Annotated in this window: 53 protein-coding genes (2 of these 53 running past the window's edge); 37 read left to right on the forward strand and 16 right to left on the reverse strand. The window is 40.3% G+C overall.

The window, feature by feature from the left end; all coding sequences use genetic code 11:
• From bglF to mobA, 4 genes are all read right to left on the reverse strand, one after another.
• Positions 1-1,430, reverse strand: partial view of a PTS beta-glucoside transporter subunit IIABC gene (bglF, locus tag P3L44_RS01525; protein WP_272661870.1) — the 5' portion only. The gene continues 463 nt to the left of window position 1, outside the view; the window shows 1,430 of its 1,893 coding nt (coding positions 1-1,430); its start codon is at positions 1,428-1,430; the stop codon falls past the left edge of the window.
• Between the two features lie 190 nt (positions 1,431-1,620).
• Positions 1,621-2,463 (reverse strand): BglG family transcription antiterminator LicT, encoded by an 843-nt coding sequence (gene licT, locus P3L44_RS01530; protein WP_140172010.1) that lies wholly within the window; start codon positions 2,461-2,463, stop codon positions 1,621-1,623.
• Between the two features lie 224 nt (positions 2,464-2,687).
• Positions 2,688-3,224, reverse strand: a complete 537-nt coding sequence (gene mobB / locus P3L44_RS01535; protein ID WP_140172011.1) for a molybdopterin-guanine dinucleotide biosynthesis protein MobB — start codon at positions 3,222-3,224, stop codon at positions 2,688-2,690.
• Positions 3,221-3,814, reverse strand: coding sequence for a molybdenum cofactor guanylyltransferase MobA (gene mobA, locus P3L44_RS01540; protein ID WP_140172012.1), 594 nt, complete (start codon positions 3,812-3,814; stop codon positions 3,221-3,223). The genes mobB and mobA overlap by 4 nt, the downstream gene beginning before the upstream one ends.
• 216 nt (positions 3,815-4,030) lie before the next feature.
• Here mobA and P3L44_RS01545 point away from each other — a divergent pair, with 216 nt between their 5' ends.
• From P3L44_RS01545 to polA, 4 genes are all read left to right on the forward strand, one after another.
• Positions 4,031-4,300 carry a YihD family protein gene (locus tag P3L44_RS01545; protein WP_004262581.1) on the forward strand — a complete coding sequence of 90 codons (270 nt, stop codon included), beginning with the start codon at positions 4,031-4,033 and terminating at the stop codon, positions 4,298-4,300.
• A 6-nt stretch (positions 4,301-4,306) separates the two neighbouring features.
• Complete coding sequence (locus P3L44_RS01550; RefSeq protein WP_140172013.1) at positions 4,307-5,302, forward strand: serine/threonine protein kinase; 996 nt, start codon at positions 4,307-4,309, stop codon at positions 5,300-5,302.
• A gap of 33 nt (positions 5,303-5,335) precedes the next feature.
• Complete coding sequence (gene dsbA, locus P3L44_RS01555; RefSeq protein WP_004262579.1) at positions 5,336-5,956, forward strand: thiol:disulfide interchange protein DsbA; 621 nt, start codon at positions 5,336-5,338, stop codon at positions 5,954-5,956.
• A 396-nt stretch (positions 5,957-6,352) separates the two neighbouring features.
• A complete protein-coding gene (gene polA / locus P3L44_RS01560) occupies positions 6,353-9,145 on the forward strand; it encodes a DNA polymerase I (RefSeq protein ID WP_140172014.1) in 2,793 nt (930 codons plus the stop codon).
• Positions 9,146-9,670: 525 nt separating this feature from the next.
• Here the strand turns inward: polA and yihA are convergent.
• Positions 9,671-10,282 (reverse strand): ribosome biogenesis GTP-binding protein YihA/YsxC, encoded by a 612-nt coding sequence (gene yihA, locus P3L44_RS01565; RefSeq protein WP_036958591.1) that lies wholly within the window; start codon positions 10,280-10,282, stop codon positions 9,671-9,673.
• Positions 10,283-10,605: 323 nt separating this feature from the next.
• Here yihA and ppiA point away from each other — a divergent pair, with 323 nt between their 5' ends.
• The 3 genes from ppiA (at position 10,606) to P3L44_RS01580 (ending at position 13,529) form a co-directional block, all read left to right on the forward strand.
• The gene (gene ppiA, locus P3L44_RS01570; RefSeq protein WP_272661871.1) at positions 10,606-11,178 is read left to right on the forward strand and encodes a peptidylprolyl isomerase A; all 573 of its coding nucleotides are present in this window, start codon (positions 10,606-10,608) and stop codon (positions 11,176-11,178) included.
• 431 nt (positions 11,179-11,609) lie between these two features.
• Positions 11,610-12,185 (forward strand): aminodeoxychorismate synthase component II, encoded by a 576-nt coding sequence (locus P3L44_RS01575; RefSeq protein ID WP_004265957.1) that lies wholly within the window; start codon positions 11,610-11,612, stop codon positions 12,183-12,185.
• 129 nt (positions 12,186-12,314) lie between these two features.
• Positions 12,315-13,529 carry an aspartate aminotransferase family protein gene (locus tag P3L44_RS01580; RefSeq protein ID WP_272661872.1) on the forward strand — a complete coding sequence of 405 codons (1,215 nt, stop codon included), beginning with the start codon at positions 12,315-12,317 and terminating at the stop codon, positions 13,527-13,529.
• 56 nt (positions 13,530-13,585) lie between these two features.
• On the opposite strand, the gene P3L44_RS01585 is transcribed toward P3L44_RS01580, so the two are convergent.
• From P3L44_RS01585 to crp, 3 genes are all read right to left on the reverse strand, one after another.
• Positions 13,586-14,875 (reverse strand): hypothetical protein, encoded by a 1,290-nt coding sequence (locus tag P3L44_RS01585; protein ID WP_272661874.1) that lies wholly within the window; start codon positions 14,873-14,875, stop codon positions 13,586-13,588.
• A 167-nt stretch (positions 14,876-15,042) separates the two neighbouring features.
• The gene (locus P3L44_RS01590) at positions 15,043-16,020 is read right to left on the reverse strand and encodes a hypothetical protein (protein WP_272661875.1); all 978 of its coding nucleotides are present in this window, start codon (positions 16,018-16,020) and stop codon (positions 15,043-15,045) included.
• A 138-nt stretch (positions 16,021-16,158) separates the two neighbouring features.
• Complete coding sequence (crp, locus tag P3L44_RS01595; RefSeq protein WP_004262556.1) at positions 16,159-16,791, reverse strand: cAMP-activated global transcriptional regulator CRP; 633 nt, start codon at positions 16,789-16,791, stop codon at positions 16,159-16,161.
• 356 nt (positions 16,792-17,147) lie between these two features.
• Here crp and P3L44_RS01600 point away from each other — a divergent pair, with 356 nt between their 5' ends.
• A complete protein-coding gene (locus P3L44_RS01600) occupies positions 17,148-17,549 on the forward strand; it encodes an OsmC family protein (protein ID WP_004262554.1) in 402 nt (133 codons plus the stop codon).
• Between the two features lie 90 nt (positions 17,550-17,639).
• Here the strand turns inward: P3L44_RS01600 and P3L44_RS01605 are convergent, their stop codons facing one another.
• The 3 genes from P3L44_RS01605 to P3L44_RS01615 form a co-directional block, all read right to left on the reverse strand.
• Positions 17,640-18,509: a phosphoribulokinase gene (locus P3L44_RS01605; protein WP_272661876.1), complete on the reverse strand. Its 870-nt coding sequence runs from the start codon at positions 18,507-18,509 to the stop codon at positions 17,640-17,642.
• A 177-nt stretch (positions 18,510-18,686) separates the two neighbouring features.
• Entirely contained in the window at positions 18,687-18,905 is a 219-nt protein-coding gene (locus P3L44_RS01610; protein WP_004262551.1) for a YheU family protein, read from the reverse strand.
• A complete protein-coding gene (locus P3L44_RS01615; protein WP_272661878.1) occupies positions 18,902-19,885 on the reverse strand; it encodes a hydrolase in 984 nt (327 codons plus the stop codon). Before P3L44_RS01615 ends, P3L44_RS01610 begins: the two co-directional genes overlap by 4 nt.
• 101 nt (positions 19,886-19,986) lie before the next feature.
• Here P3L44_RS01615 and P3L44_RS01620 point away from each other — a divergent pair, with 101 nt between their 5' ends.
• Complete coding sequence (locus P3L44_RS01620; protein ID WP_004262547.1) at positions 19,987-20,592, forward strand: LysE family translocator; 606 nt, start codon at positions 19,987-19,989, stop codon at positions 20,590-20,592.
• 77 nt (positions 20,593-20,669) lie between these two features.
• Here P3L44_RS01620 and murP read toward each other — a convergent pair whose 3' ends face one another.
• Complete coding sequence (murP, locus tag P3L44_RS01625; RefSeq protein ID WP_140172019.1) at positions 20,670-22,136, reverse strand: PTS N-acetylmuramic acid transporter subunit IIBC; 1,467 nt, start codon at positions 22,134-22,136, stop codon at positions 20,670-20,672.
• A 27-nt stretch (positions 22,137-22,163) separates the two neighbouring features.
• A complete protein-coding gene (murQ, locus tag P3L44_RS01630; protein WP_004262531.1) occupies positions 22,164-23,075 on the reverse strand; it encodes an N-acetylmuramic acid 6-phosphate etherase in 912 nt (303 codons plus the stop codon).
• A 255-nt stretch (positions 23,076-23,330) separates the two neighbouring features.
• On the opposite strand from murQ, the gene P3L44_RS01635 reads away from it, so the two are divergent.
• From P3L44_RS01635 to P3L44_RS01670, 8 genes are all read left to right on the forward strand, one after another.
• Positions 23,331-24,191, forward strand: coding sequence for a MurR/RpiR family transcriptional regulator (locus P3L44_RS01635; RefSeq protein ID WP_140172020.1), 861 nt, complete (start codon positions 23,331-23,333; stop codon positions 24,189-24,191).
• A 104-nt stretch (positions 24,192-24,295) separates the two neighbouring features.
• Entirely contained in the window at positions 24,296-26,569 is a 2,274-nt protein-coding gene (gene adiA / locus P3L44_RS01640) for an arginine decarboxylase (protein WP_272661880.1), read from the forward strand.
• 945 nt (positions 26,570-27,514) lie between these two features.
• Positions 27,515-28,024: a cell envelope biogenesis protein OmpA gene (locus P3L44_RS01645; protein ID WP_125891838.1), complete on the forward strand. Its 510-nt coding sequence runs from the start codon at positions 27,515-27,517 to the stop codon at positions 28,022-28,024.
• A gap of 63 nt (positions 28,025-28,087) precedes the next feature.
• Entirely contained in the window at positions 28,088-29,383 is a 1,296-nt protein-coding gene (locus P3L44_RS01650; RefSeq protein WP_272661883.1) for an Ig-like domain-containing protein, read from the forward strand.
• A gap of 117 nt (positions 29,384-29,500) precedes the next feature.
• A complete protein-coding gene (locus tag P3L44_RS01655; protein ID WP_272661884.1) occupies positions 29,501-31,009 on the forward strand; it encodes a vWA domain-containing protein in 1,509 nt (502 codons plus the stop codon).
• A gap of 183 nt (positions 31,010-31,192) precedes the next feature.
• Positions 31,193-32,437 carry a TolC family protein gene (locus P3L44_RS01660; RefSeq protein ID WP_272661886.1) on the forward strand — a complete coding sequence of 415 codons (1,245 nt, stop codon included), beginning with the start codon at positions 31,193-31,195 and terminating at the stop codon, positions 32,435-32,437.
• A 14-nt stretch (positions 32,438-32,451) separates the two neighbouring features.
• A complete protein-coding gene (locus P3L44_RS01665; RefSeq protein ID WP_410480051.1) occupies positions 32,452-34,689 on the forward strand; it encodes a type I secretion system permease/ATPase in 2,238 nt (745 codons plus the stop codon).
• Positions 34,676-35,917: an HlyD family efflux transporter periplasmic adaptor subunit gene (locus P3L44_RS01670; RefSeq protein WP_272661889.1), complete on the forward strand. Its 1,242-nt coding sequence runs from the start codon at positions 34,676-34,678 to the stop codon at positions 35,915-35,917. The genes P3L44_RS01665 and P3L44_RS01670 overlap by 14 nt, the downstream gene beginning before the upstream one ends.
• A gap of 150 nt (positions 35,918-36,067) precedes the next feature.
• Here the strand turns inward: P3L44_RS01670 and P3L44_RS01675 are convergent, their stop codons facing one another.
• Complete coding sequence (locus tag P3L44_RS01675) at positions 36,068-37,993, reverse strand: ABC transporter ATP-binding protein (protein ID WP_272661890.1); 1,926 nt, start codon at positions 37,991-37,993, stop codon at positions 36,068-36,070.
• Positions 37,994-38,215: 222 nt separating this feature from the next.
• Between P3L44_RS01675 and kefG the strand changes: the two genes are divergently transcribed.
• The 4 genes from kefG (at position 38,216) to slyD (ending at position 41,483) form a co-directional block, all read left to right on the forward strand.
• Positions 38,216-38,770: a glutathione-regulated potassium-efflux system ancillary protein KefG gene (kefG, locus tag P3L44_RS01680; RefSeq protein WP_272661891.1), complete on the forward strand. Its 555-nt coding sequence runs from the start codon at positions 38,216-38,218 to the stop codon at positions 38,768-38,770.
• Positions 38,770-40,578 (forward strand): glutathione-regulated potassium-efflux system protein KefB, encoded by a 1,809-nt coding sequence (kefB, locus tag P3L44_RS01685; RefSeq protein ID WP_004262513.1) that lies wholly within the window; start codon positions 38,770-38,772, stop codon positions 40,576-40,578. The genes kefG and kefB overlap by 1 nt, the downstream gene beginning before the upstream one ends.
• A gap of 9 nt (positions 40,579-40,587) precedes the next feature.
• Positions 40,588-40,791, forward strand: coding sequence for a YheV family putative zinc ribbon protein (locus tag P3L44_RS01690; RefSeq protein WP_004262510.1), 204 nt, complete (start codon positions 40,588-40,590; stop codon positions 40,789-40,791).
• Between the two features lie 86 nt (positions 40,792-40,877).
• Positions 40,878-41,483: a peptidylprolyl isomerase gene (slyD, locus tag P3L44_RS01695; RefSeq protein WP_004262508.1), complete on the forward strand. Its 606-nt coding sequence runs from the start codon at positions 40,878-40,880 to the stop codon at positions 41,481-41,483.
• Between the two features lie 81 nt (positions 41,484-41,564).
• Here the strand turns inward: slyD and P3L44_RS01700 are convergent, their stop codons facing one another.
• Positions 41,565-41,786 (reverse strand): SlyX family protein, encoded by a 222-nt coding sequence (locus P3L44_RS01700; RefSeq protein ID WP_004262507.1) that lies wholly within the window; start codon positions 41,784-41,786, stop codon positions 41,565-41,567.
• A gap of 246 nt (positions 41,787-42,032) precedes the next feature.
• Here P3L44_RS01700 and fkpA point away from each other — a divergent pair, with 246 nt between their 5' ends.
• The 9 genes from fkpA (at position 42,033) to tuf (ending at position 49,462) form a co-directional block, all read left to right on the forward strand.
• On the forward strand, positions 42,033-42,776 hold the full coding sequence (fkpA, locus tag P3L44_RS01705) for an FKBP-type peptidyl-prolyl cis-trans isomerase (protein ID WP_004262506.1): 744 nt from the start codon (positions 42,033-42,035) through the stop codon (positions 42,774-42,776).
• Between the two features lie 297 nt (positions 42,777-43,073).
• A complete protein-coding gene (locus P3L44_RS01710) occupies positions 43,074-43,778 on the forward strand; it encodes a transcriptional regulator (RefSeq protein ID WP_004262503.1) in 705 nt (234 codons plus the stop codon).
• A complete protein-coding gene (tusD, locus tag P3L44_RS01715; protein ID WP_115166426.1) occupies positions 43,775-44,179 on the forward strand; it encodes a sulfurtransferase complex subunit TusD in 405 nt (134 codons plus the stop codon). Before P3L44_RS01710 ends, tusD begins: the two co-directional genes overlap by 4 nt.
• Positions 44,180-44,203: 24 nt before the next feature.
• Entirely contained in the window at positions 44,204-44,563 is a 360-nt protein-coding gene (gene tusC, locus P3L44_RS01720) for a sulfurtransferase complex subunit TusC (RefSeq protein WP_004262499.1), read from the forward strand.
• A 57-nt stretch (positions 44,564-44,620) separates the two neighbouring features.
• Positions 44,621-44,908: a sulfurtransferase complex subunit TusB gene (gene tusB / locus P3L44_RS01725; RefSeq protein WP_036958589.1), complete on the forward strand. Its 288-nt coding sequence runs from the start codon at positions 44,621-44,623 to the stop codon at positions 44,906-44,908.
• 136 nt (positions 44,909-45,044) lie between these two features.
• Positions 45,045-45,419: a 30S ribosomal protein S12 gene (gene rpsL / locus P3L44_RS01730; protein ID WP_004265905.1), complete on the forward strand. Its 375-nt coding sequence runs from the start codon at positions 45,045-45,047 to the stop codon at positions 45,417-45,419.
• 97 nt (positions 45,420-45,516) lie between these two features.
• Entirely contained in the window at positions 45,517-45,987 is a 471-nt protein-coding gene (gene rpsG / locus P3L44_RS01735; RefSeq protein ID WP_004262486.1) for a 30S ribosomal protein S7, read from the forward strand.
• 86 nt (positions 45,988-46,073) lie between these two features.
• Positions 46,074-48,200, forward strand: a complete 2,127-nt coding sequence (fusA, locus tag P3L44_RS01740; RefSeq protein WP_004262483.1) for an elongation factor G — start codon at positions 46,074-46,076, stop codon at positions 48,198-48,200.
• 77 nt (positions 48,201-48,277) lie between these two features.
• The gene (gene tuf, locus P3L44_RS01745) at positions 48,278-49,462 is read left to right on the forward strand and encodes an elongation factor Tu (RefSeq protein ID WP_215954249.1); all 1,185 of its coding nucleotides are present in this window, start codon (positions 48,278-48,280) and stop codon (positions 49,460-49,462) included.
• Positions 49,463-49,556: 94 nt separating this feature from the next.
• Here tuf and P3L44_RS01750 read toward each other — a convergent pair whose 3' ends face one another.
• The gene (locus P3L44_RS01750) at positions 49,557-49,757 is read right to left on the reverse strand and encodes a hypothetical protein (protein ID WP_272662837.1); all 201 of its coding nucleotides are present in this window, start codon (positions 49,755-49,757) and stop codon (positions 49,557-49,559) included.
• A 325-nt stretch (positions 49,758-50,082) separates the two neighbouring features.
• Between P3L44_RS01750 and secE the strand changes: the two genes are divergently transcribed.
• From secE to rpoB, 7 genes are all read left to right on the forward strand, one after another.
• A complete protein-coding gene (secE, locus tag P3L44_RS01755; RefSeq protein WP_004264377.1) occupies positions 50,083-50,469 on the forward strand; it encodes a preprotein translocase subunit SecE in 387 nt (128 codons plus the stop codon).
• Positions 50,470-51,015: a transcription termination/antitermination protein NusG gene (gene nusG / locus P3L44_RS01760; RefSeq protein ID WP_004264378.1), complete on the forward strand. Its 546-nt coding sequence runs from the start codon at positions 50,470-50,472 to the stop codon at positions 51,013-51,015.
• A 158-nt stretch (positions 51,016-51,173) separates the two neighbouring features.
• Positions 51,174-51,602, forward strand: a complete 429-nt coding sequence (gene rplK, locus P3L44_RS01765) for a 50S ribosomal protein L11 (protein WP_004264379.1) — start codon at positions 51,174-51,176, stop codon at positions 51,600-51,602.
• A 4-nt stretch (positions 51,603-51,606) separates the two neighbouring features.
• On the forward strand, positions 51,607-52,308 hold the full coding sequence (rplA, locus tag P3L44_RS01770; protein WP_004264380.1) for a 50S ribosomal protein L1: 702 nt from the start codon (positions 51,607-51,609) through the stop codon (positions 52,306-52,308).
• 334 nt (positions 52,309-52,642) lie between these two features.
• A complete protein-coding gene (gene rplJ, locus P3L44_RS01775; RefSeq protein ID WP_004264381.1) occupies positions 52,643-53,140 on the forward strand; it encodes a 50S ribosomal protein L10 in 498 nt (165 codons plus the stop codon).
• Between the two features lie 60 nt (positions 53,141-53,200).
• A complete protein-coding gene (rplL, locus tag P3L44_RS01780) occupies positions 53,201-53,566 on the forward strand; it encodes a 50S ribosomal protein L7/L12 (RefSeq protein WP_004264384.1) in 366 nt (121 codons plus the stop codon).
• Positions 53,567-53,925: 359 nt separating this feature from the next.
• On the forward strand, positions 53,926-57,671 hold the 5' portion of the coding sequence (gene rpoB / locus P3L44_RS01785; RefSeq protein ID WP_004264386.1) for a DNA-directed RNA polymerase subunit beta. 283 nt of this gene lie beyond the right edge of the window; the window shows 3,746 of its 4,029 coding nt (coding positions 1-3,746); it begins with the start codon at positions 53,926-53,928; its stop codon lies beyond the right edge, outside the window.

The following is a 57,671-nucleotide window of genomic DNA, read 5'->3' on the forward strand; positions in this document are numbered from 1 at the left end:
GACGTAATCTCAGTTTTAACCGATATTTCAGGGGATATCGCTTCCCTTTTAATACCAAAGAAACGGGTTGCGATAGTGGCAAATAAGAAAGAGAGCGTTGTACCAATAATGGCTCCCCAAACAGTATTATCAACACCATGTTCCGGGATGATTTGTGCAAAAGTGAAAATATTAATTAACCCAAATGAGAATGTCAGAGTTTGGCTATAGCCAACAATCGCGCCACCAACACCACCACCAATACAGCCAAAAATAAAAGGTCGGCGCAAAGGAAGAGTCACACCGTAGACAGCAGGCTCAGTAATACCAAATAAGCCAGCGGTAACAGAAGAGCCAGCCATAATTTTCATTTTTGCATTTTTTGTTGCTAATAGAACACCTAAAGTGGCGCCAATTTGCCCTGCTACAGCGGGAAGTAATAGGGGGAAAAGCGCATCATGGCCTAGGGCACTTAAGTTATTAATACCAATAGGGACAATTCCCCAATGTAAACCGAAAATAACGCATATTTGCCAAACAGCACCCATGAAAGCACCTGCGATAACTGGGGCAAAGTTGTAAATAGCTTGGAAACTCTCCGCAATTAACATGCTTATCCAAGTTGCTAAAGGCCCAATAACAAGAAAGGTCAGAGGGACAATAATGAGTAAGCACAAGAAAGGCGTAATAAAATTCTTCATTGCAGAAGGTAAGATTTGGTTTAGTCGCTTTTCAAGCAGGCAGCTTAACCAAGAGGCAAAAATAATCGGAATGACAGATGCTGCATAGTTAATAAAGGTGACTGGGATCCCCAAAAAATATTCAGGTGTAGAACCCGCAACGAGACTTTGCTGAAAAGCGGTAATCATCATTGGGTGAATAAGTGCACCACCAATCGTCATGGTAACAAATGGGCTTCCACCAAATTTTTTCCCTGCGGTGTAACCGAGTACCAGTGGGAAAAAATAGAATAAAGAGTCACTTGCTGCAAACCAGATTTGATAAGTGCCACTGCTTGTGGATAGCCAACCTAATGCGTCTGCTAATGAAAGTAACCCTTTTAAAATACCTGAAGCAGCCATGATGCCTAAAATAGGCGTAAAGATGCTGGAGACAATATCAATAAAGTAGCCTAGTAGGCTTTCTTTATCTTGTTTTACCACTTTTTTTTCCGCTTTTTGGGGCTGATTTATTGAGTTTGAAGTTGTATCAATTAACTGATTAACTGCGTTAAAAACCTCGTTAACGTGGTTACCGATGACGACTTGAAATTGACCGCCGCTTTCAACTACGGTAATAACCTCTGGACTTTGTTTTAATTGCTCTGCATTGGCTTTTTTACTTTCTTTCAGTTTAAAGCGTAGGCGTGTCGCGCAATGTATTAAATCGACAACGTTATCTTTTCCTCCAACGTTTTCAATAATTTGCTTCGCCAAAGCTTGATATTTCATATTGATTTCCTTTATTACCTGAACAATAGAAGCCACGTTACTATTGATAAATAAGCAAAAAAAAACCTGACTCACCACCAGCACGAATAAGGCTAGTAGTGAAAATCAGGTTTTGCCTGCCAACGGGCAGTAGCAATCCATCGGTTTTTATCAGTTTGTATCAATAAATAGTTTTTCGGCTTACTTTGCGTCACTTATGTGACGATTTTTCTTTCCTAATACGCTCTATATGAATGGTTAAATACATGCGTTCTTCATCTGTTAAGTCGCGTTGGTATTTCTTGGATAAATAAGCACTGACCTTTTCAGCACATTTCCAAGAAATTGAATAATTTTCTTTGATGACAAGATGCATCGCAATATCGTCATTAGGAACTGGCTCATCACTCATCATACGATGGGTAAAAAACTTTAAATGAGTTACAAACCGCTGATAACTTAGTGTGTCCTCATGATATTCAATTTGTAGATGATATTTTACGATGTTCATGATTTCATTCATTATCGCCATCGTTTCCATGACAATTGGCATCTCACCCGTCAACTGAGCATTGACGAAATGTAACGCGATAAAACCAGCTTCATCGATGGGTAACTCAATCTCTAAATCTTGTTTAATCAATGCCAATGACTCTAGCCCCAACTGGTACTCTTTTGGGTAAAGTCGTTGAATTTCCCATAACATGGTATTAGTGATAGCTAGGCCTTTTTGCTGTCTTTCAATTGCATAATTACAGTGATCAGTTAAAACGATATATAAGCTTTCATGTAGGTTGCCAAGTTTACTTTTCGCATTTTCAATTATTTTGTCACAGACTTTCATAATAGAAATTGGTATTCGGCTTAACAGTTCACTTAATCGGCTTGTTAATTCATGGCTACGTAACTCAAAGACTTTTTCTATTTTTTTAGAATCGACAAAGTCATTAACTTTCATTTGAAAGGCGAGCCCACGCCCCATAACGACAATTTCTTGCTGTTGTTCATTTAGGGCAACGACCACATTGTTGTTTAAAATTTTTGCGATCTGCATTTTGTTTCCCCTAAAACGAAAAAAACCTGATAGCACAATGATAATTCATTGACTAATCAGGTTTTGCCTGTGTGATAAGCACAGTAACAATCCAGTAACTTAATTTTCAAATACTGTAATTAAACTTTTTGGGTTATTCAAACAGCAAAGTATGAAAATGTGAACTCACACGCTCAATTCAGCCAATCTCTTTTTTGCATGGCTAATGACGGTATCGTGCTTATTTAATTGTTTTTTGCCACCAAGACACTTTTTTGCCACCAAGACACAATGTAATCTGCGATTTGCTCTGGGTTATTGATATCTAACTGCGGCACGTGAGTATCAATGATTTCATTACTGGCAACAGCCACCACATAGTTATCTATCAAACCGTTGAGAGGTTTGCCCACTTCAGAGCGAAACAAGGCGATTTTATCGATCGGCTCATGTTTGAATCCTTCAACGAGGATCAGATCTAATGTTGTGTGATCGAAACGACCAGCTAAATAGTGTAGATCCATTTCATTAGCGTCGGGGGTTTCGGTCATCAGCGCCCAGCGCTTTTCACTGGCAACAAGCGTTTGGTTTGCGCCTGCTTTACGTAATTCAAAACTGTCTTTGCCCGGCTTATCCACTTCCATGTCATGGTGAGTGTGCTTAATTAAACCAACACGAACGTTACGCTGCTTGAGCAGAGGGATAACTTTTTTTAATAGCGTCGTTTTTCCTGTGCCGCTGTAAGCGGTAATTCCAAGTAGAGGTAGCGTATTTTTCTTCATAATTCTTTTTGTTGTAACTCCCAGTTACGGTTATCTTCCGGTGTATTAAGATTCGCAAATGAACCCGGTTCGGGTGAGAAAGTAACACTTTTTGCATTAATTTCATGCATGAAAAGCATTAATTTACGGTCACCTCTTGTAAGGTAATCATCAAGTTGAGTTTTTAGTGAACGATGCAATAAAGCAAACGTAGGGTGCTCTCGTTCTGTATCACAAGCGTAGCAGGCTAAATGTTTTTCTTTCTCATTGAACATTTTTTCCGCTAAATTGAGAGGGAAAGTAGGAACATCGCAAGGCACAAACAGTAACCAATCTGTTTTGGCATGGTGTAAAGCCGCTTGCATTCCTGCTAATGGGCCAGAAAAATGGTTATTTAAATCAGAGATAACCGTCAACTGGCTTTCACTGTAACGCGGTTGATTACGATTTGCATTGATGAGTACTTCGCCAACTTGGGGTTGTAAGCGTGCTAAAATATGTTGATAGAGCGGCTTTCCCGATAAAAGTACCAATCCCTTATCTTGACCACCCATTCGAGAGCCTCGGCCACCAGCAAGTATCACACCAGTTATTAACTGACGAAATGACATGTTCAATATCCTTGAATATCTTCAAGAAAATGTTTCAACATTCCTAGAAAACACTTTCGAGTATAGTAATTACTAAAATTTATTCTATTTTGCTATAAAATCAATGAATATTCGTGCGTATTGCAGTTAAACTTTACGTAGATTGACAACAGTTCGCTTTTTCTCTTGTATGATTATTGGTAACTTGTATCGAATATTCGTGATAAAGGAATAAACATGAAATGCCATCGCTTAAATGAAGTTATTGAGCTTCTGCATCCTGTCTGGAAAGATAATTCAGATTTAAACTTGGTAGAATTATTGCAAAAACTGGCTGATGAAGCAGGTTTTAAAGGCAGTTTATCTGAGTTAACAGATGATGTGCTAATTTATCATTTAAAAATGCGTGGTTCGGATAGCAATGAAGCGATCCCGGGTTTAAAAAAAGATTATGAAGATGACTTTAAAACCGCTATTTTGCGTGCCCGTGGCATTATTAAAGACTAAAACGCGATGGACGAAATAGAACATTCGAATTTCCATTTTAGTGGAATCTCCCCTGACTTAATTTTAGACGCCTTAATGGAAGTCGGGGTTTACCCCGAATCAGGTCTGCTTGAATTAAATAGCTACGAAAATCGGGTTTATCAATTCCAAGACGAAAATCGGCAACGCTATGTGGTTAAATTTTATCGCCCTGAGCGTTGGAACCGTTCACAAATTCAAGAAGAGCACGATTTCACTTTAGAGCTTCGAGATGAAGGGCTGTCTGTCGCAGCGCCTCTTGAGTTTGCTGGGCAAACGGTATTGGAGTTTGGTGGGTTTATATTTGCAATTTTTCCGAGTATCGGTGGCAGACAATATGAAACAGATAACTTGTTTCAATTAGAAAGTGTAGGCCATTTGTTAGGACGTGTACACCAAATTGGCCAGCGTAAAAACTTTGCATTTCGTCCGACAATGGGTCTTGATGAGTATTTGGCACTGCCTCGCCAAGTGATAGCTTCAAGCCCTTTGATTGCAGAACGCTATAAATCTCAATTTATAGAGTCTTTAGATGCATTGATTGCACAAGTAAAATTACACTGGACTGACTCAATTTCATCAATTCGCCTACAAGGTGATTGCCACCCAGGCAATATTCTGTGGCGCGATGAAGCTTGGCTGGTGGATTTTGATGACGCCCGAAATGGGCCTGCAATCCAAGACCTTTGGATGCTACTTAATGGCTCTCGCCAAGAACAAGTCATTCAATTGGATACGTTATTAGAAACATATAATGAGTTTTGTGATTTTGATGTAAAACAGCTGAAGCTGATTGAACCTCTTAGAGCAATGCGTATGGTACATTACCTCGGGTGGATTATCCGTCGCTGGCAAGACCCTGCGTTTCCTCGAGCATTTTCATGGCTACAAGCTGATGATTTTTGGCAAAAACAATCGCTCGAATTTAATCAACAGATTGAACGGTTGCAAGACGCCCCTTTGCAGTTAACCCCTCAGTTTTAACTTTTAAGTTTTTGTTTTTGGAGAATGTAGTCTATGAAAAAAATTATGTTGGCTTTGCTTGGTATTGCTATGTCTTTTAGTGCTGCAGCGGCAAACTACACGGAAGGTAAAGAGTATACTGATGTTAAAGCTGTACCAAATTTACCTCAAGTTCTGGAGTTCTTCTCATTTTATTGCCCACACTGCTATCAATTTGAGAGCGTGTATAAAGTGCCTCAAACGGTAGAGAAAAACTTACCAGAAGGCGTGAAAATGGAACGTTATCACGTTGATTTTCTTGGTCCTTTAGGTGCCGATTTAACTCAAGCTTGGGCCGTTGCGATTGTCTTGAAAGCAGAAGACAAAGTCACACCTATCCTGTTTGAAGGTATCCAAAAAACGCAAACTATCAACAGTAAAGCAGATATCCGTAATGCCTTTATCAAAGCAGGTATTTCTGGTGAAGAGTATGATGCAGCTTTAAACAGCTTCGTTGTGAAATCTATCGTTGCGAAACAGCAAAATGCAGCGCAAGACTTAAAACTGCGCGGTGTTCCTGCATTATTTGTTGATGGTAAATACCAAGTTCGTAATAACGGTATCTCAGTTGATAACGCAGCTGACTACGGCAAAGAGTTCTCTAATGTTGTGAACTTCTTAGTAAATAAAAAATAATCGCAAATAGACGGTGGTATACTCGCCATCGTCTCTTTTTCTATTAATATCCACAATTCAAAGACTTTCTCTCACCTGTATTAAACCCATTCAATTATGAGCTAACCCTTTGATTTTACTTTTCTGTTTATATTGTTAACAGCCATATTACTTGTTGAATTTACTGAGTAACACAAATTTACACACAAGCTTATCCACAGGATGTTAGTCAGATACTTAGTTAATCGGCGTGATTAATTTTAATTAACTGTAATTAATGGTGTACTTATAATAGTGGATGATTTGGTGTGTTTTTAATTATCTAACTAAGCGGAATATAAAACTTGGGATGTATCTGAGGCCACATTATGGCATCCTATTGGTATTCGTTCCTGACTAAAAAGATGATGACAGATTATGGCTCAGATTGCAGAAAACCCTCTTATTTTGGTTGATGGTTCCTCTTACCTATACCGTGCTTACCATGCATTCCCTCCACTGACCAATAGTGCTGGTGAGCCTACAGGGGCAATGTATGGCGTGCTTAATATGCTACGTAGTTTAATTATGCAGTATAAACCTAGCCATGTAGCGGTTGTCTTTGATGCGAAGGGAAAAACATTTCGTGATGAATTGTTTGAAAGCTATAAGTCACATCGCCCACCCATGCCTGATGATTTACGCGCTCAAATCGCCCCATTACATGAAATGGTGGAAGCGATGGGCTTGCCTTTACTGGTGGTTTCAGGAGTGGAAGCCGATGACGTCATCGGGACATTAGCCTGTGAAGCAAGCCGAAAAGGTATGCCAGTGTTAATTAGTACGGGCGATAAAGATATGGCGCAATTAGTTGAGCCTAACATTACGCTTATCAATACCATGAATAACACTATTCTAGGGCCTGATGAAGTCAAAGAAAAATACGGTGTTCCCCCTGAACTCATCATTGATTTTTTAGCATTAATGGGGGATTCGTCAGATAATATTCCTGGGGTGCCTGGCGTTGGTGAAAAAACAGCACTCGCTTTACTGCAAGGCATTGGTAGTTTAGAAGCAATTTATAATGACCTTGAAGCTATTGCCCCATTAGGTTTTAGAGGTTCTAAAACGTTAGCCCCTAAAATGGCGGAAAATCGCGATGTTGCTTTTTTATCATACCAATTAGCGACGATTAAAACGGATGTTGAGCTGGAAAAAACATGTGAAGAGCTACAAGTTGCTCAGCCAGATGTGGATAAACTGCATCAATTATTCAGCCGTTATGAATTTAAACGTTGGCTAGCCGATGTTGAAAATGGGACTTGGATGGAGGGTAAAGGCTCAAGTGCGAAACCTAGCCCAACACCAGCAGCGTCACCTGTGAAGCCATCAAACCTAACTGTGCCAACATTGTGTGCCGAAAATTACCAAACGATTCTAGAAAAAGCCGATTTAGAGCGCTGGGTTGAAAAATTAAGCAAAGCATCATTATTTGCTTTTGATACTGAAACCGATAGTTTAGATACCCAAGAAGCTCGTTTAGTGGGGATGTCATTTGCAATTGAGCCGGGGCATGCCGCTTATTTACCATTAGGTCACGATTACCTTGATGCGCCAGTACAGCTTCCTCTGGAAGAGGTTTTGGAACTTATGAAGCCTATCCTTGAGAGTGAAAACATCCTCAAAATTGGCCAAAACTTGAAGTATGATGCAGAAGTTCTTGAAAATTATGACATCGAATTAAAAGGTATCGGTTATGACACCATGCTGGAATCGTATGTGTTAAACAGTGTTGCGGGGATGGGACGCCATGATATGGACAGCTTGGCCGATCGCCATTTGAACCATAAAACCGTGAGCTTTGAAGAAATCGCAGGTAAAGGTAAAAAGCAGCTGACATTTAACCAAATTGCTTTAGAAGAAGCCGCTAATTATGCGGCGGAAGATGCAGATGTCACGCTATTACTGCATCAAGCGTTATATCCACAATTAGAGGCTGAACCTAAGCTTAATCACATTTTCCAAAATATTGAAATGCCACTTGTGCCTGTGTTAGTCCGCATGGAACGCAAAGGTGTTTTAATTGACGCAAACGTACTTGCAGCGCAGTCAAAGGTGATTACCGCTCGTTTAGCTGAGCTGGAAAAAGAGGCTTTCGAGCTTGCAGGGGAAGAGTTTAACCTCGCTTCGCCAAAACAATTGCAAACTATCTTATTCGAAAAATTGCAATTGCCGGTGATAAAGAAAACACCAAGTGGGGCAGCATCGACGAATGAGGAAGTGCTTGAAGAATTAGCGCTAAACCATGCATTGCCAAAATTGTTGCTTGAGCACCGTAGTTTAGCCAAATTAAAATCCACGTATACGGATAAACTGCCACTCATGATTAACCCGCGTACTCAGCGTGTTCATACTTCTTACCACCAAGCAGTCACAGCAACGGGGCGTTTATCTTCTCGGGATCCTAACCTACAAAATATTCCAGTTAGAACTGAAGAAGGTCGCCGGATCCGCCAAGCCTTTATCGCGCGTGAAGGCTACAAAGTGATGGCAGCGGACTATTCACAAATTGAATTACGTATTATGGCGCATTTATCCCAAGATAAAGGCCTATTAACTGCGTTTGCGGAAGGGAAAGACATCCATAAAGCGACAGCCGCTGAAGTCTTTGGTGTACCACTGGAACAAGTCACCAGTGACCAGCGTCGTAGTGCCAAGGCGATTAACTTCGGGCTTATCTATGGCATGAGTGCATTTGGTTTAGCGCGTCAATTAGGGATCCCTCGTGGTGAAGCTCAACGCTATATGGATCTCTACTTTGAACGCTACCCTGGTGTATTACGTTATATGGAAAACACACGCTTACAAGCTTCTGAACAAGGTTATGTTGAAACACTTGAAGGCCGTCGCTTATATTTAGCGGATATTAAGTCGAGTAATGGAATGCGCCGTAAAGCGGCAGAACGCGAAGCGATCAACGCCCCAATGCAAGGAACCGCAGCGGACATCATTAAAAAAGCCATGATTGCCGTTGATAATTGGTTGCAAACTGAAAAACCGCATGCAGATATGCTAATGCAAGTTCACGATGAGCTGGTCTTTGAGGTCAAAGAGTCTGAATTAGTGCGTGTTCAAGCTCAGGTCCAGTCATTAATGGAACAAAGCATGAAACTGGATGTGCCATTAAAAGTGGATGTGGGAATTGGTGACAACTGGGATGAAGCCCACTAATTTTTAATCATATTGAATATATAGAACCTCCATTATGAAGAGACCCCCAAGAGTTGGATAACCAATTACTGGGGGTTTTTTACGTTTAAGCGAAGGTATAACAGATAATTATGCATTTGAAATTATTAACTAGAAATTCAATATAACTCTGCAATAAATCAATTATTTTTGTGATGACAGTCAAGAAAATGGTTAACATTTTTATGCGACATACATCTCATAAATATGTAATTAAAATCCGTTTTTTAGCTTATTTTATTCATATTTCTGTGCTGAATCGTAGAAAGCTTTGAAAAAAAATTACAAAAAGGCTTTTTTTCGAGCGAAAAATAAAGTACATTAATAGGCGTAGGGTACAGAGGTAAGATGTTCTATCTTTCAGACCTTTTACTTCACGTAATCGGATTTAGCTGAATATTAGCTGCTCCAGTCAAGTATTTGATTGGAGCATTTTTTTATCTAAAATTCAGTGAATTAGAAGGTATGAGGGTGTAATGAACCATTTCTGGCTCACTACTAAAGAAATCAAGCCGGTGTGTTATACCAACTATCTAGCTTAATGCGGAGTTTATCGATACCAATCTTTTTCAGTGCTGAAAAGTATTCGACTTCAATATCCCCTTCAAGTGGAGCCAATGCTTGGCGAACTTCCATCAGTTGTTTTTTTCTTGCTCCAGAGGCCAGTTTGTCTGCTTTTGTGAGTAAAACTAAAACGGGTACATTCATCGCAACAGACCATTCAATCATTTGCATATCGAGGTCTTTTAATGGATGACGGATATCCATTAAGACAACCAGCCCCTTAATGCATTCTCTTTTTTGGAGATATTCCCCGAGTGCTTGTTGCCATTTACGTTTCATTTCTTCAGGAACTTCGGCATAACCATAGCCTGGAAGGTCAACAAGGCGAACGCCTTCCTCAACTTCAAATAGGTTGATTAGCTGAGTTCTTCCTGGTGTTTTACTGGTACGTGCTAAGCTTTTTTGCTGTGTTAATGCGTTTAACGCACTGGATTTCCCCGCATTAGAACGGCCAGCAAAAGCCACCTCAATTCCGGTATCTTTAGGTAGATGACGGATATCGGGTGCACTGATGACAAATTTTGCCATCTGGTAGTTATGATTTTTAATTGCCATTTGTCTTTCTCCCTGAGTTAGCCTCAAAAGGCTCGAGGATTATAGCTTTGCTTAGCGCTTCCCGACAACTCGAAATATCCTCTTAACCGCTTTTCCCTTGGTGTCAGGTATTATTTTTTGTGTGTTGTAGTCTGCGAAATTGTAATAATAGAAAAATAACCATTATTAATGACGTTTTTCACTAAAATTGGTCTAGAATTTAGCGCATTTGGTGTGTTTTTATTTTTTGGCGTAAATATAGGTAAATCTTCAGCATTCTTGTTGGCTTCACTCTAGAATTGCTTGATTGCAGTTGTAATGAGCTATAACGAAAGGGACCTTACATGTTAAAACGAATTTTTGTGCCACTTTTGGCCATCTGCGCAATGAGCGCATCTTCTCTTGCATTATCTGCGGGTGAGACTTATGTTAAATTAGTCACGTCGGCGGGTGATATCGAATTAGAACTGAATAGTAAAAAAGCCCCTGTTACGACAGAAAATTTCGTTCAGTATGTTAATGAAGGTTATTACAATGGAACCACTTTCCACCGTGTAATCCCAGGTTTTATGATTCAAGGTGGTGGCTTTAATAAAGATTTACAGCAAAAACAAACCCGCACTCCAATCAAAAATGAAGCGGATAACGGTTTACGTAATTTACGCGGTACTATTTCTATGGCGCGTACTGCAAATAAAGACAGCGCAACGAGCCAATTCTTTATTAATGTAGCTGATAATGCTTTCTTAGACCACGGCCAACGTGACTTTGGTTATGCTGTGTTTGGTAAAGTGGTAAAAGGGATGGATGTTGCAGATAAAATCTCTAAAGTAAAAACGGAAAACGTAGGGCCATATCAAAATGTCCCAGTTGAACCGGTTACAATTATTTCTGCTGAAGTGATTAAAAAACCGTAGTGATTAAAAACGATAGTCATTAAAAGCTGCCGTGTCGAATACTGTGGGTAGGTTGTTTTAACGTGCCCACTTTTCTTAAAAAACGCTTTTCCTTCCTCTTTGAGTTTTTCTTCATTAACTATGTTAGTTAAAATGTGTCAGCGCTTGCTACTTTTTAACAGCCTTTTATTTCATTGTATTTAAAGTAATTCTTAACCAAAATACAGCTTTGTTATAGGGATGTAAATATAATCCCATGATTTTTATATGGAAATTTTCTCTGAGAAAAAACAATCATTGACTTAAATAGGCTATTTTCCCGCTTTGGCTGTGCTATGATAGCCGCCCTTATTATTTTTATGGTGTTTTAATCATCGTTCTGATTGCCAACACGATAAAAATATGCATAAGAAAATAATATATAATGATAAAAATCAGTCGGATAGGCTAATATGCTTCTACTTATTGATAATTACGATTCATTTACTTACAACTTATACCAATACTTTTGTGAGTTAGGGGCTGAAGTTGTAGTAAAACGTAATGATGAAATTACCATCGAAGAAATTGAACAGCTTTCGCCTACACATCTTGTGATTTCACCTGGGCCATGTACACCGGATGAGGCTGGCATCTCCCTTGAGGCGATAAAATATTTTGCAGGTAAACTGCCCATTTTAGGCATTTGCTTAGGACATCAAGCGATTGGGCAAGCATTTGGTGCATCAGTCGTCAAAGCACGAGAAGTTATGCACGGTAAAACCTCTGCTATCCACCATAATCATCAAGGTGTATTCAAAGGCTTAAATCGCCCCTTAACAGTGACACGCTATCACTCGTTAGTGATTGCAGCAGAGACACTCCCTGTTTCTTTTGATGTATCCGCATGGTCACTGAATAATGGCGATGTTGATGAAATCATGGGAATACGGCACAAAACCTTGCCTATAGAAGGTGTTCAGTTCCATCCTGAAAGTATTCTGAGTGAACAAGGCCATGAATTACTAAACAATTTTCTAAAATATTAATTTAGCAATCGTATTCAGAAAAAATTAATTATGCATATTATGCCCTTTGCTATTGCTCTTTTTTGATTTTTTATTCATATTTAATGCTTATATTTTCATAATTGCATTAAATAAGAGCAGGTGAGGGGTATGTCTGAGCAACCAGTAGTAAATCGGCAAACTTTTGATCAAGTTATGTTACCTATTTTTTCGCCAGCGGAATTTATTCCAGTTAAAGGCGAAGGTAGCCGCGTTTGGGATCAGCAAGGTAAAGAATATATTGATTTTGCTGGTGGGATCGCTGTTCTTGCTTTGGGGCATTGCCACCCTAGTTTGGTGGCTGCGGTGCGTGAACAAAGCGAAAAGCTATGGCATGTCAGTAATATTTTCACTAACGAGCAGGCGCTAAAGTTAGCACAAAAGCTCACGAATGCGACATTTGCTGACCGCGCATTTTTTGTGAATTCCGGCTCAGAAGCTAACGAAGCTGCGTTTAAATTAGCACGCCGCTACGCTATTACTAAATACAGCCCCTATAAAACTAAGATTATCGCTTTCAAACAAGCTTTCCACGGACGCACATTATTTACTGTTTCGGTCGGTGGGCAAGCAAAATATGCGGATGGTTTTGGGCCAAAACCTGCGGATATTATTCATGTGCCATTTAATGACCTTGATGCTGTCAAAGCGGTCATTGATGAAAATACCTGCGCAGTTGTTCTTGAGCCAGTACAAGGTGAAGGTGGCGTCACCGCAGCAACAGCGAAATTTCTGCAAGGAGTTCGTAAGCTGTGTGATGAAAATAATGCCTTGTTGATTTTTGATGAAGTACAAAGCGGTATGGGCCGTACAGGTAAATTATTTTCTTATATGCATTACAATATTGTGCCTGATATTTTAACCACGGCAAAAGCATTGGGTGGCGGTTTCCCTATTAGTGCAATGATCACCACTGAAGAAGTGGCAAAAACCATGGAAGTGGGTTCGCACGGAACCACCTATGGTGGCAATTCCTTAGCGTGCGCAGTAGGTAATGCGGCGTTTGATATTATTAATACTGAGGAAGTATTAAATGGTGTCGAAAAGCGTCGTGAATTATTTGTCGCTCATTTAAATAAACTGAATGATAAATATCACATTTTTTCTGAGATCAGAGGAATGGGGTTATTAATTGGCGCTGAATTAGACGGCAAACTATTGAACCGTTCGAAAGATATCCTGCAAGCTAGTGCAGTAGAAGGCCTGATGATGCTTAATGCTGGCACGAATGTTTTACGTTTTACGCCTTCACTGATTATTTCTGAGGAAGACATTAATAGTGGGATGGCGAAATTAGAAACGGCGATTGGTAAGTTATTGAATTAGTGGTTTATTGAAAAGTTGCAGAGGCATTTCTGTCTCTGCAACTTGTATCGTTAATATTACGTTCTATTTCTGCCAGATATTTTTATTGTATTTTTCGCTTTTAATTCTATTTGTTTTTGTTGCAATTGTTCTGGTGTGCTGGATATGCTGATGCCAGCAGCCAGACATTGACTGTTATGGGAATGTGAATAATTCACAACTATTTTTTTCTGCATTAAACTACGATTGTTCTGTGTATTTTTTGCCGTGACGTTCTCTTTACTATCTATTGTTTTTTGTTTAATTTCACTTGGCTGCTTGACGATAGTTTCTTCATGTGTAGATAAATCATCTAGAGGTACGTCAGTAAGAGTTATTGTATTTAGAATGTATTCGTGTGATCTATGATGGAATTTATCAAGCAGAGTGAAGTAGTTATCACTTAACTCCTCTAGCGAGTTTTTTAATTCTCTATTTTCGAGTCTTAGTGCTTTAACTAATGACGAATCTTCCATTTCATTGGTTTCAGGCTTCGCTAAAAAAGTTAATTCGTCATCAAAATCAAATGAATGGTTCTCATCATGATAAATAGGTGTGCCATCTTCATCATAGGCCATTAAATTTTTTTCGCTGTAATTATCTAATGTTATATTATGAATTTTGCTTTTAACATCATCTAATTCTTTAATTAATAAATTTTTAATGATAGATTGTAAATTAATTAATGATTTTAAATTTTCATTTTGGTCTTCCACCTCAAATGTATTTTCTATCTCTTTATATGATGACTCTAATATTGCATGTTTTTTTTCAAGATAAGCAATCCCTCTTATTTTTGACTCGTTTTTTATCTCTGATTTTAATTTGTATATATCATTTTTTAATTGTTCTTTAGTTTCAATTAATTCTATATTTTTAATATGGTATGTGTAATAGTCTATTAGGTCATTCTGTTCTTTAATTATTTTATTGTTGACTAATTCTTCTACATAGGGCTTGTCTATTTTTAATGCGTTACTTATTTTTCTATTAATTTCATCTTTAGTGTTTTTTACTGTTGGGGATATTTCAAACGACTTTTTAAGTAGTTCATTTTCTAATGATATTATTTTATTTTGATTTAATTCGACTTTTAATCGTGAGTTATTCTCATTTTTTTTGGTTTCTATTTTTTTTAACTCTAAGTAAAACTTTGAATCCATATTTACTTTGTTTTTTTTGTTAAAACTAAATAAATGAATGAAATTATTCAATCTAGTATTACGTATTTTATTAATTATTGGGAAATAATTTTCCGCTATTTCTAATGCTATGTTTTTTTTAAAGATGGGGTTGCTTGCATTTCTATTGATGGTGTCTATGTGCATGAGAGATCCTTAATTATCAATTAATGCTATTTTGGGTTGTTTTTAGGTTAATTAATATAATAAATCGATGTTTATGATTATTTATTTACATGTGTGTGATATTTGTGTTTGGATTTTTTCTAGCCAATGCAAATATTTTAATTAATTGAATAATAAGTCGATTTTACTTATTTTATTATTGGTGACTTGTAAAGTGCTAGTAATTGAGAGTTAGTCTTCATTTGGGCGTCTATTTCAGCGATTATTTTTATATGGTTATTCATTTCTTGGGTCAATTGGTATTCTTTTTCTATTATTTTTAATAAATCAGAACTATTAACTAAAATTTTATTTTTTACTAAGTTATCTTTGCTAAGGCTGGTTTTCTGTGTGGTAATTTTACTCGATAAATTATAATGTTCTTTTATTCGTTGTGCTCTTAGTAATGATGACTTTGTTTGCGGTATATTTCCCTTGAACTCAAAAGTGGTTTTTGGCAAAGAGGTGATTCTTTGATTAGGCCGATTTTCTTCACAAATTTTGTAATGTATATAAACTAATTTCTTATTAAATTTGCTTTCTGTTTTATATTTTATACCCACGGAAGGTAGTGTGATATGACGAATAGACTCTTGAATGATTTGTTTTTTTAAAGGAAGCATTGAACCATTTTTATTAGTTAGAGGTTTAGGTAATACAAATTTTTTTATAATCTCTTTTTTTTCTTGTAGACTTTTATTGTTAATGTCAGGGATTCTAATATCACGATATAAAAAATCAGCATATTCAGCATTTTTTTTGGGGAGTTCTTTGTATTGGTCAAGAATAACTCTATTTTCTTTTATTAATGAGTCTGTACTTTGCTCAGAAAGAAAAGTAGATGAATATTTTCCGTATAGCTTAATTTTCAATTGATTGACTTTTTCGTAAAATTCATCAGTGCTTAAACACTTAATATTATTGGTTTCTTCTAAGTCGCTCTCATAGGCGGAATCAATACTCTCAGTGCTACAGGTACGAGTTGGTTTTAGCTGGTTATTCGTATCAAGTGGACTTTTTTTCAGTGAAGAGGTAACCGTAAAAATTTTTTTGATAAAATCATCCGAGTTAATAATTTTTTTGAAAATCGTCGGATTACCCGATAAATAGCCTAATGTAATAGTCATAAATATTTTCCTAATTGGTAAGATAATAATTATTATTCTATAGGGGTAATCGGTGGGGGGAATATAACGAAGCGATTTTACTACAATTTAATATGATAAATAATAGCCCAGCCAAAGGTGGCCAGGCTGAAAGGTTAATTAGCGAGTACCATAAACAACGATTGTTTTACCGTGTGCGGAGATCAGGTTTTGGTCTTCTAACATTTTTAGAATACGGCCGACTGTTTCACGGGAACAACCCACGATTTGGCCTATTTCCTGACGAGTAATTTTGATTTGCATACCGTCTGGGTGTGTCATTGCATCAGGTTGTTTAGCTAAGTTTAATAGCGTTTGAGCAATACGGCCTGTAACGTCTAAGAATGCGAGGTTACCGACTTTCTCAGATGTTGTTTGTAAGCGACTAGCCATTTGCGCAGAAAGGCGCATTAAAATATCAGGGTTTACCTGAATTAATTGACGGAATTTTTTGTAAGAAATTTCAGCAACTTCGCAGGCTATTTTGGCTCTAACCCACGCAGTACGTTCTTGCCCTTCTTCAAATAACCCAAGCTCACCAATGAAATCCCCCTGATTCAGGTAAGAGAGGATCATTTCTTTGCCTTCTTCATCTTTAATTAAAACAGCCACCGAACCTTTAACGATATAGTAAAGGGTTTCTGCTTTCTCACCCTGATGGATAAGAGTGCTCTTGGATGGATATTTATGAATATGGCAGTGTGACAAAAACCATTCAAGAGTAGGGTCTGTTTGTGGCTTGCCGAGAACCATTAGCGTTATCCTCTGTATGTTATTGCAGCCATTCAGAAAAACATACTAGAAAGGCTGGCTTTAAAGTCACTAGCTTAGCATATTAATTTGCCTTATATACCTTTAAATAATCTAACAGCTGATTGCTTCAGCGTTTTTGATTGCTTTGGGTAACGCAAATTGATATCAACACTATAATATGATCAATTAAACCGTTGAGTTTTGATCTTAATCCTATCAACTAAGTATTGTTTGTAGCATATCCAATAAAGAAAGTCTTCCCTGTATCGCTTCAGCCAAATAAAGTTGATATAACATTCATTGTATCTATGGAACAATGTAGCCTTTAAACCGATTTCATTTCAAGGGGAAATATAATGGAAGCAAGAGTTAAGTGGGTTGAAGGACTTTCTTTTCTAGGGGAGTCAGCGTCTGGGCACCAAGTGATGATGGACGGTAATGCAGGTGATAAAGCCCCAAGCCCAATGGAAATGGTGCTAATGGCTGCGGGTGGTTGCAGCGCGATTGATGTCGTTTCGATTCTACAAAAGGGCCGCTATGATATTACGGATTGTGAAGTTAAATTAACCTCACAACGTCGTGAAGAAGCCCCTCGTTATTTTGTGAAAATCCATTTGCATTTTATTGTGACAGGGAATGAATTAACGGAAAAAGCAGTCGAACGTGCCGTTCAACTTTCTGCTGAGAAATATTGCTCAGTCGCATTGATGTTAGAGAAAACCGTTGAAGTCACACACAGCTTTGAAATAAAAAACTAAAAATAAATTTAATTTTTATTAATATATTTGAATTGAAAGATGCTTACCTTAATTAATGATAAGCATCTTATTTTTTAATCAAAAAATAATTTAACTGTTGTTCTTTTGATTAATTAGTTTTTCGACTATTGGTGCCATAATTAATTCCATTGCTAAACTGAGTTTCCCTCCTGGGACGACAATTGTATTCATTGCTGAAATAAAAGAGCTGGATATCATTGATAGCAAATAGGGGAAATCAATTTGCTCTAGCCCACGAAAGCGGATCACAATAAAGCTTTCGTCTTGTGATGGGATAGCTTTAGCCGAAAATGGGTTAGAGGTGTCTACCGTAGGAACGCGTTGAAAATTGATATGGGTGCGAGAAAATTGTGGCGTGATGTAATTAATATAGTCCCCCATTGAACGTACAACAGAGTCCATAACCGCTTCGCGGGAGTGCCCTCTCTCTGTGGTATCGCGGATCAATTTTTGGATCCATTCGAGGTTGACAATAGGGACAACACCTACAAGCAAATCAACATGTTGTGCAACATTATGTTCTGGAGTGACAACGCCACCATGCAGCCCCTCATAAAATAAAATATCTGTTTTGTCTGGTAGCGGCTCCCAAGGGGTAAATGTCCCAGGTTGCAAGCCATACGGTACCGCTTCATCATAAGTATGTAGATATTTACGGGACTGCCCACAACCTGTTTTTGCATAGTCGATTAAGGTTTGTTCAAGCAACGCAAAATCATTCGCTTCGGGGCCAAAGTAACTGATGTGCCGGCCTTGTTCTCTGGCTTTACGGATAGCCATATCCATTTCAGGGCGTGTATAGCGATGAAAGCTATCCCCTTCTAATGTTGCTGGTTGGATATTTAATTGGTGAAAAACTTTACGAAATGCTTGGCTAGTTGAGGTTGTGCCAGCTCCGCTCGAACCAGTGATAGCAATGATTGGGTGCTTTTTGGACATCGTGGACTCCCTGTGTTGCGCTTATAAGCACTATTTTAATCAATAGTGCATGAAGCGGATTAACGGGTGTTAGGGTTTTGAGTTTTATTTGATGGTTTTACGACATGATTGTGTGGAAAACCCGCAACTTAATTCATGATAGATGATGGCGTAAAAATGAACCATAGAATAAAAACATCAGACAGAAAAACTCCCCTTAGGCATGAAATTAACTGATTCATGCAATTCAGACCAGACTAGCACAATTTCACCAGAAACTAACTGCCGTTTCACATCGTTGACCTTATCTTGTAAGCTTTTTTCATGGGAGCCGTAGTCGGTTCCTTCCCGTAAGACATAGCTTTCAATTAGGTTTTCCAATGTTTCAGGTTCAAGTTCTTGCCAAGGAATAATCACATTATTTCCTTATCTAAATAAGGCGTTAACCATTGAGGGATGCGTGTTTCTAACCACATTTGCGGTTTCCTCAAGGTACCGCTCACAAAGCCTACGTGCCCACCATGTTCTGTCATTTGGTATTCCACATTGTGGGGTAAAAATGATAAATCAGGAACAACCTCAGGCGCCATAAATGGGTCATCTTTAGCGTGGATAATCAATGTTGGCTTCGTGATGTAAGCTAATTTAGGTAATGCGCTGCATTTTTGATAATAATCTGTCGCATCATCAAAACCATGAATACGAGCAGTGATCACATCATCAAATTCACGGATGCGTTTTAGTTGTTTAAGCTGCAGCAAGTTTAAAGGTAGTGAGCCAGGGTAGCGTACCAATTTACGCGTTGCATTACGTTTTAAGCCATTTAGTAAATAGCGTTGATAGAATTGAGATATTCCTTTTTCCATCCGCAAAGAACAGGCTTCTAGCATTAATGGTGCCGAAACCACGACGCCCGCATCTAAATCTGCATTTTGCCCACTTTCTGCGAGATAGCACGCTAACATATTACCACCAAGAGAATAGCCGACTGCGGCCGTCGGCGTATCACCATAGGTTTGTTGTAACCAACGGAGAAAATAGCGAGCATCACTGGTTTCACCTGAATGGTAAATTCGCTGTTGGCGATTGGGTTCACCGCTACAACCGCGAAAATGCATAATTACACCCAACCAACCATGCTTTTGGGCCGTTTCTAGCATCCCGTGGGCATAAGGGCTCTTAAAATTGCCTTCGAGACCATGGAAGATCACTAAACGTGGCTTATGTGCCGCTAGCTCAGGTTTTTCACTCCAAGCGAGATCGATAAAATCGCCATCAGGCAATTCAAGCCGCTGCCATATTGGTTTGATTTTCGGTGTTCTACGGAAAATCCTTGGCAGTAATGTTTGGAGGTGTGGATTTTTAGCCCAACTTATTGGACGAAAGTTTTCTGACATAGCCTTATTTTTATTTAATGGAGACTCTTGTGAGTCACATAACATACTGTTATTTTTTTGTGATGCAAGTAAACAAATTTGAGTTTGAGGCTAAATTATAAATGACATTGGGGCTGGTTTTTTCTCTTTTTACGTTTTTATTCATTGCTGCAGTCACTCCCGGCCCTAACAATATGTTGCTAACGTCAAGTGCAGCAAACTACGGTTTTCGCCATACGATAATATTATGCCTTGGTATTATGTTAGGGATGCAGTCAATACTCTATCTCTCCGCATTCGGGGTTGCTGCACTTTTATTGCTCTATCCTGCGCTTCATGTCGCCTTAAAATTCGCCGGAAGTCTATATTTGCTATGGCTAGCATGGAAAACAGCGACAGCAAATTATGCACCACTGAAGACGAATAGCGAAGTTGCGAAAAGCATTACTTGGTATCAAGGCGGCTTATTACAGTTTTTAAACCCCAAAGCATGGATGATGGGGCTAGGCGCTGTCGGGGGATTTAGCCTCCCCGGTGAATTATTTACCCAATCTATTTTAATGATGAGTATCGCATTTGTGATAGTTAACTTAGTGGCGGGTTTAATTTGGATGGGGTTTGGTTCATTAATTAGCCTATTTTTACGTAGCCGTCGTGCTTGGTTTATTTTTAACTGGGTGATGGGGATTTTAACGGCTTTGTGCGTTCCCCTGATTTGGTTGGAATGATTTTCTGATAAAAGTGCAGTTTATATGACCCATCAAAAAGCAGCCCATGGGCTGCTTTTTACATGTAAGGGAGGCGATTAATCTAAATCGACGTTTTTAGTGCCGAAAAAGTAGGTAAAAATAAAACCGAATAAGTAGGAAACGAATAACCCGCCCACATAAACTAACATCCCTGGGAACACGCCATCAGCAGAGGTCATCATTGGGATAGCGACTAAGCCGGACGGGCCAAAGACAGTATTTAAACCAACGGGTAAACCCATCCAAGCCACGAGTCCAACAAAGAACCCCCCAGCAGCACCGCCTAAACATGCGGTGACAAACGGCTTCATTCGAGGAAGAGTTACACCGTAGATAAGTGGTTCACCGACACCTAAGAAACCTGGAATGATGGCCCCGCGAATCTGATTACGTAACACTGAATCTTTTGCGGCTTTAACGTACAACGCCATCGCTGCACCAACTTGCCCACCACCAGCCATTGCTAGGATAGGGAAAAGTGAGTTAAAGCCTTGGGTTTCAACGAGTGCCATATATACCGGAACAAAACCTTGGTGCACGCCAAACATTACTGCAATTAAGAATAGCCCAGCAAGTATAGCGGTTCCGAATGGGTTGCTGCTTAAATGAACAAAAAGCCATGACATACCAGAGAATAACCAACTGCCAATTGGCATGATGAAGATAAACACTGCAGCACCAACAATTAACAAGGTAATTGTTGAAGTTAAAATCATATCAAGGTTGGCTGGAATAATTTTACGGACTTGTTTTTCGACCCATGCCCCAAAAATACACGCAATTAATACCCCAATAATGTTACCTCTTGGGTCGATAGCCAACCCGAAGAAGCTATTCATATCAGAATAGAACCCCTTAGCTATTTCAGGGTTGTACCCAAGAACAAACAGTGAAGCAATGATGGCGCCATTTACTGCGCTACCGCCAAAGGCTTTTTGAGTGTTATAACCGATAAGAATACTTAGGAAGCTAAACAGCCCTTTGCTAAATACCGACATATACAGAATCGTATGTACGAGTAGGGTCTGCTCTTCAGGTTTTGTCGGGAGCCCTGCTGGAAAATAGGTTTGTTTCGCCAGAGTTGCAAAACCTAATAGTAAGCCCGCAGCAATAAAACCTGGAATTAGCGGAGTAAATATGGTGGCAAATTTGGATAAAAATCGGTGAACGGCACTGGTTTGTTTCTTTTTCAGTTGCTGCTTATTTGCGGATGCAATATCGTTCAGATCCTGAGGCTGGGCTGCTGCTTCGTGGTTATCCTCTTCATCACTATCTAAAAGTTGGTTCATCAAGTCCGCGGCAGTTTGCGCTTTACCTGGGCCAAGGATCACTTGCAGTTGTTCATCACTTTCAATAACGCCAAGCACTCCTGCAATTTGTTTGAGTGCAGATTTATCGACTAGCTGGTCATTGTTGAGTGTGAGCCGCAAACGGGTCATACAGTTACCCGCTAATTTAATATTACGGCGTCCTCCAACGTGTTGCAGGATCTGCTGTATCATTTCTATTGTTATTTTAGCCATACTATTTATCCCATTGAAGTCCGCAAGTTAGGCGGATGAGGCCATATTGAGAGCCGTACGAATAAAACCGTTGTTATCTAAGAGTAGTTGACGTGCGTCATCGGCATTTAAACCCGATAACACCATTAAAATGGCAGTTTTGCAGTGCCGGTTACATTGTTGAAGGGCGGTCTCTGCGGTAGTTCGGTCGCAGTCGGTTGCTTCCATCACAATTTTAGTTTGTCTTTCAATGAGTTTGGCATTTGTTGCTTCGACATCGACCATTAAATTACCAAACACCTTTCCAATACGGATCATCGCCCCAGTGGTGATCATATTCAGCACTAATTTTTGTGCTGTTCCTGCTTTCATGCGTGAAGAACCGGTGACAACCTCTGCACCTACAATGGGAGTAATAGCAATATCTGCGGCATTGGCAATTGGGCTATTTGGGTTACAGCTAATGGCCGCTGTTGTTGCACCAACAGCCTTCGCGTAAGCTAAAGCGCCTAATACATAAGGCGTTCGCCCACTGGCTGCGATACCAACTAACACATCATTATCATTAAATTGAATATCTTTGAGGTCTTGTTCACCCAGTTCAGGCTTATCTTCTGCATTTTCTACGGCACGGAAAATTGCTTGATGGCCACCGGCGATTAAACCCACAACTTGTTCATGTGGCGTTCCATAAGTCGGCGGGCACTCACTGGCATCAAGAATTCCTAAACGGCCAGAGGTTCCTGCGCCTGAGTAAATCAGACGACCGCCTTTTAAGAAAGCCTCTGCGACTTTATCAACCAGTTGAGCAATTTCAGGGAGCACTTTTTCAACTGCTAACGGAACGAGCTTATCCTCATCATTAATGACCTTCAGCATTTCAGCCGTTGATAGTTGGTCGATATTAGTACTGGCTGCATTGCGGCTTTCAGTTACCATTTTGCTTAAGTCGATAGTCATAAAAATTGCTCCTAAATCAGTTATTGGGCTAATATAAGGAATTATTTATTCCTTATATGTGATTAACATCACGGTGCTATCTATTCTAACTTGTGAATATACAAGAATATTTTGTGATTAATTTTATAAGCTAAAGTCACGACTCTTTGAATTATAAGTATTATTCATCAGGTATCAGTGGCTTGATTGAGGAATAATTTATTATTATTTTTTTATCTATAGGTCTGGCTATTACAATTATTATTAGAGGTCACCATGACATTATTGGACATCATTACCTACTCACTACCGCGATTAGCGGAAAACCAACGCAAAATTGCCCAATTTATCCTTGAAAATCCCGAAAATGTACTAAATTTGTCGTCTCAGCAATTAGCGGAAATTTTAGATGTTAGCCAATCAGCCATCGTTAAGTTTAGTCAGAAAGTTGGTGTAAAGGGGTATCCTGCCTTGAAACTTGCACTTAGCGAGATTATTGGGCGCCAACAACTCAAAGATGGAGCGCCTCATTCTGCTCTACATAACCGTATTGCGCCTGATGATAACTTGATGGTTGTTGCTCAGAAACTCGCAATGGAAAAAAATCACTCCATTACAGAAACAACAAAATTAATTGATTTCAAGCAGTTTGAACGCATTGTTGAGCGAATAGACCAATCACAGAGAGTGCAAATTGTCGGTATTGGTGGGTCAGGCTTAACTGCAAAAGATTTAAGTTATAAGTTACAAAAAATTGGTATTACAACGCTCGTGGAGTCAGACCATCATGTGCAAATTGCTGCGGCACTCACTCTCAATGCTCATGATGTACAAATCGTTATTTCTTTTACAGGGAAGCGTAAAGACATGCTAACAGCAGCGAATATTGCACGTAAGCAAGGGGCATGTGTCATTGCGATTACGCGTGACTGTGATTCACCACTGGGGCAAATTGCTGATTATGTTCTTGAAAGTATTGCGGAGGAAGATGAATGGCGTAGTTCATCAATTTCTTCAAGAACCGCACAAAATACGCTAACAGACCTGATTTTTATGGCGTTATTGCAACGGCGAGAAGCGAAAGCAAAGTCGTTAGTTATGAATGCAAGAGTAGTGATTAATAAATTAGATGAGTGATTAGTGGCTTGAATCCTCATCGATAACTTTGCAATCAAACCTTATTTACGTTAAGACTAATATTATCAGTATTTTGATTTTAAAAAGTTAAAAGGGAGTTATTGATGAGAGCACTCATAGTTTATACGGAATTAACCGATGACGACTCCGTGATTAGCCATGCTGTAGCAAGACTTGCTAGTGAACTTAAAGATGAGCACGTAGAAACCGTGATCATTCGTAATTTTGAAGATGGGATGGCATACATTCGATCAAATACCAGTATTGATTGCTTGTTATATGGCCGAGATATGTCAGACAAGCAAGAACAAACTCAGGCACATCAATTAATTACCCAACTTCATCGCAGGCAAGAAGATGTCCCTGTCTTTTTATTAAGTGATCGTGAAGAAGCCTTGACGGCATTTGACCGTAAGATGATGGAACAAGTCGATGAATTTGCGTGGATTTTAGAAGATTCTGCAGATTTTATTGCAGGTCGTGTCCTTGCCGCGATCATCCGCTACCGCGCCAATTTACTGCCCCCTTTGATGAAAAGTTTGATTAAATACAGTGATGTACATGAATATTCATGGGCAGCACCGGGGCATCAAGGTGGTGTTGGGTTCACCAAAACTCCCGCAGGTCGCATTTATCATGATTTCTTTGGTGAAAACTTATTTCGGACGGATATCGGTATTGAGCGGGTTGCTGTGGGTTCACTGTTAGACCATACCGGCGCATTTGGTGAGTGTGAAAGGAATGCTGCGCGTATATTTGGTGCTGACCAATCTTACTCCGTGGTTGTGGGAACATCGGGTTCGAACCGAACGATTATGCAAGCTTGTATGACAGATGATGATGTTGTTGTGATTGACCGTAACTGCCACAAATCTATTGAGCAAGGTTTGATCTTAACAGGGGCAAAACCGGTTTATATGACACCAAGCCGTAATCGTTATGGCATCATTGGCCCGATTTATCCTCAAGAAATGACACCCGAAGCGATTACTGAAAAAATCGCTAAAAATCCATTAACTTCGGATAAAATAGGCAAACGTCCTGCATATAGCGTCGTAACCAACTGTACTTACGATGGCGTGTGCTATCACGCACGTAAAGTACAGGATTTGCTGGATAAATCATTGGATAGAATCCATTTTGATGAGGCATGGTACGGCTACGCACGCTTTAACCCTATCTATCGCGACCACTTTGCGATGCGTGATGACCCTAGAAAAGACGATGAGCCCACCGTTTTTGCAACTCACTCTACGCACAAATTATTGAATGCACTTTCACAAGCTTCATTTATCCACATTCGAAATGGCCGTAATGCGATTGATTTTAATCGTTTTAACCAAGCCTATCATATGCATGCGACTACTTCGCCGCTATATGCAATTTGTGCCTCAAATGATATTGCCGCAGACATGATGGACGGTAATAGTGGGCGTTCACTCACTGATGAAGTGATCCGTGAAGCTATCGACTTTCGCCAATCACTGGGCTACCTATACAAAGAATTTATCAATGACGATGAGTGGTTTTTCAAACCATGGAATCAAGAAATGGTGAAAGACCCAGCAACAGGTAAGCGCTATGCTTTTGAAGATGCGCCTGTTGAACTGTTGATGAAAGAGCAAAGCTGCTGGGTGATGAACCCTGAAGATAAATGGCATGGTTTTAAAGATATCCCTGAAAATTGGGCGATGCTTGACCCGATTAAGGTGAGTATTTTGTCGCCGGGAATGGGAGATGACGGTAAATTACTGGATAGCGGCGTCCCAGCCGCGTTAGTCACGGCATGGTTAAACCACTATGGTATTGTACCAACCCGCACGACTGATTTCCAAATTATGTTCTTGTTTTCTATGGGGATCACAAAAGGAAAATGGGGAACCCTGGTCAATGCGTTGCTGTCGTTTAAGCGCCATTATGACAACAATACGGCACTGAAAAAAGTATTACCTGAAGTGGTTGAAGCGTCTCCTGAGATCTATGGCGAGATGGGGCTACGTGATTTAGGCAATAAAATGTTTGTGTATCTACAAAAAAATAACCCAGGTGGCCAGTTAAATCAGGCTTATGAGCAACTCCCCGCCGTGATGATGAGCCCACGCGATGCCTATCAAGAAATTGTTGCTAACCGCGTTGAGGCGGTGCCTTTAGATAAACTCGCCGGTCGTATCGCAGCAAACTCGATTATTCCGTACCCACCGGGCATTCCAATGTTGCTATCAGGGGAAAGTTTTGGTGATAAAAATAGTCCACATATTGGCTATCTAAATAGCCTTCAAGCATGGGATAGCGAATTTCCTGGCTTTGAACACGAAACGGAAGGCACTGAAATTATTGATGGCCAGTATTATGTGATGTGTATACAGGGAACTAACTGATCCTTTTAGTAAAACATTAGGAAAGAAAAATTGCCATAAAGTAAGTATATTCATCTATTAATTTGTCAGAGATTATTAAGTCATTAGAAATATTTAATGGCTTAATAATTAAATATCTCTAAAAGTTATTTTAATATTATTTGTTATGTGAAAAAGGGAATTAACCCAAGTTTTTCTGTGGGTATTATACATTCGTTCTATTCATCTAAATAAGAATACTTTGATGAAAATTAATTAGGAATAATCATGCTAAAAAAGAGAATAATAATTCCTAGGTAATGTTCAGTTCACCTGATTTATAATTGTTTCGATAAAGAACGTATTTAATTTTCATATGTGAATATTCACATCATGCTCTAATAATTCTATATATAATAGGAATATTACGCTATTAAATTATCTGTTTTTCTGCTTAACCATGGTGGAAATACACGCAAATAAAACAAATAAAAAACAATTCGATAACATATTGTAGGGGGAATTAAAAATATTTAAATCACCTACAAATGTCATATTTTCAAGTGAAAATTTTTATTTTTGTTATTTTCTAATCTTTTCTACTTTACTCCTTAAGGGTTATAAAAAAATACTTTAAACTTTAAACTGTTTTTTTATCTTATAAAACAGTCAGTTAAAATCAATTGGTAAAATAGCGACTAATATTGATATCTATTCGGTCGATTGATATAGCTGTTGGTTATTTATTTGACGTATATCAATTGCAAACTATATAATGCTAAAAGTTTCAGTATGTAACTAAATATTTTACCTGGAGAGGGGAAATTATAAGGTTGGAACCATAGTGTACAAATCATATATTTTTGCTATTGGATTCTAATTAAATCCAATTTCTAGATGTCACCAATTCAATATTAATTTCCTTATTTAAATAAGGGAATCGCTTCCGTTTTAAATAAAAAACTAATTGTATCAGAAAGGGTTGTTATGAGAAAAATATATGGGTTTGCAATAATGCTGTGTGTAATTGCACTCTCTGGCTGTATGAGGAATGATGGGTTACATGGTTATAATAAAGAATCATGGAACAATAAGAACACTCTCAAAGAATATAACTTGGTTAATGATAATAAAGCATTAGTTTTATTTTATCGCATAGATAATCAAGTTAAAGGGAAAACAATTAATATATTTGTGAATAATGAATATTTAACTTCGCTAGAAAGTAATTCCGTTAAGGGTATTGAGCTGTGTGCTGGAAGAAACAATTTAACAGCTTATAAGACAGACGTAAGAGAACGTTATAATACTAAATTAAATGCTTCCGATTTTTTTGAATTAGAAGCTGGAAAAAAGCATCTGTTTTTGATTGTTGAAGTTGATGGGAAAACAAAACTAAGAGCGATGGATGAAAAGGAACTGAATGATATTAAAGGAAATATAAGTGTTCAGTCACATACTTTATCACGTGTTGATATGCTCGAAGATTGTCAATAACTGAAAATCCTCCAATAAATTTAAAACAATGAATAATTGTCTTCAATGAGGCAATGGATAACTATGTCTATAAAAAAAATATCAATTAAAATTAATAATAGCGAAAAAACAATTGAGCAACATTCTGTTATTGCCGGGCAACAGGGTATAGGCCAACAAAATCAACCATTGCATATTAATGCAAAAAAAAATGTTAATTATCTCTTAATTGATGAAGAAACTAATTTTGCACCAGAAAATATCGCAGTTAAACGAGTTGATAAAAATTTATTTATTGCTTTTGAAGGTAGTGATATCGAGCAGCCAGATATTATTATCGAAAATTATTTTGCGGATAATGGTGAGAGTGGTTATCACGAAGGAAGCTCTAATCTAATTATTGGTCAACATGAAAATGGTCAGTATTTCCCATATATTCCAGAAAGTGCAGAAAAAAGTGATGCAATTAGTCAATTGGCGGATGGTCAAGCGACAGGGCAAGCCATAGGCGGTGATGCATTAGCACCAGTATGGGCATTTAACCCATGGTGGTTAGCTGCACTTATTCCTATTGCTGGCGTTATTGCTTCAAGTTCAGGTGGAGGAAGTCGCAGTTCTAAACCGGTAGAGCATGCCCCTGAAGCGAAAGATGACAATGGCGTGACGAAAACGGAAGTTCCTGTGATCCTTGATGTGCTGAAAAATGACACCGACTTGGACGGCGATATCGACCTAAGCACCGCGGTGATCGTGACTAACGGCACCAAAGGGACGGCAACATTCGATGCTGACGGTAAGTTAGTTTACACCCCGAACAGTGGGGAAGTGGGCACCGACACCATCACTTACCAAGTGACCGACAAAAATGGCAACGTGTCGAATACGGCCACGGTTACTGTCACCATCGATGCCGCGCCGATAGCGAAAGACGACAATGGTGTGACCAAAGACGGCGTACCGGTAACTCTCGATGTGCTGAAAAATGACACCGACTTGGACGGCGATATCGACCCAAGCACCGTCACCATCGTGACCAACGGCACCAAAGGCACCGCAACATTCGATGCCGATGGCAAACTGGTTTACACCCCGAAGAAAGGGGAAGTGGGCACGGATACCATCACTTACACCGTCAAAGACAAAAACGGCAATATTTCGAACGTCGCTGAAGTAACCATTGAAATTACGCCATCATTACCATCAGTTGTGGATGTTTATGAAAAAGGGCTTAGAACAGATGGAACTGCGAATAGTACTTTAGCCGTAACAACAGGAACGGCAACATTAGCCAACCCAAGTGATAAGCCGATTACAGAGCAAGATCTAAAAATAACAGCGCCAACAACAACTCTGACATCCGGTGGTAAAACCGTTATATAGGAAGCGACCAATGATGGTTTTGTAGGAAAAACATCAGAAGGTGAAGAGGTTATTGCTGTCACCATCACTGATACAAAGAATGAAAATGGCCAAACGAGTGTTGATTATCAAGTTGATTTGAAAGGCCTTGTTGATCATCCTGCAGGTACAGATTCACTCAAAATTGATTTTGGATTAAGTAATGGCATCGATATTGTTGATACTGAAATTATTATTCATGATGACAAGCCATTCTCTGATAATGTTGAAGTCGTGGTACAAGCTCCAACTGATAATACATTCTATGCGAACGTAATTATCTCGTTAGATTTATCCAGTAGCATGGGGAAAGATGATAGCGGTATTTTGGGTGGGTACACGAGATCAGGGATGAAAACACGCTATGATGCCGCGCTAGATTCAATTGAGAGTTTGTTAAAGAGCTATGAAGAGCGTTTAAATAGCGCGGATTCAGGTGACGTTCGTGTGAGTTTAAATGGGTTTGCAGATAAAGCGTCGGTGATTAATCCATCATTACAAGCAACGCATAGTACTTCGCATTGGTTTACATTGGATGAAGCTAAAGATTTGATTAATAGCTTAAAGGGTAGGCAAGGTGACCTGTCAAGAAGCTTAAATTTTGGGGTGGATACCAACTATGATGCGGCATTACAGCAAATCGTAGATAGTTATAATAATCATCCAGCAAGTGGTACGGGGCCTGTGACGGAGCAATCTGTTGATAATACCTTCTTCTTTATTAGTGATGGCACTCCTAATATGGGAAATAAAAACTATGGTCAAGGGATAAGTGAGCAGTCACCTCAAGATTATGTTCCAGGAAGTGCTTATACCGATATTGGTGAAGATAAGTGGACTGAGTTTTTGGTAGATAATGGAATTCGTTCTGTTGCAATCGGAATTGGTCAAGACATGGTGACTGTCAATAATGGAAAAACCGGTTCAGATTATCTGAAACCCGTTGCTTTCGATGGTAAACAAAATACTGATAATGACCATAACGATGTAATTGTGCTGAAAGATATGAGTTCGTTAGGTAATATTTTAAGTAAATATGTACCGAATGAGAATGTTATCGAAAGTAGCTTTTCTAAAGGTAAAGATGCAAATTCATCTTTAACCTTTGGTGCTGATGGAATGAAATCAATTAGTGTTGAAGTCGATGGTATAACTTACAAATATGACCCATCAAATAAATCAGTGACATCTGATGGAAGCGATAAAGGTATTTGGGCTGATTTCGGTAACGGTGAAGTCGCGATTAAGACCAATGCTGGTGGGCTCTTTTCGATTTCTTTAGGAGAGAAAAACTTCGGTGATTTCTCTTATCGACCAAGTACAACTCGCCCAATTGGTGTTGATAAAGAAGAGTTTACTTTAACGCTAACAGATAATGATGGTACGAGTTATCAGCCTTCAATTACTGTGAATATAAGTAATCTTAAAGAGTCTACGAGTGTATCATCAATAACGAGTGACCTTTCATTACTGAAGCTATTTTCACAAGAAAATACGATGGAGCTACATGAAATGAATGTTGATGGGAGTATTGCATCAACCAATTTGAATGGTTTTATGAATTCATCGCTAGATGCATTACAAGAAAACCAAGCTGCAATAATCTAGAACAATAACTATGGGGGTATTAAAAATAATACCCCCAACATTTTGATATATTTATACGAATAGAAAATTTAATGAGTAATCAGGCTGATTAATCCTGCCTTTTTATTTTATTATATATAGTATTTTTAATGTTAATAGATTGAAATGTATTTACATCCTTCTTTATAGACATATGTTTAAAATATGAAATTAAGAGCTTTTAATATTCTGGCTATATTCTTATTGAGTGTGTTCTCTATGAATACAGTGGCTGATGTTATTGAATTAAGAACTTTACTTAAAGATTCTTTATATAATACGCCTGAAGTTCAAGAAGCTTATGCGAATTACCAAGCCGCACAAAGTAATGTGAAAATGGCAAACTCAGGGCACTATCCAGTGGTAAGTGTGATGGGGACTCAGCCGGTTGCTCAACATCATAAATATGAAAGTAACTCTATGGAGTCTGGGTTTCATCCAGGAGTGAAAACAACGATGAATGTTTATGCTTGGGGAGGAATAGAAGCTGGTGTTGATAGAGAGGAATTCAAACAAGAATACTATGAGAACCAATATATTCTTTCTCAGGAAGATATAAGTGTTCGAATTAGTCAGCTTTATTTACTTATTTTAAGAAATAAAGAAACACTTGTTGTTATTAATGAAAACTTGGCTCGTCATCAACATATATTAGAGAAGTTAAATACGATAATTCAGTATGACCCTGGCCGTTCAAGTGAATTAACGCAAGTTAAAGCACGTACTTTAAAAGTTGAGATGAACCGAGCTGAAGTTGAACGAAATTTAAATTTAGCATTGAGTCAGCTATCGATATTAACGCAAAGAAAATTATTAGCAGAACAATTCATTGATCCGTTTCGAAATACTGACAGCACTGAAGTTTTACGGAATTTTCAAGAGAGTAATTTGGAAAATAACCCAAGTTATAAAGCACAGGTTGCCGATGCGAAAAGCCTTGAGGCAGATGTGAAAGTTGCAAGTGCAATGAGAAAACCTGCACTAAACTTAGAAATAAATGCAACGCCTGATAATAAAGAGGTTTTTTTGCGTGTTTCTTGGAATATCTTTGACCAAGCTAGTTATTATAGTGAAGCACAAAAAGAGTATGCCTTATTGGCATCTAATGAACGAATTAAAATAACATTTCGTGAAATTGAAGAAATGAGCCAATCCGCAGCTATCAATATGATAAAAAGTGAAGAACAAGAAGTTATAGCTAAAAATTATATTTTGGAGCAAAAAAAAGTTGTCAGTAACTATGAAAAACAATTTACGATTAACCGTCGTTCATTGATCGATTTATTAGATGCTTATAATGAATTAGCAAATATACAGACAAGTGCAGTCACTTTGAAAAATGATTATAGAGACGCGACACTTAGTTATCTTAGTGTGCAGGCAAAAATGTCTGCATGGATGAATCAATAAGTGCTAAAAATAACATGAATATTATTAATAATATATCTCTGGTTACTGCGCGGTTAGGGTATGCTATCCTGCCAGAGGTATTGCTATCTCAAACAAAAAGAAAAGTTGATAAATCAATAGATTACTCCTCTCTTGTTAGCGTGTTAAATTCACATCAATTCGATAACCAGTTGATTAAAGTTGATTTGAAAGCTATCCCGACCATTGCGGTTCCTTTTATTGTATTACTTGAAAATAATGAATCTATTGTTGTTAATAAAATAGAAGAAAACAATGATGAACGTTATTTTGAAATCTTAACGAAAGAAGGGATTTGTCAGTTAATTAGCTTTGAAATGCTATCAAAAAATTATTCGGGATATAGTTGGTTTATAAAACGAAATATAAAATCTGAAAGCCGTTCTGAAATTGAAAAATACGAAAAAAATCATTTTTGGAAAATAATTTGGCAATTTAAAAAGTATTATTATCAAGTTATCGTAGCTTCATTTGTAATTAATGTTTTGGCGTTAATTAGTTCCCTATATGTCATGAATGTCTATGATAGAGTGATCCCAAATCAAGCGTATGAAACATTATGGGTATTATCGATAGGTGTACTGCTAGCAATATGCTTTGAATTTTTAGCAAAAATGTTGCGGAGTTACCTCCTTGATGTTGCTGGAAAAAAAGCTGATATCATAATAAGCGCTATGTTATTTCACCGAGTAATGGGGATTAGCTTAGATAAAAAACCTTCTTCATCTGGCTCTTATGCAAATAATTTACGTGATTTTGAATCCATCCGTGAATTTATGACGAGTGCTAGCTTGATAGCGCTTGTCGATCTCCCCTTCATTCTGTTGTTTATTGGTGTGATCAGTATGATTGGAGGTTATCTCGCATTAGTTCCATTGACTATTATTCCTATCGTTATTATCGCTGGTATTTTAATTCAAAAACCTTTAGCTGAAGGCATTAATGCATCGATGAAAGAAACCTCTCAGCGACAGGGTTTAGCTGTTGAAGCTATCGAAGGTATTGAAACGTTAAAGTTGAATAATGCGGTTAATTGGGCTCAACAGCGGTGGGAAATATTAACAGAGAAAACGGCGTTTGCTTCCGTTAAAGTACGTAATTTGACCAACTTTATGTTGAGTTTCAGTGCGGGAATGCAACAAATCAATACTGTTGCATTGGTTTTTGTTGGAACCTATTTGATCCATGCTAATGATGTAGATTCACGCATTACCATGGGTGGCTTGATTGCCAGTGTAATACTGTCTGGACGTGCATTAGCACCTTTAGGACAAATTGCGGGTTTAGCAACACGTTTTCAATCTGCTCGGACAGCGTTAAATGGTGTTAAAAATATTTTTGAACGACCAATTGAGCGCGAAGATCATAAAAAATATATTTCACCAACCTCCATTAGAGGTGCGTTAACGTTATCTAATGTTAGCTATCGTTATAGCAAAGATAGTCAACCAGCCTTGGATAATATTAATTTAAATATTATGGCTGGAGAAAAAGTGGCCATTTTAGGCAAGATCGGTGGTGGAAAAAGTACCCTTTTAAAACTATTAACTGGGCTATATGAGCAGCAAGAAGGCAATATACTTTTAGATGATATAGATATTCGTCAAATAGACCCAATTTACTTAAGAAGTAAATTGGCGATGTTAACACAGAAACCACGGTTATTTTTTGGAACGCTGCGTGACAATCTTGACCTTGCCCGTCTTGACGGTTATTCCTCTGATGACGACTTAATTCATGCGTTGCAGCGTTTTCATTTAGATAAAATTATTCGCCAACATCCGGCTGGTTTAGACATGCCCTTAGGTGAAGATGGCTTAGGCCTTTCTGGAGGCCAAAAGCAAATTGTCTCTTTAGTACAACTGACATTACATAATCCACAAGTCGTTTTATTAGATGAGCCGACCACAGGAATTGATGTTGAAACGGAAAAAGACGTATTGGCGGCTATTGGTGAATGGACTAAAAATAAAACACTTATTGTTGTGACACATAAATTACCTATTTTGAGTTTAGTCGACCGTATTATTGTTGTTGATAATGGCCGAATTGTATTAGATGGCCCTAAAGATTCGGTGCTTAAAACACTAGAAAAGAAAGATGATATAGAAAAAGCTGTAAGCACAGATACACCGAGAGTTCAGCATCCTACCGCGCCACAAGTTCGTATTGTTTCACAAGTTAAACGCACTATTAAACAACATGAAGGGAAGGCTGAACATGAACAAGCATAACCAATATTCCGAGAAGAGAAAAAACAGTTATCAATCTCATGATTTTTCACATGATTTACAATCAGTGATGCAGAAAGAGCGTCATACCTTATTGTTTCTTCCTATCCTATTCTTAGCACTGTTATTAACTGTTTTTATTGTTTGGTCTTATTTCAGTGATTTAGAAGAGATAATTCGAGGGCAGGGTACGATTATTCCGAGTAGTCGTGAACAAGTCATTCAAAGTATCGATCCCGGTAATATTGAAGAAATGTTTGTTAAAGAAGGTGATATCGTTGAAAAAGGGCAAATACTTCTCAAGTTAGATGATGCAAGAAGTATGGCTATTTTACGAGAAAGCCAAGCGAAGGTACAAAATTTAGAAGCAATATATATTCGGTTATATAGTGAATCACGTAATGAAGAACCTGACTTTTCGACAGTTAACGACCAAAAGTTAGTGGAACGTGAAATAAATGCATTTAATGCAAAAAAAAGGCAAAGAGACGAGGCTATTGCGGGTTTAACACAAAGTAAAAACTTATTAGATAGAGAAATTACAATTACTCGACCTTTAGCCAAAAAAGGCTTGGTATCTCATGTGGAAGTGTTGCGCATGGAAAGACAGTCTGTCGAGCTAGCAACACAAATTAATGAGCGTGAAAATAATTATATCGCAGAGGCGAATGAGGAGTTAATTCGTGTTGGCTCTGAACTTGCTCAAGCCAAAGAAAATATGCGTATGCGCGAAGACCATGTTATACGTTCAGAAATCCATGCTCCTGTACGTGGAATTGTGAAAAATATTAAGATTACGACAGTGGGTGGCGTTGTTAATACTGGGCAAGATATCTTAGAAATTATACCATTAGATGATAAATTAATGGTTGAGGCTTATATTCGGCCACAAGATGTCGCTTTTTTAAGACCAGAGATGCCAGCAGTAGTAAAAATAACCGCTTATGACTATGCAATTTATGGCGGGTTAAAAGGGACTGTAAAATTGATCAGTCCTGACACTTTAAGTAATGATGCTCAGCGTAATGAATTAAAATTAAATCAAGAAGAAACGTTTTACCGTATTATTGTTGAAACAGAAACGAATTACTTACTCGATAAAAATAACAATAAAATGGATATTATTCCTGGAATGATTGCTTCTGTTGATATTAAAACGGGTGAGAAAAGTGTTTTTGATTATCTGATTAAGCCGATTACACGAATGAAACAGGCATTAACTGAAAGGTAATTTTGATATTCCGCAAAATTACTTTTATAACAGAGTAACAGTATTTCAGTCTGTTGTACTCCCTATAACTTAGCGAAACATGCGGTAAGAAAAGATGAGAGCATCGTTAAGCTCTCATCTTACTCAAACTTAAATATCAAAAGTAATACTTCATGACTCACTAGTCATAGCTTCTAACTGCTCTTGCAATTCCATCCACTCCATTTCGGCCTCTTCAAGAGCTGTTTTGTGTTCAGTTTGTTTTTTCAAGCATTCCGTCAATTCGGCTTTTTTATCTTGTTCGTAAATGGCAGCATCAGAAAGTTTGGTTTCTAGGTCACTTAGGGTATTGGAATGCTTATCCATCAGCTTTTCCAATTCCGTAATTTTTTTACGGATAGGCTGAGTTAATTGACGAAATTCAGCTTCACGACGTTTTTGAACTTTTCTATCTTGTGCTGTAACCGTTGCAGCGGCCGCCGGTTTGTCTTTTTCTTGCTGGTCACGGAACTGTTGTAATTCCAGCTTATTTTGTTCTGCTAGCCATTGTTGGTAATCTTCTAAATCACCATCAAATTGCTCGACAGAACCGCCATGGACTAAATACAGTTCATCGGTGGTAGTGCGCAGTAAATGCCTATCATGGGAAACGACAACTAAAGCCCCTTCGAAGGCCATTAAGGCTTCGGTAAGTGCTTGGCGCATGTCTAAATCCAAGTGGTTGGTTGGCTCATCCAGTAACAGTAAGTTAGGACGCTGCCATACAATCAACGCTAGCACTAAACGGGCTTTTTCACCGCCAGAGAAACGGCCGCTCGGGTCTGTCACTTGGTCGCCTTTAAAGCCAAAACCCCCTAAATAGTCGCGTAATTGCTGCTCAGTTTGCTCTGGTGCAAGGCGAGCAAGATGCTGCAAAGGTGATTCTTCAGGGTGCAAATACTCCAATTGGTGCTGGGCGAAATAACCCAGTTTAATCCCTTTTGCGAGGGCGATTTCTCCCTGTAATGGCGGTAAATCACCCGCTAACATCTTAATTAATGTGGATTTACCCGCACCATTTCGGCCCAGTAGGCCGATGCGTGAACCTGGTACCAAGTTTAGTTTAATGGATTGCAAAATGACTTTTTCACCGTAGCCAGCGCTGACTTTTTCCATTTTCAATAATGGATTCGGTAAGCTTTCTGGTTTACGGAATGAAAAATGGAATGGGTTATCCACATGAGCCGGAGCGACCATTTCCATTCTTTCAAGCATTTTAATGCGGCTTTGTGCTTGCTTGGCTTTCGTCGCTTGCACTCTAAAACGGTCAATATAACTTTGTAAATGCGCCGCTTTGGCTTGTTGGCTCTCATACAACGCTTGTTGCTGAGCGAGTTTTGTCGCACGTTGGCGCTCAAAAGAAGAATAGTTACCCGTGTATTCAAACATCGTTTCTTGTTCGATATGCAGGACTTTATCAATAATTGGGTCGAGGAAATCCCTATCATGGGAAATCAAAATCAGAGTGCCTTGGTAGCTTTTTAACCATTTTTCTAACCAAATCACTGCGTCTAAATCAAGGTGGTTGGTTGGCTCATCGAGTAACAATAGGTCAGAACGGCAAAGCAATGCCTGCGCGAGGTTCAAACGCATCCGCCATCCACCGGAAAATGATTTTACTGGGGAATCTAGCTGTGACTGACTAAAACCTAAACCATGTAGCAAACTGGATGCGCGGGAACGGATGGTCCATGCATCAATGGCATCAAGCTGCCCATGAACCACAGCGATGGCATGACCATCATTTTTTTCATTAGCTTGTTGAAGTTTTTGTTCTAAAGCTCGGAACTCGCGATCACCATCAATCACATATTCAAGAGCGGGCACATCAAGGGCAGGGGTTTCTTGGTTCACCCATGCCATGGACCAATTGCTTGGAAAGGTTGCAGAACCTGCTTCAGCTTGTAATTCGCCTTTTAATAACGCAAGAAGTGTCGATTTACCGCAGCCGTTTTTACCCACTAAACCAACTTTTTGGCCGGGGTTAATAGTCGCAGTGGCATTGTCTAGTAGGACACGAACACCTCGGCGAATTTGGAGTGAAGAGAAAACAATCATAGCAACCGTCTATTAAAAATATGTTAGATTATCAACGTATATACTCTAAATAATTTACGGTGCTGTTAGGCGACAAGCACATGAGTCGCTAGGAGCCTACTTAAGTAGGTGACTAGTGCGAATGCGCGTAGTCAACAACACAGCAACGTGAAGTATGACGAGTATAGCAGGCTGCATGGTAACGGAAAATGTTCCGTCTGACACGCCTTTGAGGAGGGAAAGATGTCAAATACACCGAAAGTGCTGGTGGTCTACGCTCACCCGGACCCCGACGAATCGATGGCTAATAAGGCGTTATTGGAGGCAGTGCGTGATTTTGACCATGTGACTGTACACGATTTATACGCAATTTATCCAGATTATTTTATTGATGTAACCGCGGAACAAAAATTACTGTGCCAGCACGATATCATTATTTTTCAACATCCTCTCTATACATATAGTTGCCCTGCGTTGTTGAAAGAGTGGTTTGACCGCGTGTTAACCCGCCGTTTTGCGACCGATGTAGGGTACCAAAAATTAAAAGGCAAATACTGGCGTTCTGTGATTACCACAGGCGAGCCTGTTCACGCTTACCAATATGATGGATATAACCATTATCCACTTACAGAAATACTTCGCCCATTTGAATTGACCGCATTAATGTGTGATATGCAGTGGCTAGAACCAACCATTATTTATGCAGCACGTCGGCAGCCTAAAGAACGATTTGAACAGATTATCGATGACTACCGCCAATGGATGCAACAGCCGCTAGGTGCGGGAGGGTTATTCTAATGTCAGAACTAGGGCTATTTGAATCCGTTATCATCTTCCTCTGCGCAGGGGTAGTCATGGTACCTATTGCACAAAAAATCCGCTTAGGTGCTGTACTGGGGTATTTGCTTGCCGGGATCATGATTGGGCCATTTGTTTTTGGCTTTATTCGTAATGTTGATGATATTTTGCACTTCTCCGAAATGGGAGTGGTGTTCCTGATGTTTCTCATCGGGTTAGAGCTAAAACCTTCTAAATTATGGGAGCTTAGGCGCTCGATTTTCGGTGTAGGTACGCTTCAAGTGGTTGTCACTGCGGCTATCATGGCGTCACTGTTGTTTTTAGCCAAATTTTCTTGGCAAGCCGCTATTGTTGGTGGATTAGGAATGGCGATGTCATCAACGGCAATGGCACTTCAGTTGATGAACGAAAAAGGGATGTCCAACAAAGAAAGCGGGCAACTCGGTTTTTCTGTTTTGTTATTCCAAGATATGGCAGTTATCCCGATTATGGCGCTGATCCCATTGCTAGCCGGGGACTCAGCAACCAGTGATTGGCAAAAAATTGGCTTGAAGATAGTGGCGTTCGCAGGTTTATGGGTAGTTGGCCGCTATTTATTACGGCCGATGTTCAGGCTTGCCGCTAAATCTGGCGTTCATGAAATTTTTACGGCTGCAGCATTGTTGGTGGTATTAGGTTCCGCACTCATTATGGAAAGCCTTGGCTTTTCTATGGCTCTGGGAACCTTTATGGCAGGGGTCATGTTAGCGGAAACAGAGTTCCGCCATGAGCTGGAAATTAATATCGAACCGTTTAAAGGTCTGCTACTGGGGCTATTTTTTATCTCAGTAGGTATGTCATTGAATTTAGATGTGTTGTGGGCTTATTTACCACAAGTATTGATTGCTGTTGCGGTATTAGTCGCAGTCAAAGCGTTAGTGCTTTACGGACTGAGTTTAGCCGCTAGGCTTCGAAATGGAGCAAGAGCTCAATTTTCCGGGGTGCTTAGCCAAGGTGGTGAATTTGCTTTTGTGATCTATGCAACTGCTTTTGGTGCAAGTGTGATAAATGAACGGCAGATGGACTTATTACTGGTAGTTGTCACACTTTCGATGATGACGACGCCACTTGTGATGCAGTTGATAGATGCCTATTTAAACTACCGTTATAATCAACAACCAGCCTCGAGTGAAAAGCCATTTGTAGAAGACAATGACCCACATGTTATTTTGGTCGGTTTTGGTCGCATGGGGCAGGTGGTTGGCCGTTTATTAATGGCGAATAAGGTTAAAATTACAGTACTAGAACAAGATGTTACGGCGATTAGTACCATGCGCCGCTACGGCTATACGGTCTATTACGGTGATGCACGTGAACTACAATTATTGCGTTCAGCAGGAGCCGATAAAGCAAAATCTATCGTCATCACCAGTGATGTGCCTGAAGAAGTGATGGAAATTGTGCAAATTTGCCAAGAAAACTTTCCTAACTTGCATATTATTGCACGTGCTAAAGGTCGCCTTGAGGCCCATGAGCTATTACAAAGTGGAGTGACTGATTTTAGCCGTGAAACATTCTCGAGCGCACTTGAATTAGGAAGCAAAGCGCTTGTTAGCACAGGGATGCATCCTCATAAAGCTTATCGCGCGAAGCAGCATTTTCGCCGTTTAGACATGAAAATGCTTAGAGATATTTATCCAGAGAATGAAAATAGTGACAGCGGGCAAATTTCACGCATTAAAGAGGCACGTCGTGAACTGAATGAACTCTTTGAGAAAGAAATGCAAAGAGAACATCGGCAGCCTCATAGCTGGAATAATGAACAATAAGGGTTAGAAATGGCTTCAACACGTAAACGCTTTATTGCCGGGGCGACGTGCCCTAAGTGCAAGTCACAAGATACATTAATGATGTGGCGTGAAGATAAAATTGATGTTGTCGAGTGTGTCAATTGCGGCGATCAGCAACGCCAAGCAGGGGATGAAGCAACGGGACATGTTAGGCAAAAAGAGCAGGTTATTGGAATTTTTACACCTGAATAATAGAAATTTGTCAATTCTCAATACATCACTATAGTTTTTCGGTACAATTGGCAAAAATTTTTCCCTTACGGGTAGTAGGAGATGTCATGAAAGTAGCAAAAGACTTGGTGGTCAGCTTGGCTTATCAAGTAAGAACAGAAGACGGTGTTTTAGTTGATGAGTCGCCAGCAAGCGCGCCAATGGACTATTTGCATGGTCGTGGGTCTTTAATTTCAGGTTTAGAAAAAGCATTAGAAGGTCGCTCTGTCGGCGAAAACTTCGATGTTGAAGTCGCTTCAGACGATGCATATGGCCAATACGATGACAACTTAGTTCAACGTGTTCCTAAAGATGTATTTATGGGCGTTGATGAGCTAGAAGTCGGCATGCGTTTCTTAGCTGACACTGACATGGGCCCAGTTCCTGTTGAAATTACAGGTATCGAAGGTGATGAAGTTATCGTTGACGGTAACCACATGTTAGCAGGTCAAAACCTGAAATTTAATGTTGAAATCATGGCTATCCGTGAAGCAACAGAAGAAGAAATCGCACATGGCCACGTCCATGGCGCAGGTGGTCACGACCATGACCACGACCACGAAGGTGGTTGCTGTGGCGGTGGCGGTCATAGCCACGGTTCAGAAGGCGGTTGCTGCGGTGGCGGTGAAGGTCACGGACACGGTCACAAACAAGGCGGCTGCGGCTGCCACTAATACGAAGTATTAGTGTTTATAAAAAAAAGGAAGCGAAAGCTTCCTTTTTTTAATTTAAAATCAATAGGTTCGCATTTTAAATTAATAATGTGGTGGCGGCGTTTCTTCTTCAGGCCTTGCTAAGTGAGAATCTTGGGATGATTTCAGCCTTTCAGCTACAATGCGTAAATGTTCCTGCAGACGGCTCATTTGCATTTGTTGGTCAGTAATAACCTGGTTTAGTTGTTCAATCGCCAGTTCTTGAAAGGCAACTTTACTTTCTAAAAGTTCTAGGCGTTGTTCAAATGTATCAGATGAGTCCATATTCGACTCTCCTTAAGCGTTTATATCGTAATTAAACCATCATAATAACTGAACATTACAAATCAATAGATAAGTTTTAGTTAAAGATATAGGCGACGAAACGACTTTTTGTTAATGTGGTCTCAGTAGTTATTATATTTTTTTAATACTCAATGGGGTAACGGGGTCTAAACTTAAAGAGCCCTACCCATAAAACGAATAGTTCGCTATTCGAATATAATCGAATAAAAGTTATCGGAGACTAGGATGAAATCACTGTTTAAGGCAAGCCTTTTAGCAACTACGCTAGCATTTACTTTTGCTGCTCCGCAAGTGATGGCAGCGGAAGCCAAAGCACAAAGCAGCGCATTCAAAAACGCAGAAGAGCGTAATGCGTATGCACTGGGTGCGTCTTTAGGCCGCTACATGCAGAATTCTTTAGAAGAACAAAAAACAATTGGTATTAATTTGGATAAGGCTCAATTACTCGCTGGTGTCCAAGATGCATTTAACGGCAAAAGCAAAATGACCGATGCAGAAGTTGAAGAAACATTGCGTCAGTTTGAAGGTCAAGTCAAAGAAGCTGCCGACAAAAAAATGAAAGAAGAATCAGCTAATAATGAGAAAAAAGGCGCTGAGTACCGCGAAAAATACGCGAAAGAAAAAGGCGTTGTTAAAACTAAATCAGGCTTACTGTACAAAATTGAAAAAGACGGTACAGGGGCGAAACCTAAAGCAGATGAAACCGTTGTGGTTCACTACAAAGGTTCTTTGATTGACGGTACTGAATTCGACAGCTCATATTCACGTAATGAGCCACTGACAATTCCATTAAATTCAGTGATTAAAGGCTGGACTGAAGGTTTAGTTAACCTGAAAAAAGGCGGCAAAATGCAGTTGGTTATCCCAGCTGAATTAGCTTACGGCGAAAATGGCGTGCCGGGTATCCCAGCAAATTCAACATTAGTCTTTGATGTTGAGTTATTAGACATCAAGCCTGCTGCTAAATAAGTCCTCACTAAGCATTAGCTAAGTGTATTTTGATGCCCAATGCATTCATGCCTTGGGCTTTTTTATATTTCTCATCAAAAAAACTCTCAAATTGTTTAAAACTTGTGATAAAACAGACTGTCTTGCATTCATTCGCTTGACGGCAACGCCGTGGAGTTTTAACTTCAGAAGACTCTATTTTATTTTTTATCATCACAATTGTTGGCTACAAACAAAGTAATGAAGGCCAAATAGTCGAATAATGAACGCCTTTTTAGTCAACAGGATGAGTTTTTACATTAGAAGGATGATGTTGAAATGTCTGATTCTATACAATCACACGACCTCAGCGATATTAACATATTGGATAACCAGCCCTTTTCTGAGACAGACCATGAGATTTTAAAATCATATGAAGCTGCTGTGGATGGTCTGGCAATGCTAATCGGTGGGCACTGTGAAATTGTTCTTCACTCTTTAGAAGACCTAAACTGCTCTGCAGTCAGAATCGCAAATGGCCAGCACACTGGGCGTAAAATCGGCTCACCGATTACAGACCTAGCGTTGAGAATGCTGCATGATATGGCAGACGAAGAATCGAATGTCTCGAAGGCTTATTTTACGAAAGCGAAAAGCGGTGATTTAATGAAATCCGTTACTATTGCTATTCGTAACCGCAAGCAACGTGTGATTGGCTTATTATGTATCAATATGAACTTAGATGTGCCGTTCTCTGAAATTATTCAATCGTTTGTTCCAGAAACTAAGCAAGAAGTTACTTCAGATGTAAACTTTGCCTCTTCAGTTGATGACCTTGTCGCACAAACATTGGAGTACACAATTGAAGAAGTTGGCGGTGATCGTAATGTCTCAAATAATGCGAAAAACAAGCAAGTGGTTCTTAACCTATATGAAAAAGGCATTTTCGATATTAAAGATGCCATTAACCAAGTTGCTGACCGTTTGAACATTTCTAAACACACCGTTTATTTATACATTCGTCAATTCAAGAGCGGTGAATGAGTAATACAAATTCGTTAACCTACTGCTTAGTTGTGACAGGTCCTGCTTATGGTACACAACAAGCAGCGAGTGCGTATCAATTTGCAAAAGCCCTTCTTGAAGAAGGGCATATATTGAAAACACTCTTTTTTTATCGTGAGGGTGTTTTTAATGCGAACCAGCTTACGTCACCAGCAACAGATGAATTCAATTTAGTTTCAGCTTGGCAGGAACTGGCAAAACAATCTGGGTGCGAAATGCATATCTGTGTTTCTGCCGCGTTGCGTCGGGGGGTTGTTGACCAAGAACAAGCGCAAAGTTTATCTCTTCCAACGGCTAACCTTGCTGAGGGCTTTATCATGAGTGGGTTAGGAAGCCTTGCGGAAGCGATGATAACCACAGACCGAACAATTCAATTCTAAGAACAGCTCAATACAAGGTACCGTGTGAAAAAAATAGCTTTTGTCTTTACAACCATGCCCCATGGAAATGCCAGTGGCCGAGAAGGGTTAGATGCATTATTAGCAACTTCAGCACTGACAGAAGACATTCAGGTGTTTTTTCTCTCTGATGGCGTTTATCAGCTTCTAGCAAACCAACATCCCGCTGAAGTGCTTGCTCGAGATTACATCGTAACATTTAAAATATTGCCGTTATATGACATTGAAAAAGTTTATCTCTGCGGCTCTTCGCTACAAGAACGGGGGCTGGGAGAGCATTGTGAATGGGTTTTAACACCAACAATTCTTAGCAAGAAAGAGGTAAGCGCTAAAATAGCGGAATGTGATGTGGTGCTTAATTTTTAATCTATTGTGTGAATTTTGAGCTTGGGTTGTTTTTTGATCTATAGTAGGATCTTTTCTATGCTGTATACATTAGCAACATCTCCGTTTAAATGTGATTTTTCTACAATGGTAGGCTTTATTACGGCTGAAGATGTCGTTTTACTGATGCAAGATGGCGTGGTTGCGGCAGTCGCACAGTCGCCTTATCTTGTTGCACTACAAAAAACAGGGGCGCAGTTGTACGCTTTGGATGTAGACATCAATGCTCGTGGGTTGCAAAATACCCTATCAACCGCAGTTTCTGTAATCACATATCAAGGTTTTGTGAAGCTAACAGAAGTCCAAAAACAACATTTTGCCATATAAAGGCACTAAAAGTTGTATATTTCTTGACACCTGAGCCAGTCAGCAATAAAATTTCGCGTCCTCGTGTATCGTCATGTTGGCGAACGGGGTCAAAATCCGTGTTTACGAAGCAATAAAACCAGGAGCTTTTTTAATAATGGCAACTATTAATCAGCTGGTACGCAAATCTCGTAGCTCGAAAGTTGTTAAAAGCAACGTTCCAGCACTGGAAGCTTGCCCGCAAAAACGTGGCGTATGTACTCGTGTATATACTACCACTCCTAAGAAACCAAACTCAGCATTACGTAAAGTATGCCGTGTTCGTTTAACTAACGGTTTCGAAGTTTCTTCCTACATCGGTGGTGAAGGCCACAACTTGCAGGAGCACTCCGTTATCCTTATCCGTGGTGGTCGTGTTAAAGACTTACCAGGTGTGCGTTATCACACCGTTCGCGGCGCACTGGACTGTTCTGGTGTTAAAGACCGTAAGCAAGCTCGTTCTAAATACGGCGCGAAAAAACCTAAGGCTTAATGGATTTCCGTTAAGTAAGGCCAAACATTTTAATCTTAATGTCAAAATACTCTCGTAGAGTTTTGGACAAACCTGAATTAACAACGGAGTCATATCCATGCCACGTCGTCGCGTAATAGGTCAACGTAAAATTCTTCCAGATCCTAAGTTCGGATCAGAATTACTGGCCAAATTTGTAAATATCCTGATGGTAGACGGGAAAAAATCTACTGCTGAAGCAATCGTATATAACGCACTTGAAACCCTTGCTCAGCGTTCTGGTAAAACTGAACTTGATGCATTCGAATTAGCACTAGATAACGTGCGTCCGACTGTGGAAGTTAAATCCCGCCGTGTTGGTGGTTCAACTTACCAAGTTCCAGTTGAAGTTCGCCCGGTTCGTCGTAATGCCCTGGCAATGCGTTGGATCGTTGATGCTGCTCGTAAACGCGGTGATAAATCTATGGCGCTTCGCCTGGCAAATGAATTATCAGACGCTGCTGAGAACAAAGGTTCCGCTGTTAAGAAACGTGAAGACGTTCACCGTATGGCAGAAGCTAACAAGGCGTTCGCACACTACCGTTGGTAAGTTCTTACCCACATTAGTGATGTATCTCAGGGTAGCCATTTGCTACCCTTTATATGAAGCATTGAACGCCCACGAGAGAGGAAAAAATGGCCCGTCAAACGCCCATAGCACGTTATCGTAATATCGGTATCAGTGCACACATCGACGCCGGTAAAACCACAACTTCTGAACGTATTCTGTTCTATACTGGTGTAAACCATAAAATTGGTGAAACTCACGAAGGTTCTGCAACAATGGACTGGATGGAGCAGGAGCAAGAGCGTGGTATTACTATCACATCTGCTGCGACTACTGCATTCTGGTCTGGTATGGCAAAACAGTATGAGCCACACCGTATCAACATCATCGACACCCCGGGACACGTTGACTTCACTATCGAAGTAGAACGTTCTATGCGTGTTCTTGATGGCGCAGTAATGGTTTACTGTGCAGTTGGTGGTGTTCAGCCACAGTCTGAAACTGTATGGCGTCAGGCTAACAAATATAAAGTTCCACGTATCGCGTTCGTTAACAAAATGGACCGTATGGGTGCGAACTTCTTACGTGTTGTTGAGCAATTAAAATCACGTTTAGCTGCTAACGCAGTTCCACTGCAATTACCAGTCGGCGCAGAAGAGTCGTTCACTGGTGTTGTTGACTTGCTGAAAATGAAAGCAATCAAGTGGAGTGATGAAGACCAGGGCGTTACCTTCGAATACGAAGATATCCCTGCGAACATGCAAGAAGCTGCTGAAGAGTGGCACAACAACCTGATCGAAACCGCAGCAGAAGCATCAGAAGAACTGATGGAAAAATATCTGGGCGGTGAAGAACTGACTGAAGCAGAAATTAAAGCTGCATTACGTCAACGTGTTCTTGCAAGCGAAATTATCCTGGTTACCTGTGGTTCTGCATTTAAGAACAAAGGTGTTCAGGCGATGCTGGATGCAGTTGTTGATTACTTACCTGCGCCAACAGATGTACCTGCAATTAATGGTATTCTGGACGATGGTAAAGACACTCCTGCAGAGCGTCACGCAAGTGATGATGAGCCATTCTCATCATTAGCATTTAAAATTGCAACCGACCCATTCGTTGGTAACTTGACGTTCTTCCGTGTTTACTCTGGTGTTGTTAACTCAGGTGACACAGTACTGAACGCAGTTAAAGCGAAGAAAGAGCGTTTTGGCCGTATCGTACAGATGCACGCTAACAAACGTGAAGAGATTAAAGAAGTTCGCGCTGGTGACATCGCGGCTGCTATCGGTCTGAAAGACGTAACTACAGGTGATACTTTATGTGCAGTTGATGCACCAATCATCCTGGAGCGTATGGAATTCCCAGAGCCAGTAATCTCTGTTGCAATCGAACCGAAAACTAAAGCTGACCAAGAAAAAATGGGTATCGCATTAGGCCGTTTGGCTCAAGAAGACCCATCTTTCCGCGTATCAAGTGATGAAGAGACTAATCAGACTATCATCGCTGGTATGGGTGAGCTGCACTTAGACGTTCTGGTTGACCGTATGCGTCGTGAATTTAAAGTTGAAGCGAACGTTGGTAAACCTCAAGTTGCTTACCGTGAAGCAATCACTATGAAAGTGACTGATATCGAAGGTAAACACGCGAAACAGTCTGGTGGTCGTGGTCAGTACGGTCATGTCGTTATCGATATGTTCCCTCTGGACAAAAACGATAAAGACGGTGTTCCAATGGATTACGAATTTGCCAACGACATCAAAGGTGGTGTAATTCCTACTGAATACATCCCTGCCGTTGACAAAGGTATCCAAGAGCAGCTGAAATCTGGCCCATTAGCTGGTTACCCGGTTGTTAACATGGGTGTTCGTTTACATTTCGGTTCTTACCATGATGTTGACTCCTCTGAATTGGCGTTTAAACTTGCGGCTTCAATCGCGTTTAAAGATGGCTTCAAAAAAGCTAAACCAGTTCTGCTTGAGCCAATCATGAAAGTTGAAGTGGAAACACCAGAAGACTACATGGGTGATGTTATTGGTGACCTGAACCGTCGTCGTGGTATGATTGAAGGTATGGATGACCTGCCTACTGGTAAAGTCGTTCGTGCACAAGTACCATTGTCAGAAATGTTCGGTTATGCTACTGACCTGCGTTCTCAGACACAAGGTCGTGCTTCATACTCTATGGAGTTCCTGAAGTACAATGAAGCACCAAACAACGTTGCACAAGCTGTAATCGAAGCTCGTAACGCTAAATAATCGATTTTTATCGGTTAACTACTTTAATTTAAGTTCCTTCTTTATCGTGAAGAGGGAACTCCATAAGGAATAGAGTCGTGTCTAAAGAAAAATTTGAACGTTCAAAACCGCACGTTAACGTTGGTACTATCGGCCACGTTGACCACGGTAAAACTACTCTGACAGCAGCTATCACTACTGTTTTGGCAAAAACTTACGGCGGTGCTGCTCGTGCGTTCGATCAAATCGATAACGCACCAGAAGAAAAAGCGCGTGGTATCACCATCTCTACTTCACACGTAGAATACGATACTCCAACTCGCCACTACGCACACGTAGACTGCCCAGGACACGCCGACTATGTTAAAAACATGATCACTGGTGCTGCTCAGATGGACGGTGCAATTCTGGTTGTTGCTGCGACAGATGGCCCAATGCCACAAACTCGTGAGCACATCCTGTTAGGTCGTCAGGTTGGTGTTCCTTACATCATCGTTTTCCTGAACAAATGTGACATGGTAGACGACGAAGAGCTGTTAGAATTAGTCGAAATGGAAGTTCGTGAACTTCTGTCTCAATACGATTTCCCAGGCGACGACACTCCAGTTGTCCGTGGTTCAGCACTGAAAGCGCTGGAAGGCAACCCAGAGTGGGAAGCGAAAATTGTTGAATTAGCAGGCCACCTGGATACTTACATTCCAGAACCAGAGCGTGCAATTGACAAGCCATTCCTGCTGCCAATCGAAGACGTATTCTCAATCTCAGGTCGTGGTACAGTAGTAACAGGCCGTGTTGAGCGTGGTATCATCAAAGTTGGTGAAGAAGTTGAAATCGTTGGTATTCAAGACACGGTTAAAACAACTTGTACTGGCGTTGAAATGTTCCGTAAACTGTTAGACGAAGGTCGTGCAGGTGAGAACGTTGGTGTTCTGCTGCGTGGTACTAAGCGTGAAGAAATTCAACGTGGTCAAGTACTGGCGAAACCAGGTTCAATCAAGCCACACACTAAATTTGAATCAGAAGTTTATATTCTGAGCAAAGATGAAGGTGGTCGTCATACTCCATTCTTCAAAGGTTACCGTCCACAGTTCTACTTCCGTACAACTGACGTAACAGGTACTATCGAACTGCCAGAAGGCGTAGAGATGGTAATGCCAGGTGATAACATCAACATGATCGTTACCCTGATCCACCCAATCGCGATGGACGACGGTTTACGTTTCGCAATCCGTGAAGGTGGCCGTACTGTAGGTGCGGGTGTTGTTGCAAAAATTATTGCATAATACCGCTCTTTCTGAATAAGAAAGAACCACTTAGTAAAAAAGGGCGTCTAATAGACGTCCTTTTTATACGTTGCAAAATTCAGACGTTGCAAAATTAAGAACCTATCTCATCAATCATTTGTATAATTATTGGTGAGATAGGCTCTGAAACAACGAATTGATAACTGTGCGGGCTACTTTGCGTAGTTATATGAGATTTATTAAGGTTTTGCTCGGAAGATATGGTATATTTTACTGCTGCCACAAAAAGAAAGTCACTTTCTTGATTGGTGTAGTTAAAAAATTTACTGGGCATGCTGAAATTCCTGCAAAATGGAATAGCACTTGTGAAATGGGTAGCACTTGTAAAGTGAGAGTACTGACGTACACGTAGTACTTGCGAAATAAAATGTTACTGCAACTTGTTATTTTTGCAGAACGAATAACGCTAATTACCTCCATTAACAAGGCTAATTACTTTTTAGATCGCAGGTGATGCTATTGATATCCCTATCAAATTTTTGCAGGCTTAGTTTGTAGTAATTGAGGGATATGTTGGCATATTCTATTGGTTTGGCTTGGTTGACTTACCTTTGTAAACAAGCAAGCTTTGTACATACTTCATGGTAACAGGTTGAATTATGAGTGCGAATAGCGAAGCTCAAGGAAGTGGACGCAGTGCAGACATCTTCAAGTGGATCATTGTCTGTGCCTTATTAATAATTGCTATTGTTGGTAATTATTACTTCCGTCAATATAATCTCGCGCTGCGTGCTTTTGCAGTTGTGGCTGTTGTCGCTATTGCAGGTGCTGTCGCTTTATGGACCACAAAAGGTAAAGCAACACTGGCGTTTGCACGCGAAGCTCGCGTCGAGATGAGAAAAGTCATTTGGCCTACTCGCCAGGAAACATTACAAACTACTTTAATTGTTGCTGCAGTAACGGCTGTAATGTCATTAATACTGTGGGGACTAGATGGTATCCTGGTGCGTTTAGTTTCATTTATTACAAGCCTGAGGTTATTCTAAATGTCCGATTCACCTAAAAAGCGCTGGTATGTCATTCAGGCATTCTCTGGTTTTGAAGGTCGCGTAGCACAATCTTTACGTGAACATATCAAATTACATGCTATGGAAGATTCTTTTGGCGAAGTTATGGTTCCAACAGAAGAAGTTGTTGAAATCCGTAGCGGTCAGCGCCGTAAGAGTGAACGTAAATTCTTCCCAGGCTATGTCTTAGTCCAAATGGTCATGAATGATGACTCTTGGCACTTAGTGCGTAGTGTACCGCGTGTAATGGGGTTCATTGGCGGAACGTCAGATCGTCCAGCGCCAATTAGCGATAAAGAAGTTGATGCTATCATGAACCGCTTACAACAAGTTGGTGATAAACCACGTCCGAAAACACTGTTTGAACCGGGTGAAATGGTTCGTGTTAGCGAAGGTCCGTTTGCTGACTTTAACGGTGTGGTTGAAGAAATTGATTATGAAAAGAGCCGCTTGAAAGTGTCTGTTTCTATCTTCGGTCGTGCAACTCCAGTCGAATTGGATTTTGGTCAAGTAGAAAAAGCCTAATCTAAATGACAAAACTGACTTGCAAAAGGCGTGAAATTTGACTACAATTTCGCGCCTTTTGTTTTTATGTTCGGCGCAAATTAATGTGCGGGGCATGTTTAATGTAACGGGGAGCCTTGCAAACCGTAAGGCGCTATCACCCATCTAGAGGAAATATCATGGCTAAGAAAGTTCAAGCCTACGTTAAGCTGCAAGTTGCAGCTGGTATGGCGAACCCAAGTCCACCGGTTGGTCCAGCACTGGGTCAACAAGGTGTTAACATCATGGAATTCTGTAAAGCGTTCAACGCAAAAACAGACAGCCTGGAAAAAGGTTTACCAATTCCTGTTGTTATTACTGTTTACGCAGACCGTTCTTTCACTTTCGTTACCAAAACTCCACCTGCAGCAGTTCTGCTGAAAAAAGCAGCTGGCGTTAAGTCTGGTTCAGGTAAGCCGAACAAAGACAAAGTTGGTAAAGTGACCTCTGCTCAGATTCGCGAAATCGCTGAAACTAAAGCTGCGGACATGACTGGTGCTGATGTTGACGCAATGATGCGTTCAATTGAAGGTACTGCTCGTTCCATGGGCCTGGTAGTGGAGGACTAAGACAATGGCTAAACTGACTAAGCGCATGCGCAATATCCGTGAAAAAGTTGATGCAACTAAACAGTATGACATCAATGAAGCCGTTGCACTGCTGAAAGAATTAGCAACTGCTAAATTCGTAGAAAGCGTTGACGTAGCTATCAACCTGGGCATCGATGCTCGTAAATCTGACCAAAACGTTCGTGGTGCAACTGTGCTGCCACACGGTACTGGCCGTTCAGTTCGCGTTGCTGTGTTCGCACAAGGCGCAAACGCTGAAGCTGCTAAAGCTGCAGGTGCTGAACTGGTAGGTATGGAAGATCTGGCTGATAAAATCAAAGCTGGTGAAATGGACTTTGACGTTGTTATTGCTTCTCCAGATGCAATGCGCGTTGTTGGCCAATTAGGTCAAGTTTTAGGCCCACGTGGTCTGATGCCAAACCCGAAAGTTGGTACTGTAACTCCAAACGTTGCTGAAGCAGTTAACAATGCTAAAGCAGGTCAGGTTCGTTACCGTAATGACAAAAACGGAATCATCCACACCACTATCGGTAAAGTTGATTTCGACGCTAACAAACTGAAAGAAAACTTAGAAGCACTGCTGATCGCGCTGAAAAAAGCAAAACCAGCTTCTGCTAAAGGTGTTTTCATCAAGAAAGTTAGCCTGTCCACCACTATGGGTGCAGGTGTTGCTGTTGACCAAGCTGGTCTGTCAGCGACAGTTTAATTGCTATAGCTTCGGCTAATTGGTAATTAGGCTTTACCTTTGCGTCAAATTTGTATAAAATTTGACGCCTTGAGTTTGTTGGGTACACAAAATGTATCCAACAAACCACGAATTTCGGTATGGAGTCTGGCCTTTCCAGACCCCGTCCAAGACCGCAGGTGTGGTTTATTAGTTATAATAGCTACTTAATTTACCTGCGTAGACGGTGACAGAGATACCTAGAATTTAATTCTGGATTCTATTCTGCTCACCGTGTTTTAGCGCTCTTACATAATGTTGTGTTTGAGTGATGTGAGTCCCGGGTTTTCCCGGTTAATCCAGGAGCAAGAAGCTAATGGCACTAAATCTTCAAGACAAACAAGCGATTGTTGCTGAAGTCAGCGAAGTAGCCAAAGGCGCGCTTTCTGCAGTTGTTGCTGATTCACGCGGCGTAACTGTAGCAAAAATGACTGAACTGCGTAAAGCAGGTCGCGAAGCAGGCGTTTATATCCGTGTTGTTCGTAACACACTGATCCGTCGTGCTGTTGAAGGTACTTCTTACGATGTACTGAAAGACGTGTTTGTCGGTCCAACCTTAATTGCTTTCTCTAACGAACACCCGGGCGCTGGCGCTCGTCTGTTCAAAGAGTTCGCGAAAGCGAATCCAGCATTTGAGATTAAAGCTGCGGCCTTTGAAGGTGAGTTAATCCAAGCGAAAGATATCGATCGTCTGGCAACTCTCCCAACTTACGATGAAGCAATCGCACGCCTGATGTCAACCATGAAAGAAGCCGCTGCCGGCAAATTGGTTCGTACTCTGGCTGCTCTGCGCGATCAGAAAGAAGCTGCATAAGCCCTTTCCTTCGTTGCTTTTTAACGTATAAACTATTTCTGAATTTTAGGAACACTTGTTATGTCTATCACTAAAGACCAAATCCTTGATGCAGTTGCAGAAATGTCTGTAATGGACGTTGTTGAACTGATTACTATGATGGAAGAAAAATTCGGCGTTTCTGCTGCTGCAGCTGTTGCTGTTGCTGCGGGCCCAGCTGAAGCTGCTGAAGAAAAAACTGAATTCGACGTTGTACTGTCAGCTGTTGGCGGTAACAAAGTTGCAGTTATCAAAGCAGTTCGTGGCGCAACCGGTCTTGGCCTGAAAGAAGCTAAAGATATGGTAGAGTCTGCTCCAGCGACCATCAAAGAAGGCGCGAGCAAAGACGAAGCTGAAGCTCTGAAAAAATCTCTTGAAGAAGCAGGCGCTTCTGTTGAACTTAAATAAGTTCAATTGCAAGAACGCAGCCTAATCTAATTAGGCTGACGGCTGGTGATTTTTTAATCACCAGCCTTTTTGCGCTGTAAAGCGTGATGGGTGTTAACAGCTTTTCACGCAGTTTTAATGTTAACAACAACCCTCCAATACTTCTTTCTATTGACGACTTAATATACTGTGTTCTTCGCTACGACCCGCTCGGGTAGCTCGGTAGCAATGGCAACGCAATGAAATGATTTAAGAGTAATAGCAATGAGTATTAAGGAAAGTATTCATTTTCCGTTTCTTATAAAAAAACGCGTTGCGGTTCAGTCTCTTATACTAAGAGCTAACCACTTGGGTCACTGATCAACGAGCTGAGGAAACCTATGGTTTACTCCTATACCGAGAAAAAACGTATCCGTAAGGACTTTGGTAAGCGTCCACAAGTTTTGGACATACCTTATCTCCTTTCTATCCAACTTGACTCGTTCCAGAAGTTTATCGAGCAAGATCCAGATGGCCAGAATGGGCTGGAAGCAGCTTTCCGTTCTGTGTTTCCAATTCAGAGCTACAGCGGTAATGCTGAATTACAATATGTCAGCTATCGTTTAGGCGAGCCTGTTTTTGATGTTAAAGAATGTCAAATTCGCGGTGTAACTTACTCTGCGCCTTTACGTGTGAAATTGCGTCTCATCGTTTATGAGCGTGAAGCACCGGAAGGAACTGTTAAAGACATCAAAGAACAAGAAGTCTACATGGGTGAAATTCCACTCATGACTGAAAACGGAACTTTCGTTATCAACGGTACTGAGCGTGTTATCGTTTCTCAGTTACACCGTAGTCCTGGTGTATTCTTCGACAGCGATAAAGGTAAAACACACTCTTCAGGTAAAGTGCTATATAACGCACGTATTATCCCTTACCGTGGTTCATGGCTTGATTTCGAATTTGACCCGAAAGATAACCTGTTTGTACGTATTGACCGTCGCCGTAAATTACCTGCGACCATTATTCTGCGTGCAATGGATTACAATACCGAAGAAATCTTAAATCTGTTCTTCGAAAAAACTGTATTCCAAATCCGTGATAATAAACTGATGATGACGCTGGTTCCTGAGCGTTTACGTGGTGAGACAGCTTCATTTGATATCGAAGCGAACGGTAAAGTCTATGTAGAAAAAGGCCGCCGTATCACTGCACGTCACATTCGTCAGTTAGAAAAAGAAGAAGTGAATAGCATCGAAGTTCCTGTTGAATATATCGCAGGTAAAGTCGTTGCTAGAGACTATATTGATGAAAGTACTGGTGAGCTGATTTGTGCAGCGAACATGGAACTTTCTTTAGATATGTTGGCACGTCTGAGCCAGTCTGGTCATAAAACAATCGAAACATTGTTTACCAATGACTTAGACCATGGTGCTTACATTTCTGAAACCGTTCGTGTTGACCCAACTAACGATCGTCTGAGTGCATTGGTAGAAATCTACCGCATGATGCGTCCTGGTGAGCCGCCAACCCGTGAAGCCGCTGAAAACCTGTTCGATAACTTATTCTTCTCTGAAGATCGTTACGACTTGTCTGCAGTAGGTCGCATGAAGTTCAACCGTTCACTGAACCGCGAAGAAATCGAAGGTTCAGGTATCCTGAGTGAAGAAGACATCATTGATGTTATGCGTAAACTCATCGATATCCGTAACGGTAAAGGCGAAGTGGATGATATCGACCACTTAGGTAACCGTCGTATTCGTTCCGTTGGTGAAATGGCAGAGAACCAATTCCGTGTCGGTCTGGTTCGTGTTGAGCGTGCAGTGAAAGAGCGTCTTTCTCTGGGCGACCTCGATGCATTAATGCCACAAGATATGATCAACGCGAAACCAATTTCAGCCGCAGTTAAAGAGTTCTTTGGTTCCAGCCAGCTGTCCCAATTTATGGACCAGAACAACCCGCTGTCTGAAATTACGCACAAGCGTCGTATCTCTGCGTTAGGCCCAGGTGGTCTGACTCGTGAGCGTGCGGGCTTCGAAGTACGTGACGTTCACCCAACTCACTACGGTCGTGTTTGTCCAATCGAAACGCCTGAAGGTCCAAACATCGGTCTGATCAACTCATTATCTGTTTATGCACAGACCAATGAGTACGGTTTCTTAGAAACCCCATACCGTTTAGTCCGCGATGGCTTAGTAACAGACGAAATCCATTATTTGTCTGCAATTGAAGAAGGTAACTTCATCATTGCTCAGGCAAACACCGTTTTAGGTGATGATGGTAGCTTTGTTGAAGAACTGATTACTTGCCGTAACAAAGGTGAATCAAGCTTATTCAGCCGTGAACAGGTTGAATATATGGACGTTTCGACTCAACAGGTTGTTTCTGTTGGTGCGTCACTGATCCCATTCCTTGAACACGATGACGCCAACCGTGCATTGATGGGTGCGAACATGCAACGTCAAGCGGTTCCTACTTTACGTGCCGACAAACCATTAGTTGGTACAGGTATGGAACGTGCAGTAGCGGTTGACTCTGGTGTTACTGCTGTTGCAAGACGTGGTGGTTCGGTTCAGTACGTTGATGCTTCTCGTATCGTTATCAAAGTTAACGAAGATGAGATGTACCCAGGCGAAGCTGGAATCGATATTTATAACCTGACTAAATATACCCGTTCTAACCAGAACACCTGTATTAGCCAGATGCCTTGTGTATCTTTAGGTGAACCTGTTGAACGTGGTGACGTGTTAGCGGATGGTCCTTCAACAGACCTCGGCGAATTAGCACTTGGTCAAAACATGCGCGTGGCATTCATGCCATGGAATGGTTATAACTTCGAAGACTCCATCTTAGTTTCTGAGCGTGTTGTTCAAGAAGACCGTTTTACAACTATTCATATTCAAGAGCTCTCTTGTGTGTCTCGTGACACTAAATTAGGGCCTGAAGAAATCACTGCAGATATTCCAAACGTCGGTGAAGCTGCTCTGTCTAAACTTGACGAATCCGGTATCGTGTATATTGGTGCGGAAGTGAAAGGCGGCGACATTCTGGTTGGTAAAGTAACACCTAAAGGTGAAACTCAACTGACTCCAGAAGAGAAACTGTTACGTGCTATCTTCGGTGAAAAAGCATCAGACGTTAAAGACTCTTCTTTACGTGTTCCTAATGGTGTATCTGGTACGGTTATTGACGTACAAGTATTTACCCGTGACGGTGTAGAGAAAGACAAACGTGCATTAGAGATCGAAGAAACTCAGTTACGTGATGCGAAGAAAGACTTAACAGAAGAGCTGCGTATTTTCGAAGCTGGCCTGTTTGCACGTATCCGTTCTGTACTGGTTAACGGCGGAATTGAAGCTGAAAAACTGGACAAACTGCCTCGCGACCGTTGGTTAGAGTTATCTTTAGCAGACGAAGAGAAGCAAAACCAGTTAGAGCAATTAGCTGAACAGTATGACGAACTGAAATCTGAGTTCGAGAAAAAACTCGATGCAAAACGTCGTAAAATTACTCAAGGTGATGACTTAGCTCCGGGTGTACTGAAAATTGTTAAGGTTTATCTGGCTGTTAAACGTCAGATCCAACCGGGTGATAAAATGGCGGGTCGCCATGGTAACAAAGGTGTTATCTCAAAAATCAACCCAGTTGAAGACATGCCTTACGATGAAAACGGTAACCCAGTTGATATCGTTCTGAACCCGCTGGGCGTACCATCACGTATGAACATCGGTCAGATTTTGGAAACCCACTTAGGGATGGCAGCGAAAGGTATTGGTGAGAAAATCAATGCTATGCTTAAACAGCAAGAAGAAGTTGCCAAACTGCGTGAGTTTATCCAAAAAGCATACGATTTAGGTGATGATCCACGCCAGAAAGTTGATTTGAACACTTTCACTGACGAAGAAGTTATGCGTTTGGCTGAGAACCTGAAAAAAGGTATGCCAATTGCAACACCAGTATTTGATGGTGCGAAAGAGAAAGAAATCAAAGAACTGCTGAAACTGGGCGGTCTGCCGACTTCAGGTCAGATTACATTATTCGATGGTCGTACTGGCGAGCGTTTTGAGCGTCAAGTTACTGTCGGCTACATGTACATGCTGAAACTGAACCACTTGGTTGACGATAAGATGCATGCCCGTTCAACAGG

Origin of the sequence: Providencia sp. PROV175, from assembly GCF_032707045.1 — a bacterium.
Classification (GTDB): domain Bacteria; phylum Pseudomonadota; class Gammaproteobacteria; order Enterobacterales; family Enterobacteriaceae; genus Providencia; species Providencia hangzhouensis.

Excerpts from the sequence above, each read along its gene's own strand:
- licT (WP_140172010.1), bottom strand. The coding sequence starts at position 2,463 with ATGCAGATCGCAAAAATTTTAAACAACAATGTGGTCGTTGCCCTAAAT.
- mobB (WP_140172011.1), bottom strand. The coding sequence starts at position 3,224 with ATGAAGAAAAATACGCTACCTCTACTTGGAATTACCGCTTACAGCGGC.
- mobA (WP_140172012.1), bottom strand. The coding sequence starts at position 3,814 with ATGTCATTTCGTCAGTTAATAACTGGTGTGATACTTGCTGGTGGCCGA.
- P3L44_RS01545 (WP_004262581.1), top strand. The coding sequence starts at position 4,031 with ATGAAATGCCATCGCTTAAATGAAGTTATTGAGCTTCTGCATCCTGTC.
- P3L44_RS01550 (WP_140172013.1), top strand. The coding sequence starts at position 4,307 with ATGGACGAAATAGAACATTCGAATTTCCATTTTAGTGGAATCTCCCCT.
- dsbA (WP_004262579.1), top strand. The coding sequence starts at position 5,336 with ATGAAAAAAATTATGTTGGCTTTGCTTGGTATTGCTATGTCTTTTAGT.
- polA (WP_140172014.1), top strand. The coding sequence starts at position 6,353 with ATGGCTCAGATTGCAGAAAACCCTCTTATTTTGGTTGATGGTTCCTCT.
- yihA (WP_036958591.1), bottom strand. The coding sequence starts at position 10,282 with ATGGCAATTAAAAATCATAACTACCAGATGGCAAAATTTGTCATCAGT.
- ppiA (WP_272661871.1), top strand. The coding sequence starts at position 10,606 with ATGTTAAAACGAATTTTTGTGCCACTTTTGGCCATCTGCGCAATGAGC.
- P3L44_RS01575 (WP_004265957.1), top strand. The coding sequence starts at position 11,610 with ATGCTTCTACTTATTGATAATTACGATTCATTTACTTACAACTTATAC.
- P3L44_RS01580 (WP_272661872.1), top strand. The coding sequence starts at position 12,315 with ATGTCTGAGCAACCAGTAGTAAATCGGCAAACTTTTGATCAAGTTATG.
- P3L44_RS01585 (WP_272661874.1), bottom strand. The coding sequence starts at position 14,875 with ATGCACATAGACACCATCAATAGAAATGCAAGCAACCCCATCTTTAAA.
- P3L44_RS01590 (WP_272661875.1), bottom strand. The coding sequence starts at position 16,020 with ATGACTATTACATTAGGCTATTTATCGGGTAATCCGACGATTTTCAAA.
- crp (WP_004262556.1), bottom strand. The coding sequence starts at position 16,791 with ATGGTTCTCGGCAAGCCACAAACAGACCCTACTCTTGAATGGTTTTTG.
- P3L44_RS01600 (WP_004262554.1), top strand. The coding sequence starts at position 17,148 with ATGGAAGCAAGAGTTAAGTGGGTTGAAGGACTTTCTTTTCTAGGGGAG.
- P3L44_RS01605 (WP_272661876.1), bottom strand. The coding sequence starts at position 18,509 with ATGTCCAAAAAGCACCCAATCATTGCTATCACTGGTTCGAGCGGAGCT.
- P3L44_RS01615 (WP_272661878.1), bottom strand. The coding sequence starts at position 19,885 with ATGTCAGAAAACTTTCGTCCAATAAGTTGGGCTAAAAATCCACACCTC.
- P3L44_RS01620 (WP_004262547.1), top strand. The coding sequence starts at position 19,987 with ATGACATTGGGGCTGGTTTTTTCTCTTTTTACGTTTTTATTCATTGCT.
- murP (WP_140172019.1), bottom strand. The coding sequence starts at position 22,136 with ATGGCTAAAATAACAATAGAAATGATACAGCAGATCCTGCAACACGTT.
- murQ (WP_004262531.1), bottom strand. The coding sequence starts at position 23,075 with ATGACTATCGACTTAAGCAAAATGGTAACTGAAAGCCGCAATGCAGCC.
- P3L44_RS01635 (WP_140172020.1), top strand. The coding sequence starts at position 23,331 with ATGACATTATTGGACATCATTACCTACTCACTACCGCGATTAGCGGAA.
- adiA (WP_272661880.1), top strand. The coding sequence starts at position 24,296 with ATGAGAGCACTCATAGTTTATACGGAATTAACCGATGACGACTCCGTG.
- P3L44_RS01645 (WP_125891838.1), top strand. The coding sequence starts at position 27,515 with ATGAGAAAAATATATGGGTTTGCAATAATGCTGTGTGTAATTGCACTC.
- P3L44_RS01650 (WP_272661883.1), top strand. The coding sequence starts at position 28,088 with ATGTCTATAAAAAAAATATCAATTAAAATTAATAATAGCGAAAAAACA.
- P3L44_RS01660 (WP_272661886.1), top strand. The coding sequence starts at position 31,193 with ATGAAATTAAGAGCTTTTAATATTCTGGCTATATTCTTATTGAGTGTG.
- P3L44_RS01665 (WP_410480051.1), top strand. The coding sequence starts at position 32,452 with ATGAATATTATTAATAATATATCTCTGGTTACTGCGCGGTTAGGGTAT.
- P3L44_RS01670 (WP_272661889.1), top strand. The coding sequence starts at position 34,676 with ATGAACAAGCATAACCAATATTCCGAGAAGAGAAAAAACAGTTATCAA.
- P3L44_RS01675 (WP_272661890.1), bottom strand. The coding sequence starts at position 37,993 with ATGATTGTTTTCTCTTCACTCCAAATTCGCCGAGGTGTTCGTGTCCTA.
- kefG (WP_272661891.1), top strand. The coding sequence starts at position 38,216 with ATGTCAAATACACCGAAAGTGCTGGTGGTCTACGCTCACCCGGACCCC.
- kefB (WP_004262513.1), top strand. The coding sequence starts at position 38,770 with ATGTCAGAACTAGGGCTATTTGAATCCGTTATCATCTTCCTCTGCGCA.
- P3L44_RS01690 (WP_004262510.1), top strand. The coding sequence starts at position 40,588 with ATGGCTTCAACACGTAAACGCTTTATTGCCGGGGCGACGTGCCCTAAG.
- slyD (WP_004262508.1), top strand. The coding sequence starts at position 40,878 with ATGAAAGTAGCAAAAGACTTGGTGGTCAGCTTGGCTTATCAAGTAAGA.
- P3L44_RS01700 (WP_004262507.1), bottom strand. The coding sequence starts at position 41,786 with ATGGACTCATCTGATACATTTGAACAACGCCTAGAACTTTTAGAAAGT.
- fkpA (WP_004262506.1), top strand. The coding sequence starts at position 42,033 with ATGAAATCACTGTTTAAGGCAAGCCTTTTAGCAACTACGCTAGCATTT.
- P3L44_RS01710 (WP_004262503.1), top strand. The coding sequence starts at position 43,074 with ATGTCTGATTCTATACAATCACACGACCTCAGCGATATTAACATATTG.
- tusD (WP_115166426.1), top strand. The coding sequence starts at position 43,775 with ATGAGTAATACAAATTCGTTAACCTACTGCTTAGTTGTGACAGGTCCT.
- tusB (WP_036958589.1), top strand. The coding sequence starts at position 44,621 with ATGCTGTATACATTAGCAACATCTCCGTTTAAATGTGATTTTTCTACA.
- rpsL (WP_004265905.1), top strand. The coding sequence starts at position 45,045 with ATGGCAACTATTAATCAGCTGGTACGCAAATCTCGTAGCTCGAAAGTT.
- rpsG (WP_004262486.1), top strand. The coding sequence starts at position 45,517 with ATGCCACGTCGTCGCGTAATAGGTCAACGTAAAATTCTTCCAGATCCT.
- fusA (WP_004262483.1), top strand. The coding sequence starts at position 46,074 with ATGGCCCGTCAAACGCCCATAGCACGTTATCGTAATATCGGTATCAGT.
- P3L44_RS01750 (WP_272662837.1), bottom strand. The coding sequence starts at position 49,757 with ATGCCCAGTAAATTTTTTAACTACACCAATCAAGAAAGTGACTTTCTT.
- secE (WP_004264377.1), top strand. The coding sequence starts at position 50,083 with ATGAGTGCGAATAGCGAAGCTCAAGGAAGTGGACGCAGTGCAGACATC.
- nusG (WP_004264378.1), top strand. The coding sequence starts at position 50,470 with ATGTCCGATTCACCTAAAAAGCGCTGGTATGTCATTCAGGCATTCTCT.
- rplK (WP_004264379.1), top strand. The coding sequence starts at position 51,174 with ATGGCTAAGAAAGTTCAAGCCTACGTTAAGCTGCAAGTTGCAGCTGGT.
- rplA (WP_004264380.1), top strand. The coding sequence starts at position 51,607 with ATGGCTAAACTGACTAAGCGCATGCGCAATATCCGTGAAAAAGTTGAT.
- rplJ (WP_004264381.1), top strand. The coding sequence starts at position 52,643 with ATGGCACTAAATCTTCAAGACAAACAAGCGATTGTTGCTGAAGTCAGC.
- rplL (WP_004264384.1), top strand. The coding sequence starts at position 53,201 with ATGTCTATCACTAAAGACCAAATCCTTGATGCAGTTGCAGAAATGTCT.